Here is a 54781-nt window from a genome sequence, read left to right as displayed (position 1 = left end):
ATGGTTATGTTTCCTCGGCAGTACTTCTATTTGATGCCGAGTATATTATCATACAGGATATTGAGATTACAAACAGTGCGGATAAAGTGATCGGCGAAAATTATTCACAGGCAGATAAAATGGAGCGTACAGGTGTTGCAGTCGTTGCAAAAGAGAAAGGTTTAAGATGTGGAATCACACTTCGAAATCTTAAAATCCATGATGTTCATGGAAATGTTTATGACAAGCATATGAATAATGGCGGCATCTATATGACAGCATTACAGCCAGCGGAAGAAGCAATGACAGGAGTGGCAAGATTTTCAGATATCCTGGTGGAGGGATGCTATGTATATCGTGTGAGCCGTTGGGGGATCGCAGTCGGGTATAGTTATGCACATGAGAAATTTGCGGGTGCAGAACTGGATAAAAAAAGGTTTTTGAAATATGGTCATGAGAATATTGTGATACGGGATAATTATGTGAAAATGGCAGGTGGAGATGGAATAACGGTCATGTATGCACTGCGCCCGTTTGTGGAACATAATATGACCGATTCTGTGGCATGTGAGATCAATGACCGTATTTATTGCAATCCGGGCAACCGTGGTGGAAAGGTTGCTGCGGCAATCTGGCCATGGAAATGTAAAGATGCGTTGTTTCGTTATAATGAAGTGGCAGACACACGGCTGAATCAGGACGGGATGGCTTACGATGCAGATTCCGGGGATGGAACGGTGTATGAGTATAATTACAGCAGGCAAAATGAAGGCGGTTGTGTGATGTTTTGTATGCAGGAGGCCATTCATAACACATTTCGTAATAACGTCAGTTATGATGATTTAGGTGGAACCATCAGCCCGTCCGAAAACCCGGATGCACTGCTTACAGATAATATATTTTATGTTCGCAAGGGAGTTCCTTTTGTGAGAAAGAATATGGATGGTGGAAACTTTACGGAAGAAAATAATCAGATCATACAGTTATAAAATCCATACCATGGCAGATCATCACTCCATCACCTGATACGGAATTTTAGTCCCCATCCCCGAACTAAAATGCAATTCATAATCCTCCGTAATAAAAACGGCTTCTGTATTATCCAGACTTTCCACAAGCGCCATCCCGTCAGCTAAACCCAGTGCAAAACAGGTGGTGGAGAGTCCATCACCGTCCACGGATTCGTCCGTGATGATCGAAACACCCAGCAGTCCGTTATCATAGGGATATCCGGTAGCAGTATCTAAAATGTGATGATAGCGTTTGCCGTCCACCTCAAAATAGCGCTCATAAACACCGGAAGACACAACGGTCTGGTCGGTCACGGATACAGCGAGCATTGCAGCGCCCTCATCGTCAAACGGACGCTGGATGCCAATATTATAGGAAGAACCGTCCGGTTTTGCACCAAGACAGAGCACATTGCCGCCGAGGTTGATATAGCCGCAGGCGGCTCCTTTTTGATTCAGGTAATCTTTCATGCGGTCTGCAATATATCCTTTGGCAATTCCGCCGAGATCAATTTTAGCGGACGGATCTTTTAAGGTGACGGTATTGCCATCTACAACTACATTCTGATAGTCTACTGTCGTTAAAGCCTTTTTGATCTCATCATCAGATGGAATCATAGAGGCATCTGTTTTCTCTAATAAAGCCTTGGTAGAAACATCCCACAGATCCGATAATTTTCCAATCGTAATATCAAATTTTCCATTGCTCAGATCTCCGTAATAAAGACCTTTTTTGATCAGTTCTGCGGTCTCTTCATGCACGGTGACAGGTGCACCGCCTGCTGCATTGATTTTTGACACATCGCTGTCTGCGATCGTGTTGGAAAAATAATTTTCATAAGTGTCTGCCAGAGAAAAACAGTCATCGAGCAGGGTTTCGTCTTTTGTTCCATATAAGGTGACGGTAATGACGGTATTAAAATAAAAACCCGATTTGGAGATCGATTCGCCGGAGCCGGAAGTTTTGCCAAAATTGAGCCGGGATGGCAGATCACAGCCAGATAGCAGTAAAACGGGAACAGATAGCAGCATACATAAAAATAATCGATATTTTCGCTTCATAAAAATCTTATTTTTCAAGTTATTCTCCATTTCCAGTCAGTCTGCCGTGAGAATACACAGCAGATACGCTTTTGTTCGTTATCTGAAACATCATTTCATAAAATGGTGTCATTCGAACATCACTGTAGCATAAAAATGAATATGCTACAAGCATTCACTTTTTTTCTTTGATATTTTGCATCAGATATGATAGAGTATAATACAGTGCATATGTTCGAAAAAGAATAATCAGAAATAAAGGGGATTCAATGGGAAAATGGACCAGAAAAGTTTTCACTTTCATGAGAAAAAAAGAGTTGTTGTTAAGATCGGTTCTTCTTCATTAAATTATGAGGAGACCGGCAGTCTGAATTTTACAAAACTAGAGCACTTAGTGCGCGAGCTTTGTAACTTAAGAAACAGGGGGATGGATGTCTGCTTAGTCAGTTCCGGTGCGATCGCAGTTGGAAGACAGTCGCTTGGCATGACAGAGCGGCCACGGGAACTTTCTACAAAACAGGCATGTGCAGCAGTCGGACAGGCAAGACTGATGATGATCTACCAGAAGCTGTTTGCAGAATATAACCAGGTGGCAGGTCAGGTGCTTATGACCAAAAATACCATGGTCAACCCAGTTTCCAGAGAAAATGCCAAAAATACATTTGATGAATTGTTCCGTTTAGGTGCGATCCCGATTGTCAATGAAAATGACACGGTATCTACCTATGAGATGCAGTTTGGTGACAATGACACGCTTTCTGCGATCGTTGCTTCCCTGATTGGAGCAGATCTTTTGATTTTGTTATCCGATATTGACGGATTATTTACGGATGATCCGCATAAGAATCCGGATGCAAAATTGATCGAAGTGGTCGAAAAGATGGATTCAGACATTCTTGGAATGGCAAAGAGTACGACCGGAAGCGATGTCGGAACCGGCGGCATGGCGACCAAGCTGACCGCGGCAAAGATCGCGACACTTTCCGGGACAGATATGATCATTGCAAACGGAGCAGATGTCTGTGTACTGCATCATATTTTTGATGACAGCTTTAGGGGAACCATTTTTAAGGCACAGAAGAAAGAAACATTCCGTATTGAAGATTTCATATTAGAAACAATCGGATAGAAAAAGATTTGTGTGAATAATAAATTTTTCATGCGCAGGAATGGAGATTTTAATGAAACAGGAACAGATTGACAGAATCAACGCACTTTACCGCAAATCACAGGCAGAAGGGCTTACCGCAGCAGAAAAAGAAGAGCAGGCAATGTTGCGCAAAGCCTATGTTGCAGATGTAAAACGCAATCTCGTAGCACAGTTAAATAACATTGATATGCAAAATCCGGACGGTACGGTCACAAACCTTGGCGAAGAATATGGAAATAAGAAAAAGCTTTCCTGATAAAAAAGAAATCCGGAAAAAACATCTTGCCATCCGAAATGCAATGTCAGAACCGGAAAAAGAGGAAAAAAGCAGAAAAATCTGTGAAAAACTGATAAACTCGAACTGGTATACCATAACAGACTGGATCTTTGGCTATTATCCGCTTGGAAAAGAGGCAGACTGCCTGACGTTTCTCAGACAGGCATTACATGATGGAAAACATGTCGCGCTGCCACGGACAGGAACAGACTGTACCATGGAATTTTACGAGATCACATCTTTCGCACAGACATCGGAGGGTGCATTTCATGTCATGGAACCAACTGTGGAATGCCGCCGTATAAATCCCATGGATTTATACGACCAACAGGTTGCAGTCTTAGTTCCAGGAGTCGTCTTTACCCCCACTGGCAGCCGCTACGGCTACGGTAAGGGCTTTTACGACCGCTATTTTGCAAGATTTGCAAAGCTAAACCGCTATGCATTAGCTTACGAGAACCAGCTTGTATCGGAACTTGAAACACTTGACACAGATGTAAAAATGGATCGTATTTATACTGAAGAAAATGAATATAAGATAATTTGAGGCTACCCAAAGCGAAACGCTCCAAAAACCTTCGACTGTTGTGAACCGGGCACCTGTTTAAAAGAAGGTGCTGGGGAGCCGTCGGCACTTAGCGACCGTATTTTGGTCGCTTAGTACCGCTACGAGCGACACGCAGCGAGAGCGTGCCTTCGTTAAACAGGTGCCCGGTTCACGACAACCACAGCCTATCGCAGAGTTTCGCCCCAGGTATCGCCATAATATATACAATCATTGCAGAGTTTCGCCAAATCGCCGCAACACCATATAAACATTTCACAGAAAGGAAAGGTATCATCATGGAACTAGAACAAATATGCCAGGGAGCCAAAGCTGCATCCCGCACCCTTGCCACGTTAGGCACCAATGAGAAAAATCAGGCTCTTATCGCAGTGGCAGATGCACTTATTGCTGCATCTGCTGATATCATTGCCGCAAATGAAAAAGACCTTGAAAATGGCAGGAATAATCATATGCCGGAGGGACTCTTAGACCGTCTGATGCTAAATGAAGCGAGAATAGCACAGATTGCGGAAGGTCTGCAGCAGGTAGCAGCTTTAGATGATCCGATCGGGGAAGTCCTTTCCATGAAAAAACGTCCGAACGGTCTGATGATCGGAAAAAAACGTGTACCGCTTGGTGTGGTCGGCATGATCTATGAGGCAAGGCCGAATGTGACCGTTGATGCCTTCGGGCTTTGTTTTAAGACCGGGAATGCTGTGATCTTAAAGGGGGGAAGTGATGCGATCTATTCGAATATCGCGATTGTTTCGGTTATCCAGAAGACATTAGAGCAGCTTGGTATTCCAAAAGAAGCAGCATCTCTGATCGAAGATACGTCAAGGGATACTGCGACAGCATTCATGAAAATGAACCAGTATGTCGACGTTCTGATTCCACGTGGTGGAGCAGGACTGATCCGTGCAGTTGTGAATCAGGCAACGATACCTGTGATCGAGACAGGAACCGGAAACTGTCATATTTTTGTGGATGAGTCTGCTGATTTTGACATGGCGGTAAATATCATTCTGAATGCCAAAACCCAGAGGATCGGTGTCTGTAATGCCTGCGAGTCGCTTGTCATTCATGAAAAGATCGTGGATGCGTTTATGCCGAAACTGACAGAGGCACTTCAGAAAAAAAACGTGGAGGTGCATGCAGATGAGAAAAGTTTTGCGGCAGCAGAAGCCGACGCTGCATTGAATAAAGAACTGATCAAACCGGCGGTGGAAGAAGACTGGGGCAGGGAATATTTAGATTATACGATCTCTGCAAAGACGGTAACTTCCGTGGATGAGGCAATCGCCCATATTAACCGCTATAATACAGGACATTCCGAGGCAATCATTACGGAAAATTATACCAATGCACAGAAGTTTTTAGATGAAGTGGATGCTGCCTGTGTCTATGTCAATGCATCCACACGGTTTTCGGATGGTTTTGAGTTTGGTTTTGGCGCGGAGATCGGTATCAGCACGCAGAAACTTCATGCAAGAGGTCCGATGGGCTTAGAAGCATTAACCAGCACAAAATATATCATTTATGGAAATGGTCAGGTAAGACCATAAGAAAAAGCAATAGAAATAGTGAGGATTTAACAGTTTTATGAGTCAGAAAGTTACAACGGGAGTGCGCCCGACATTGCGCATCGCAGATAAAAACCAGATTCCGGCAACGGAACCGGAACGTCAGTATTACTTTATGGATATTGCAAAAGAGTATTTAAGACAGCTTTCCGAGGAAAAAGGAAGTCCGCTGACTTTTCATGTATCCACATTCGGATGTCCTATTGTATGAGTAAAACAGATGTTGTAATCTCTTAGAAAAATGAAGGGATTTTTGTAAAAAAGAATTTTGAAAATTTGCAAAATTGTATGTTGAAACATTCATATAAATGGTATAATATTAATAAGGATTTGGAGAGGAGGAGATACCATGGATGCGTCAACAAGAAAGTACATTAATGAATTGACACAGCGTATCATTGATGCGTATGATATAAGTACTCCGATTTCAGATATAGAGTCGATTGTTCATATGTTTGGAGGAGTTATTGAAGAACGAATTGATTTTGATGATTCATGCGATGGAACTATTCAAAAAAAAGGGGAATATGGTTTTGTGATTGCTATCTCATATTTTCAAAATCCTCAAAGAAAAACGTTTACAATTGCTCATGAATTAGGACATTTATTTCTTCATATGGGATTTATTATAGATAGAAATTTATGGCAAACGCAAAATGAAACTGTATATAGGAGATTTGGTACATCCGAACAGGAGTATCAGGCAAATGAGTTTGCTGCATCATTGCTGATGCCTCAAGTTGCATATAAAAGGGTTTTAGACCAATATTCAGAAAATAATATGGTGGATATGTCAAAAGTAGCAAAGCATTTTAATGTTTCTATGGCAGCAGCAATAAACAGAGGAAGATTTCTAGGGTATCTTGCATAATTATGGAAAATATAAAATTAAAAGAAGTATATACAGATGATTTAAAAAAACCAGAAGCCATTGTTAGTGCACAAAATGATGAGTCTAAGCAGGAAATTCATGAAGAACAGATTTACATTCCTAAAGTAAGTCTGTTCTTTTCTTTTGATATAGTTAATTCAACCATGTATAAATCATTAACTGGAAATTGGCCGATTGTTATAAGGGGATTATTGGAGGATATAAGAGCACGTGTATTTAAAATGCCAGAATTGTCATCATGTGTGTTATGGCGTGTTATTGGAGATGAAATGATATTTGTTTTGACAGTATATTCGAAACAAGAAATAGGTAATGCTGTTGATGCAATATTTGAAGTAACACAAAGAACATCTCGATCATTAAAAACAGGAAAATTTTTTGAAACTTTGGAAGGACAAAGTATTCAAAAAAGTGAGATTGAAATATTAATGATGCAAAATCCACTTTCAATAAAAGCTGCAGCATGGATTGCAATCGTGAATAATAAATTAGATTCACCATATGAATGTATAAAGTTTAATTATTCTGCCAGTTCACAAAATCAAATTATCACAGAATATTTAGGGAGAGATATTGATGCTGGTTTTAGACTTAAATCATATACTCAGGACAGACGTTTGGTTGTCAGTTTTGAATTAGCATATATTTTGATGGATATTGGAAAAAAAGATGAATTATTCATAATTGATTATGTAAGATTGAAAGGGGTATGGAATGAGACATTGTACCCTATTATTTGGTTTCATAGTTCTAAAATAGTTGCAGAAGTTAATCAGAATCAATCAAAGGAAAAAGCTAAATTTGATTTTAATAATAGTTTTCGTTATGATGAAACTGATAACAATGAAATGATTAATAAATATTTTCAACGATGGAGAAGAAAAAAAACAGGAGAGCATTTCGATCATGAGGATATGGGGAGCTATTTATTAGCGGATGAGATGTATGAAATAGATACTGCATTGAGAAAGATTCTTATAGATAAAAATTTAGAGAAAAAAATATTATATATAATGGAGATATTATCGCGGGATATATTGAAATCAACAGTTGGGGCATATGCTTGTCCGTTGGAAATTCACTGTGCGGTTGTATGTTGCGATGTTGAAGAAAGAAAAGTTATGATTACCCATAGAGCAAAAGAACATAGTACAAATCCTGAAAAGTGGGAGTTTGGATGTGCTAAATTGTCAAGTGATAATAGTCTTGTTAATACAATAACGGAATATTATAAAAATATGTTTGGATTAGAAATCGAATTGATTTTAGATGAAGAACGTCAGGAACGGCAGCCAATTCCAATTGCAGTATATGAGTTAACAAGTCATGGTAGTATAAAAAAGGGTATCATATTTGTGGCAAAAGTAAACAAGCCATTAAAAAATGAGGCATTTAGGGCAGAAAAATCACATGACAGAATTGAATGGATTGGCGAAGAGGAAATTAACAAATTTAAAGATAATGCAGTTACCGATTTTGAACAGACATTGAGAATGGTATTTCGCAACTTTGATTTATATTTTACGAATAATTGAAGGAGACATTATGAAAGAATATTTAAAAGAACAATTAGAAAGAACAAATTATTGGCTTTCATTTTCAGAGGCAAAAAATGGTGCTTTAGTGGCATTAAATATTGCTCTTATGGCAGTTTGTACACAAGTCAGTAATATGAATGTGGTTTTTTGTTCATTAACCTGTATTATTTTATTGGTTTCATCTGTATTCTGTCTATGGTCGTTTTATCCTAATTTATCTAATAAAACCCAAACAAACCAAAATGGAATGGCTGCAAATGCAAATCTTATTTTTTATGGAGACATTGCGAAAATGCAGGATAAAAATATGTATATAAATTCTGTTGAAAATAGGTACCATATAAATATTAATGCGAATGAAAGAGAACAATGTGATGATTTAGCAACAGAAGTACTGATAAATAGCCAAATTACAATTCTTAAATACAAGCTATTTAAAAATGCTGTGCGTGTAGATGTATGTGCAGTAATAGTTTTTATAGTGGGGATTATATGCGCTTGATTAGATAGGAAGAATAACAAGATATACAAATAGCCACTCATTTTGTCAATGAGTGGCCGCTTTTAACTAAAATATGAATAATAATTTATAGGGAGATTTATTTGTAAGGCAGTATTAACGTGCTTCGTGAAATATTTCATAATTGATTGAATGTAAAATTGCTTTTCCCATTTGACCCATGTTCACACGTTTGAAGTGGCTTACCACAGATCGGGCATAGTTCAATTCCACATAGCCAGTGGTGCCAGCGACCTTCCTTTGCATAACATTCCGGGCAGACTGGATTTTTCTGACCGTAGAGAGCATCGCGTGGATCGCCGACTTTTATTCGCTGATAACGCTTACCATTAAAAGAAAATGTTCTTGTACGGCAGCCACAGGTAGATCCGATACGACCGCCGCATTTTTTGCAGACAGGAAGTTCTGCAGGTCTGCTATAAAAAAATTCATGTGTTAATCCATTCACGAAGGTTATTGACTGAATGCGTCCATCTTTAATGACAATCCGATCCACGATTTGATCAACAAAGTTTTTTAAAATTTCGTTATCCAGTTCCTGCGCCATTTGAACATAATCTATAAATGATTTTGAAACAATTCTTTGAGTTACCAGGAAAGCGGAAGCCTTTTTGATAAATGACAGATCTGTCAGATCGTTATCTTCAGAATTATCAAGGAGTTCCGCAAGTTGATGTTCCATTTCTTCAATTTTCTTTATCAGTTCCTTTTTCTTTGCTGCAAATTCCTCTTTGGTCATAGAAGCAGGATCATATAAATATACGTCTGTTAATCTTGTGATAGCATTTTTAGATTTCTCGATTTCTGTATTTAACAGGTCTATTTGATTATGATCCTGAACCTCATCAAATTTGCTTAGAAGAGCAATGTCAGGGACATATGTTCCATTTCCCAGGTTGCTATATAAAAGTGCCTGAAATGTTGAATTTAAGCTGTCAGGGATGATTCCGGAAACAGCCTCGAATGCTTCTCCTTTTAAAAGCTCGGATTCAAGCTTTTCGGTAGATGTTATCTTTGTAAAGTTTTTCTGAACTCTGGCAAGATTGGCAATATAGTTAAAGACAAAGGTTCCAAGATATGTTTCATTTACTGTCTTGGAATTGTCACAGGTCATCATCCGGGAGCGTTTTGCGCAGCGATAAATGGAAGGGCGCCACCCGTTTGCTCTGGCATGGTCTTTACACGCAATCATGTTTGAGCCGCAATTACTGCAGACTAAGTGTCCGGAGAATGTGTGTACGAATTTCCTAGCGCGCATTTCAGAGGTGTCACGACGGGATGCATTTTCATCCATGATTTTATTGCAGCGATCAAATTGATCTTTGGAGATAATACCAGGATGGTTATTTTCACGGACAATCCATTCACTTTCCGGCTTTAAAGGACCACGGCCGCTTTCGCGCATATTATAACGATAAGTGCCAATATAAAAGGGATTTCGGATAATATCATAAATGAGTCTTGATGTCCATTCACCGCCGCGCTTGGATTTGAAATTTTTATTGTTAAGGAATCTTGCGATTTTTATACTGGATCGCCATTCTTCATATCGGTCGAAAATGAGTTGGACAATTTTAACTTCTTCCGGATCTGGTTCAGGAAACTTGGTTTGTTCGTTCCAACGATATCCTACTGGCATCCGGGCTCCGTTCCATAGTCCCTGCTCTGCACGATCTAACATAATGCCGGTGACACGTTCAGATGTCATGTTACGTTCAAGCTCTGCAAAGATCAGGATAATCTTCAGCATAGCCTCACCGATCGCAGTAGAAGTATCAAATTGTTCATTCATAGAGATGAAAGTAACTTTGTGATCTTTCAGTTCCTGATACATTGCAGCAAAATCTAAAAGATTTCTGGAAACACGGTCAACTTTCCATACAATGACATGGGAAAATTCCCCGGTACGGATGCGTGACATCATTTCTTGAAAATGTGGACGGTCAGTATTTTTGGCTGAATACCCGTCATCCTCAAAGATTACATATTTGTCGATCTCCAAAAATTTACAGTATTCCTTTAATTTTTTTCGTTGAAAAGGAAGACTGTCCTTGTCAACCTGGTACCGGGTGGATACGCGGACATAAAGAGCAGCTTTTTTTTGAGTCCATAATTTGACAACTTTGTTCTTTGCGTAAGCCATGAAGAAGTCCTTTCCCCAGGATCGAAAAAAGGGTACAAAAAGAAAGCCGATTGATTTCTGCGACTTTCAATGGTATAATAAATTTTGCTTATTTCTAATACTGGAAAGCCGTTTTCGGATGCCTGGTATTAAGCCGGTTAGTGATTGCAGTCATTGACCGGCTATTTTTTGTTTAGTTGAAAATCAAATTAAAAGTGTCATGTTAAATAATACAATCTCTTTACTTACAGTTATAATATCACTACACCCGTCCTTTGCTGGAAAGGTGTGGTATAAGTGAAAACAAAATACATAATTTACGATGAAAGTAGTATTTATGCACTGTATTATGTAAAGGGGAAGATTCTGTATTACAATTTAAACTTTAACGGAAGGACAAAAATTTATCTACTAATCTGATAAAACTGTAAAGGTCGGGTGCATTTAAAAGCAGCTAACCTGTATTAGTGTTGGATCTAGGTTCTACTGGTGGAAACCTTTTTTCTAATTCTTCAGGAGTTTTTGGAACATTTTGCCGAATGGTTTCAATGAGTGAATCCTGTGAAAAATTAGGAAATTGGTTTTCTGGTATAGCAGGAGTGCTTGTGTCAATATCACTTTCTTCGAGAACTTTTGCAATTTCAAGAAAGAGATCTAATAATTCTTTCCTTTTTTCCGGTTTCAAGGTTACAAATTTTTCAATGATTTTAGAAGCAGCATTTGACAGGTTATAGTCCTTTGCTAATTGCTCCAGTGCACTAGATGGAGTAGGTCTAAACATTTCTCCTTCGCCGTTGCGAAGCCATTCTTCTGAAACATTATATTCACGGATAATTAAGGAAACAACAGAATCAACAGGATTACTTCGACCTAATTCATATTGAGCAACCGTATTTCCTTTTATACCGATCCGGCTGCCAAATTCTTTTTGTGTTAAATCCAAAGTTTTTCTGAGTTTCCTGATTCTATATCCCATATTCAAATTTCATCACCTCACTTATTATGCTGATTATACTATTAAAAAAATGTAAAGTCAATTTTAAAAAATCATAAATACAAAAAAAATCATAAATACAAAAAAAACATAAATACAAAAAATGTATGATTATTAGAAAGATAATTATGAAGAGCTAGTGGAACCATTTTGTTAGGTTAAGATGAAATAGAATACAAATTTCGGTATACAGGTTATATTATAATTGGTATAATAAATAATGGTAAGAAAATAATTATGGAGATAAAGATGGAAAATATATCAAAATATAGTTATTCAAGAAGAATTTCTAAAAGCAGAAATTATGGTAATATCGATGAGGCTATAAAAATAGCTTTAGATGCAAAGGCAATGTATCCAGAAGAAAATATTTTTGAAAAATTTTTAGGAGATTTATATTTTCAAAAACATAATTATGAAGCTGCGGGAATGGCATATATAGAATTTTTAAAGAAAATAGATAACAATGTGGAATATGTTAGAAATTTTGCGCAATTTCTGAATCGGTATTCTAAGGTGATCCAAGATATAAATGGTTATTTATTAAAAGTTCAGAAAATTTTAGATACAAAAATAAAGAATCAGGATGTAATAGTGGCTATATGTGAAATTATATCTCATTATATGAAGTTACCACAAGTTGATTTATTTAGGAGTGATAAAAATTTTAATAAAGCAATATCATATCTTCATAATATTGAAAATACTTTTCAAGTTTATATTTTGTATTATAAGATTTTAGGTATTGGTCATAATATTGATAATAGAAGAATAGACAAGTCTATTGTATCTTCAATGGAGAAAAAGGGAAGATATAAAGAGGCGTTAGAAATTATTGTTGCTATGTTAGCATATGATCATGACAAGGTCACTGTAAGAACTTTATTTAGAATATGCAGAAAACTGGATGATTATTCTGAAGCAGAAAAATATATAGAAAAACATCCAGATATAAAAGTTCAAGGTGAATTTAATATGATTAGCGCCTATTAGGAAAACACACTGTCAAAGGGGTTTGTAGCGGGGGTTAGCCCGCTACTGCGGTATCTTCCGTAGTGTTAATTTCAATGTACTCTGCAATCTTGTGGAGCTCGTCAGCGAATTTGAATTTCACGCTGATATTGCCGTTTTCATAGACCTTGATATAGTCCACAAGCTCAACCAAGATTTCACGGTTGAGGGCTTCAATGTTCTGATACTTCATAAAGGCTACCAGTGCAGGATGCTCGTTGTCTACACCGTTTGCCAGTTCTGCGCGTTCAGCGTTCAGCCGAGTGAGCACTGCGGAAATATCAGAAGTCTGCCGTTCATAGTCGGCCTTCATATCCCGGTATTCCTGCTGGGTGATTTCACCGTCTTTCCAGTCCTGATAAAGAGATTGCTTGTAGCGTGTTATCTTTGTCAGTTCCCGCTCTTTTGCAGCTATCAGATTGTCCAGTCGGTAAGACTGGCTTTTTTTGATTGGAGCGGAATTGATCTGCGTAACGATTTCCGAGTAGGAAACAGCCAAATGTACCTGATGCTGTACGGCGAACAGAACAGCAGCCTCCAGCCGTTCATGCTTGATTGAGTGCATGGTACAGGCTGTCCGGGAACGGTTCTTATAGGTTGAGCAAGAATAATATACATTGTTGTTCTTGCCAACGCATCGGGTAATGGCCCGCCCGCAATCGGCACATTTCAGAAAGCCGCTGAATAAATGTACCTCACGGCCTTTCGGGGAAGTACGGGTATCACGCTGTAAGAGAGCCTGTACCTTGTCGAAAGTTTCATAGTCGATAATGGCCTCATGCGTTCCAGCCACTTCCACCCATTCCTCGCGTGGAACAGCTTCAATCTGGTGTACCTTGTAGCTTTTCACCCGGCTTCGGCCTTGGGCTAAATCCCCGGTGTAGGTCGGATTGGTAAGAATGGAGTGGATCATGCGGGCTCCCCACATAGGATCGTCATACCCTCTTGTCGAAACAGGCAAGCCCTTTTGTACCTTGTAAGCCGATGGGCTCGGTACGCCGTGTTCATTCAGGTACAGCGCGATAGCACGTTTTGATGACCCTTGAATAAGCATTGTGAAAATGAGTTTGACATTTTCAGCAGCATCGGGATCAACAATCAGCCTGTGCTTGTCCTTTGGGTGCTTTACATAGCCGTAAGGAGCAAATGCTCCGATATACTGGCCGTTGCGCCGCTTGTAGTCAAATACCTGCCGGATCTTTTTGGAAGTCTGATAGCAGTAATTATCGTTCATCACGTTTGTAATGGGAACGATGATATTTGAAACGCTGTCGGGGTTCTTGTAGCTGTCCACATTCTCAGCAAGGCTGATAAAGCGAACACCCATTTGAACAAACAGGTTATCGATCAAACTTCCGGCATCGCTATAATTTCGTGCGAAGCGGGACAGGTCTTTTACTATAATGCAGTTGATTTTACCACTCATGACATCCGCCAAGAGTCGTTGAAAATCTTCACGGTTGGCGTCCGTTCCAGTATGACCATCATCCACATATTCCGTGATGCTTTCAAACTCGTCAATGTTGCGTCGGTAAAAATCGTTCAGTAGGTCACGCTGGTTCTTTACGCTGTTGCTATCGTCTTTTCCTTTTTTCAAATCTTCCTTTGAAAGCCGGATATAGATGCCCAGCCGCCAGCGGCGGATTGTGTAAGAGGGAGAGAAACTCTGCTGATACCCTCTGTTTTTTGCTCGTGCCATTGTTCCTCCTTCCCTATCACATTACACTTATATTATAACTCTGTCCGGGGAGGACAACAAGGATGCCTCCGCTTCGGGACACTTTGTCTCGAAGAAGCAAAACGAGCTGTAGCCGAAGTTACAGCCCGCTTCTTTGCCGCAGCAGGAAATCTGTCAGCTTATCTTGGAGAGATGGCCCGCTTTCAGCAAATTCAATTTTCACGCCAACGCCACCGATGCAAAAGCAGTATGGATTTTTGACAGTCTGCAAAAATCGAGAGATGCGCTCCTTTCGGGAAAGCGCATTGTCAAAGGTCATACCGCTCACATCAGGCAGGGACTCGGCAGCCACCGCGCCAATGTCAACGCTTCTCATTTGTTCAAGTTCCTGTGTAGTTAATTTCACGGTAAACCTCCTTCACAGATTGATAGAACGCCTCCCGCTGTTTGGTGGGGAAACGCAACAGGCCAGCACCACCGGGATGCTGGCCTGTTGCCTTACTCCACCTTGGGACACTTTGTCTCGAGGTTTATTATAGTTTTTGAATATTAGAGAGCGCCGCACATATTTACTTGGCCTGTCCAAAGACAATCGTTATTTTCTGTGCGGCGCTCTCAACGCAAGTAAAGCGACAAGCCCGGAGGAACAGGCAGCCAATCTGTTCAGCGCCGGATCATGGCCTTGGGATGGCCGGGCCCATTTACAGTGTTGGTGTTGTTCGCTCAATCTCTTTTGGGAAATGTCACCGCGCACCCACCGTCTGGCTCCACGTACTTACTCAGGGTTGCCGTTATTCCCTTGCGTTAGGAAGAAAACCTCCTCTCATAAACCGAGACATTTTTTCATCAATTCCAAGTGGGTTAAGAAGAAAAAATCAAAAAGTTTTTTTCATGCGTTCAAGGCCACGCTTGATCGACTGGCGAATAGACTCCTCATGTACGCCCTCGGCCTCGGCAATTTCCTTAATCGACTTGCCAAGAATGATATGTGCGTCAATTCTACGGCCTTGGATCTCCGGCAGAGAATTGAGAGCGTTCCACAGACGAAGAAAGGTTTCCATCCGTTCAAGGAGCTCCTGCGGGGTCGGCTCATGCAGGCAAGCGGAATACTCAATCCCGTCATCGCAGTCCAGAGAATACTGCGCCTTGTGCCGGGAGAGCCGCCGCTGGTAGGCCATTTCATAACGGGCATCGGCCTTGAATACCTCGGCAACCTCGTCAGAAACTTCGATAAGCTGATCCTGCGTGTACCAATAATAAAGATCTTTCAGATTGATAGTAGTCATCGTAAAATCCTCCATTTCAGTTTGTTCGGGGTTGGTCGGAAACGAAATGGAGTAATGGCGGAGAACGGCACCGCACCTCGGGACACTTTGTCTCGAAGTCTGGAAAGCAAAATACGCCTGCGCGACACAAGGCCACACAAGCGCACGAAAATATATTATCGGTTATGTACTGTTTAATTTCACATTCAAAGCCGGACTGCTCCGATGGAGGGGCTACGCTTTTTTTAACTGGTGCAGATCATGGATACTGCGAAAAAGAGAAAAGGACACGGCGAAATAACCTCCAATCGGCTACCGTGTCCCTGCAAGTCGTCATTGGTTTGTGTAAACGCAAAGAAACGGCGGCTCTGAAATCAAAGCCGCCGTTTCAAATGGGCGTGTCAAATTGTCTGCTCTACGACGGCTTTTTTCTTTTGCCGTCGTCCGGCAGAGTATTATTCAATATCTAATTCAATGTTTCCAGTGAAATTCTCACATTCAATGCCGATATAATTTCCACCATCAGGAAGTGTAATTGTGTCACTATAAGTTCCGGTTGTTTCAATCAAAGTTACTGCTTCATCAGATCCAGAAATCCAAAATACTTTTGCAGTACCTTCCGTAATCTCCAAGGTGCAATCAATGGACAGCTCTTTACCGGCTTCTCTCTTTATGGAAGTTCCTCCGAACAAATACTCTGTACCTGAAAAGTTCGCATAATCAGCCGTATAAGTCCCTGTATAATCATCAATTCCTTTTTCTTTTTCCCCTTGCAGTGACGCTTTCCCTGTCAGTTCTATGGAACCCGCAGACTGAACAATGTTATTGTAATGATTGAGAATTTCATCTTTTGAACAGCCAGCAAGCATAAAACTTCCCACAAGGACGAATGTTAATGCTAAAACTATTTTCTTCATAAAATCATCACCAGCCTTTCTTTGGTACTACCTTTTTGGCCTTTTTCTTTGTTTGAGTTGCTTCTCGCTCTTTCATGCACAAAATCAAGATGGCAGAAATAACGACAGCAAGCACAAGACTGCAAGAACAGGTTCCGATATTCCAGTTGACTGCGGTATCATAGCTACGGTAGCCTACCATTCCAAGACTTGCGGTAATCGGATAAAGGTTTGCCAATGTCATATTTCCTGCGGCAAACATCCCTCCATATCCATAGACAAAAGCAATGATTACACCGACTAAAAAGCTACCTGCCCTCCGACAAGTAAGAGCGATAATCGGCAGAACCGCAAGATATAAAAAGAAATTAACCGCAGTAATCTGCAAAGCTGCTTTTAGAGCTAAGGAAATCTCAAAGCCGGGAAATCCCACAATCATTTCTGCTATGATTGTAAACAGACTGCATATCAGCCCGAAAATAATAGACAATACGCCGCACACAATCAATTTTCCGGTCAATAGTTTCTTAAAAGAGATCGGCACAGTCAGAATATTTTTCAGTGTGTCATCCGTCTGCTCACGAGAAATCATATATCCAGCAATTAGGCTGATACACATCGGAAAAATCATGGACATATTGTTTTTGATGACCTGTTCTGTAAGATAGGCGAAATCCCAAACGGAACCATCATTCGCCATAGAGGTAAACAAGGTCAGCAGGACGGATAGGAGCATGAGTGCAACGCCCGCCCAAAGGATATGATACCTTTTCAATTTATAAAATTCTGTTTTTACAATGCGAACCATGTTTATTCCCCCCTCTGCTTATATAATCTGTCAATCAGTAAGAACGAAACGAATGCCATGATCCCAAGAATGAATACAACTTGAAATGTTGAAGGAATTAGCCCTGTCATTTGCTCCAAGTCCATTTTTATTCCATGAGCCGCCATATCTCCTGCACTCCAAAATGTAGTCAGTGGCGTGGGCAGAAGCCATAACATAGTTTTAGGCAGTGTGTCAAATAATGCCGTAGCACTCATGTTCAGAACGCTGTAAAAGACACACAGCAAAATGGAAAAAACATAGGTCTTACTGAAAAAGACAACAAGGACAATCAACGGGAGTGTTCCTGCCGTAATGAAGATCCCCGTTTCAACCGCCAAAAACAGCTTATAACCAATTCCATAAACTTCTAATGTTCCAATTCCGCAAAGAATTGTTGCAATGGTAGAAGCCACGCAAAAAACAATTCCAAAGATAAAAAGGACAATAATCTTTGCAAGTACCATTTGCGTGCTGGTTACGGGAATTGTACGCAGATTTTTGAATGTATCGTTGTCGCGTTCCATAAAAAACAGAATAGCGGCAATCACTCCGATAATGCAGGGCAGTAAAAACTGGATACCATATCCCAACACCATATTAAATAGTCCATCGAAAGCATCTGCCCGATCCGTATATCGCTCCATCATAGAGGGCGTTGTCATCAGATAAGTCAGCGGGATTGGAAACAGGAAAGCAGCCAGAATAATAAGCGGAATAAATTTCTTCCGTTTCAATTTCAAAAATTCGCATTTGATTAGTTTAAGCAATTCCTTCGCCCCCTGTCACACGCTTGAAGTAATCTTCAAGACTTTCTTCACAGGTATGTGCTTCTGATACCTCCAATCCGTTTTCTACAAAAACAGTTACAATTTTCCCCACGGGTAGCTCCATATTGTGTAGACGCAGATTGTGGTCGTCTTGTATGGAAAAATTGGTTTCATGGAAATTGCGTTCCAAAATTCTTGCCGCCTGTGCAGTATCAGAGAGCGTGAACCGGATATGCTTACTGCTTTTTTGCTCCAGCTCAGCAAGGCTTTCTTCTTCCAGCAATGCGCCGTGGTCGATAATTCCAATATCGTCAGCCAGCAAGGAAATCTCCGAAAGAATGTGACTGGAGATTAAAATGGTTTTTCCTCTTGCATCGCAAAGCTCACGAATAAAGGAGCGTACTTCTGCAATACCGATGGGATCGAGACCGTTGATCGGCTCATCCAAAATTAAAAGTTCCGGATCGTGCATAACGGCAAGGGCGATAGCAAGCCGCTGCTTCATACCAAGAGAATACTGTGAAAAGAGCTTTTTATCTTTGTAGGGCAGTCCTACCAAATCCAGAGCATCTTTGATGGCATGATTGTTTGGTACGCCCCGCAGGGTCGCAAAGATACGCAGGTTCTCTGTGCCGGTCAGATTGGGATAAAAACCAGGGGACTCAATCAAACTGCCAATGCGGGGCAGCAACTTCTTTTCATTCCCCTGCAAAGACTTTCCCCAGATTTTGACCTCACCGGAGGTAGGCTTCGTTAAACCCAACAGCATTTTCATGGTTGTGGTTTTTCCTGCTCCGTTTCTGCCCAACAGACCATAAATTCTCCCACGCTTGACATGGATATTTAAGTCAGCCACACTCTTTTGTGAGCCGTATTGCTTCGTCAGATTTTTTGTTTCAATGATATAATTTGTATCCATATTCAAAACCTCCTGTTCTGTAAGGTATTCTATCATGCCAACCTTGCATTAACCTTGCCGCAACCTTGCATTAACCTTGCAATTTGAAATCCAGTAAAATGACAAAGGCTCCCGCCATAAAGACGGGAACCCGCTTAACTCTCCAAAGGAAAAAGCAACATAAATTCAGTTCCTTTTCCCGGCAAACTTTCAACTGTTATACTCCCACCCATCTTTTCTACAAGCTGATGGACAATAGAAAGACCAAGACCGCTACCTTTCTCAGACCGACCTTTATCGCACTTATAAAGCCGTTCAAAAATGTGTTTCAAATCTTCTTTCTCAATTCCAACTCCATTATCCGCCAGCAGCAGCTCCATGTTATTTTCCTTCTTTGACAGGGCAATTTTGATTTTGTCTGCATGGCTGTGAGCGATTACATTTTGAATGAGATTATTGACAATCCTCATATAGCTGTCCATATCCAATCTTACCCGGACAGGCTGTTCGGGAATATCGATGTCATACTCAACCTGTTTATCCTCAAAAATCGGTATCCAGTCAATGAGGATATTTCTTGTAAGCTCTGCGGCCTCAACGCTCTGGATCTCCAAAGCAAACTCGTTGGAATTTAACTTGAACCAGTCAAAAAGTACATCAATGTATTCTTTCAGATCATGGGCTTTCCGGCGGGCGGTTTCAATATATTCATCCCGGTCTTTTCCTGTGACCAGTCCTTTATGTGCGGCGTCAAGATACCCAATCAGAGTAGTAAGGGGCGTTCGCACATCATGGGAAAGGCTCGTCATAAGCTGGCGGTTGGTTTCTTCTGTCTGCCGTACAATCGAAAGTCTGCTTTCATAGGACACAACGATCTCATTGATTTCATAGGCAAGAGGTGCTGTCAGTTCATTTGTTGCAGATAGAATACGCCGGTTGCCATTTCCGTTTTTCACATCAACCAGTGCATCGGTCATTTCTGCGATTTGCTTTTTTACGCGCCGAATGAGAACAATGGAAGTCAGCACAGCCACAACAGCAATCATAATGGACAAGAAAACGATGATTTCCATACTGGCTACACCTCCTTATTAAAGCGGTAGCCAATCCCTTTGACTGTTTGGATATACTTTGGGTTTGAAGGATTGACTTCTAATTTTTTACGAAGCCGGCTGATAATCGCCATAATGTTACTGTCATCATAGAAATATTCTTCGCCCCAAACTTCCTCATAAATCTGCTGTTTTGTCAAAATTTTTCCTTGATGCTTTGCACAGTACAGGAGCAGATCAAATTCCTTTGGTGGAAGTTCAAAAGTGCCATTTCCCGTCGTAACAGAACGAATTTCAAGGTCAATTTGCAATCCATCAAAATCCAGTTTTTGCATGGTGTCGGCTTGCTGATTAAAGCGAGTGTAGCGGCGAATAAGAGACGCAATACGAGCAATCAGTTCATCCATATCAAACGGTTTTGTAAGATAATCGTCCGCTCCGGCTCGTAAACCCCGCACTTTAGAAATGCTGTCATTTTTAGATGTGAACATCAAAATCGGCAAGCTGTACTCCTTGCGAATTTCTTCCAGAGTTTCAAACCCGTCCATGCCGGGCATCATCACATCCAGTATTACAAGCTGATATTCCTGCTCTTGTAATTTCTGCAAGCCCTCTTTTCCGGTATTACAAAAATCGGCTGCTATATTTTCCGTTTGTACGCTGCGCTTAATTAAGGCACACAGTTCTCTGTCATCATCTATAATCAGGATTTTATTCATGGCGCAACTCCTTTCCTTGTTTTGTCCTTCCGTCAATCGGCTTTTCCGCATCTTTTGGAATTAGCCAGATAGTTGCCATCTTTACAGCACCAGGAATACGCCCGGCAGCACAATAGTAATTTACTCTACGAGGTGTCACGCCCCATTTTTCGGCGGCCTCTTTTAGTGTCATATAATCCATTCTGCACCTCCATAGAGTATATTATAGTTCTTCGACTCGAACAATACAAGTTTTGGAAGAAAAGAATGTGAAATTAAATAGTCAGTAGTATGAAATATACAGTCGTTCAAATAATATCACATGAAATGTAAAATCATATCAGGTGATGTTATGAAGATAGAACGAGATGAAAGACGCTTTGATTTTCACGATATAGGGCTCGCCATCAAGCGGGCAAGAGAAGCCAGCGGCATGACACAGGAGCAACTGGCCTATATTGTTGACCGCGCTCCGCGTACCATTATGTATAATGAAAATGATGGTCAGCATCCAAGCTTCAACACCTTTTATCAGATGGTCACAATGTTTGATATATCGGTGGATCAATACTTTTACCCGTCCCAGAATAGCGGGAGCGAGTGCAGAAAGCGGATTGATGCCATGTTGAACGCCTTGGACGAAAGAGAATTGAAAATCGTTGAAGCTACAATCCAAGCGATGAAAGCATCGAAAGAAACGGAGGAAACGTAAAAGAAAGCGTAACCTCCGTTTTTTTGCGCCATGTTGCGGGTTGCGCGTTTTGGCAAGCAATTCGGGTGTGGCCACACTCCGAAATTTTTGCTGGCCGCAGGCCCGCAAAAATGCTTGTTGGAGAGCTCCCCAAACCCGCTTGAACTTCGGGACAAATTGTCCCAAAGTCCCGGCGCTATGCGCCTGTTGTCTGCGGCCTGTCGCTATCGCTCCTGGGCCTTATTTTCCCGCCCGTCCGTCACGCCGAGCAGATGATCAATGTTCGCCTTGATTGCCACAGCCTGCCGCATATCCGCCTGGGCCTTGCGGTATTCCGCATAAAGCTCTTTCTTTTGTCCCGCCAGCTCACGGCGGGATTTTTTTAGTGCCTCAATCTTAGGGAGCTTTTCGCCGTTCAGTATGGTGTTCATGGTATCCTTTGCCGCCCGGTAAATGGCAAGCTCCGCTTCATGCTGGGCCAGATACTTTTTACTGTACCGCGCAGCCTTGTACCCATCAAACACCGGGCGGGTCTTGGCATAGTCCACCGTGGCAGCCATCAGCTCCGAGGTTTTGGAAAGAGCCTCCTCCGTTGTGCGGAGCTTGTCAGACAGCTTGTGAAAGTGATCCACAGCAGCCTCGGTGCGGGCCGTCAGCGCCGCATAGTCTGTCAGATGATGCTCCTGCAAATACTGGAGCGCAGCCGCCATCTGCTTTAAGTTGTAGACCTTGGCCCATCGTTCATAGGCTGGGCCTTTGCCCTGGGCCATACGCTCTTGAATGTCGATGATGAGATTGACTCGCCGTGGCGGAACCGTGGGCTCCTCTGGCAGTTCAGGGAGCGGACGTTCCCCGGCAATTACCGCCTTGATGTCCTCTGGGTCAAATCCGGTTCCAAGTGTAGAAGCCCGGAGCCGGGTCGGTTTTTCCTGCCCGGGCGCAAGGAATGAGATGACACCGCCGCGGCCCTGTTTTACCGCAAAGCCGGACTCCTCCATGAGACGAAGAAAGTCGGCGAAGTCTGTGGGCTTTTTCTCCAAAGAGGCGAGAATAGCCAGCCGTACCCGCTGCTTGACAGAGGGCGGCTTTTCACCGATCCACTGGCCGTAGTGGAGAAAACGGCCCTTGCTGTGCTGGCACGGATTTTGGATAACAGACAATTCATGTTCGATGCACACGCGGTCAGAGAGCCGCCGCAGGGCAAAGGACGAACCAATGAAATTATGAAATTTCCGGGAGCGGTCAAAGGCCGTCGCATTGAAATAAATGTGATTGTGGATATGGGCCTTGTCGGTATGCGTACAGACGAAGAACTGATACTTTCCCTTTGTCCAGCGCATCGCCGTTTCATAGCCGATACGGTTTGCTTCTTCCGCCGTAACCTCCCCGGGCAGGAACGCCTGCCGGATCTGAAAGAACAGGGCCCCGCGAGATACGGCCCGGCCTGTCTCTGCAAGGTATTGACTTTTTACCAGAAGAAACTCGGCGGGAGCCGTGTTCGGATCGCAGAGATAGGAAGATACGGCTCCCAGCTTTTCCGGGTTCAGGCCATAGGTGAAACGATCCTCCATCGTTTGAATTGCACTTTTTCCCGCCGCTGTTTTATAAGGGCGGATGTAGGTGGTCGCCGTAGAAATCCCTCCTTCCGGCAAATAGTATTTTTACTTTGGGACACTTTGTCCCGAAGTAGAAAAAACCGGGGAGCGGTATCAACCACTCCCCGGATGGGTCAGAGCTCTACCAGCGCGGAGAGCTGTTTCAAAAGATCAGACAGCGGCCCCCACAACGCGGCATAGTCCCGCTGCAAGGCCGCGAGTTCTTCGGGATAAATTGCGCCGTAGGTGTTGGCTTGAATTGCCACTTGGTTCAGATTGTTGGAGCATCGCCGCTGGAGCGAAACCAGCTCACGAACAGGCGAAAGGTCAACATGAAGCACATACCCACTCAGGGCCATTTTCCGCATATAGGCTCCCATGTTACGGATGCCAGCCTCCGCCATACGTTCTTGAATCAGGGCCTGCTCCGCCTCCGACACCATCACATGAAGATGGATCGGACGGCGGCGTCTCTTTGTCATCGTTCCTCACGCTCCCGGCTGCGGCAGGCGCGGGGCGGCTCCTTTACCTTATCCAGCGGCTTTTCCTGTTCGTCTGCCGGAACGGGGCGCGGCAAATGAAATTCACGGTGCAGGCGCAGCGCCTCCAGTACAGACAAATCCTGTTCACGTTTCTTTTCCATATACGCACCTCCTTATCTATCGCCACGGTCAGGCTGCCTGCGCTGGGGAGCCGGAGCCTCCGAGCCGCGATCTGCCTCCGCCAACTTTGCCGCGTTTTTCATCTGCTCGGCAATCGGACGGGGCCTGTCGGGATTATCAGGCGCAGGACGCAGCTCATAGTCGGATGCCTGTTTTTCCGTTAGCGGGCGGGTATAGGTAAGATAGCCCCAAGCCAAGAACGAGCCATTTTCCACCGGGATGCGCTGATCGTAATTGAAGATTTCATCCGGCTTGTTATAAGGCGGCTTCGGGAATGTCCCGATGTCCACAGGCCGCTGGGTAGAATAATACTTGTAAAGACCGGGAGCCTCGGTCTGCCTGATCCCCACGTTATAAATACGCTGATAGTCCTGCACCCGGTCTGTAAAATCCTGTTCCATCGCGGTACGGTCATTTCCATAGTGACCCCATTCGTACTGCCGCAGGCCGTCTTTGTCATCATAACAGGCCCATGTGACATAGCGGGATGGCGCGGTGGGATGTTCGCCCAATGCAAATCCTCGTCCATTTTCCAGCATGACCGCCTTCAAAATAGCATAGCCTTGATTTTTGTCCATAGTACACCTCCCATCATCGAGACATTTCTTTATTTTCTCTTTTCACAAACGGCTGGAGCTGATAGGGGCTTGTACCGTCCTCGGGTCGCAGAAAGTCTATCCGGGCCGCAGCACGGATAGCGTTCTGGTTAAGCTGCCGCTGCCATGCCCCTTGGCTGGGAGCCCACTTAAAGCCGTTGCTTTTCAGTTCCTGCCGCTGATCGGCATCGGGCTTTTCCTCAAAAATAAGCTGCAAACGATTTTCAGCCTCGTTGATTTTTGCCTCACCTCCGGGGAATGTCCAGCCAGCAAACTCGGAGCGGCTGCTCAGTTCCTCAATGCGCTGGCGCACACGGCGGATGTTGGCGTTGTTGTTGGAAAGCAGATAGGCGGGGTATGGCTTGCTTTTGTCCAAGTGCCATGACTGCGCCATATCTGCTTTGAGCTTTTCTGCCTGCTCCGGCGTAAGCTCCGGGCAGCCGTCCAGCGTTTTGTGTTTCCGAAAATACGCATTGACCGCCTTCATGGTGGTCTGCTGGGACTCCAGCCCCTCCAGTTTTTTTGTCAGCTTTTCCACGGCCAGATCGTCATCCGCGCTGATCCCACCCATTCCAACAGAGCGGATTTTATCAAGCAGCTTTGAAATCTCCGCATACTCTCCATAGTTGCGATCCCGGGCGGCGTTCTGCTTGTGTTTTTTTGTCACAGGGAAATTGCCGCCCCCGGAGATCAGAATAGAGGGCACCCGGGCATCAATCACATTGCGTTCATTCAGATTTTCCGCAAGTTTCCGGGCATAGCGATCCACCAGAGCGTCAATCTTATCGTGGTACATGGGATCGACACGGGCTTTCTGGCGTTCCGCCGCTGCATACGCTTCATCGACCATTGCCCGGTAGCTCGCCGTAGCGGAGCCCGGCTGATAGTCAGAAAAGCTGTTCATATCTTTTGCCCGCTTTGCGGCTTCTTCATTGATCGGATAATATTTCGGCATAGTACCTCCTTCCACAAAAGCCGGAGCTTTGGGACAATTTGTCCCAAAGCTCCGGCAGCTAAAATGTTGACAGCATCTCACGGAAACAGGGGCGGACGTAGAAACATACGCCTCCCGCAGAAAAGGGCCTTAAAAAGCCTTGTCACAGGCGGGTTTGGGGTGTCCTAATTGTCAACACATCAGCCCCGCTTTTTTCGCATATATTCCCGCTGCTGTCTGCGGTGTGCCGCCTTTGCACAGGCCGCCGAACAATAGGTTTGCCGTCCATCAGGAGCCACGGCTCTGCCGCATACCGGGCAAGCCTTGAAATTCGGCCTTGGCCCTTCTGCCAGCAGCGCAGCCTCCAGCGCCGGATCAAGGGGCAGAACTGCCTCGCGGAAGTAGCGGCAATAAGCCCCCGTCCAGCATTTCCCAAACATATAGCACTCGCAATCCAGCGGCAGGCAGCCGCAGTCCCGGTCATAGTTGGCACACCATTTTGATACCAGCCTGCGGATTGCCGTTTTTTCTGTCCGGGTCAGTTCTCGGCCCACAGCATCACCTCCCGTTGCCCGGTGGTTTGAGTTGCTCCCGGTAGCAGAACACGCAGCCGATCCCGCGCCAGTAAGGGCAGCCGTCACAACGGGAGCCCTTCGGCGGCAGGCTGGGCGGCACACCCTTAAAGTAGCTTTTTTCTTTCATAAATCCCTCATAGGGGTTGTTGGTAAATCTCATTCATTATCCTCGCTCTCGGTATCGTCCTCGTCCCAAGGCGGCCCATCGTCCTCGGGATCGTCATAATCAGCCAGTTCCTCGCTGTAATCCTCTTCGGGTACAGCAGCTTTTTCATGCTTCGGGCGGTAAATTTTGAAGTACCAGCCTGCACCGCCGCCCAGCACAGCCACTGCCAAGATCAGCAGAAGCGTCCCGATATTACTTTTCTGCTGGGGCTCGGGTTCCGGCTCCTCCGCAGGTTCCGTCACCGGAACGGGTTCGGGAGCTGTGCCAGCACACTCGGTCATGTTGACCGCGCAGACCTCGCAATCCGTATGGATGGCTCCGGGCGCACATTTTTCTGTGCAGGAGCAGGCCGGAAGTTCTCCGCCAGCGGCCTCCAGTGCCGCCAGCAGATCGGCTTCATCCATCATGTTCAAAAAGTAGGTGTGATACTGTTCGCCGTCCTCATCCACAGGCTTGTCATAGTCAATGACAATGTAAAAGGTGTTGCCGCCGCTGGTTTCCACCGTGATGAACTGTTTGTTGGTTGCAGCATCGTAGAGCAGATCGCGGGTCACAAGGTTTCCATCCTCCGAAAAGCCCTCGCCCGGGGTAATGGTAGGCGCTGGCTCCGGGGCCGGAGTTTCTTCCACAACAGGCGGTTCCTCATTCCCGCCGTCCGAATAGGCATAGGCCGGGATTGCAAAGCCGCATAAAAGAACGGCGGAGCAAAGCCCCGCCGCCAACATACGAAAGTGTTTCATATTCAGTTTTCCTCCTTTTCTTCTTCGGACTTCGGGACACTTTGTCCCAAAGTACCTCCATCCTTCAGCTTTTCAAACAGCAGCGGGAGCTCCGTAAGGGAAATGCTCATACCGCGCACAATGTCCACGATCTCGCTGTTTTCCGCCTCCAGCTTTTTCTGCTCCAGCTCCTTGAGCCGGGCCTGCTGTTCACTGATTTTGGCCTTGACCTTATCAATCTCGGCCTGAATTTTCATGCTTTTGGTAGTTGCCATTTCAAAACCTCCTGTCACGGTAAACGCCCGTAGGCATAAAAATGAGATTGCCAGTAGCTTGTATTCAAATTTGCGTAGCCGATGGGATCTCCGCAATGCAGCATTTTTCCGTCACCGACATAAATCCCGCAATGACTCACGCCCGGCGTGTCATAGGTGCCTTTGAAGAACACCAGATCACCGGGGTTGGGAGAACTGGTCGGCGTACAGATGTTATAGAGCCCCTGGGCTCCCAGCCTGCCCACATTCCAGCCGGAGTGATTGATAACCCACGAAACGTACCCCGAGCAATCAAAGGAAGTGGCGGGAGAACTGCCGCCCCACACATAGGGATAGCCGATGTATTTCTGCGCTTCGGCAAGCATCGCGGCAAAGGTTTCATCGTCCAGATATTCTCCGGGCACTTCGTAATCACCGGGTTTCCCGGTAATGTACTTGTTCACATAGGGAGAATCCGGGAATAGATCGGGGCGGTTTCCCAGCGTTGCCATATAGATGGCATACCGTGAAAGCTGCTCTTCGCCCATGACATATACGGGCACATGGGATAAATCAAAGTTCTCCAGCGTGACCGTACAGATGTAATAGTCGTAAGGCACCTGATAGGTGTCCGTATGGGAGTTGCCGTCCTCGTCCGTCCATGTGTCGGTTTCTGTGCGATACCGGGTTTCCACCACCACATCCTCCGTGAGAATGTACTGGCGGTCAAACAGCATTTGCAGCGTTCCCTGTACCTCATCTATTGTCCATTGTCCCTCATGGAGCGCACACAAAAGAGAAAGCAGCACATAGGGGTCATGTTCGATTTCGTCCAGATCGAAGTGGTATTCGTCATAGTCATGGGTGCTTTCATAGGTGTCCAGATAATGCTGTAAATCATCTTCCAGCGCACAATAGGCGGCTTCGTCGGCCAGCATATCACGATCCTCGCAAGGATAGGTGCTGGCCCCTAATGCACTGGCCCCGGCGTTCCCCAGCATAAGCATGGTAGAGGAACAGGACTGCATAGCAAACAGGAGTAACACACAGAGCACCGCAACCACGGCACCTGCGGGATGACTTTTGACAAATTCCACTGCCCGGGCAGTCAGGCGTTCTGTGGCTGTGGCAGTTTTCCCAGCCGCAGCCGCGCCCTGCTTTGCAGCCTCCTTTGCCTGCTTGCGATATTGCCTGCGGAGCCGTTGCTTCTGCCAGTAGCGGGTAAGCGCATTTTTCGTCAGCTCCGGGTGCTCCTGTGCGGCGGTGTGAAAATGGTAGTCCGCCGTGTACTTGGTATAGCGGGCCTCGGCCTTGCGTACCACTTTTGCCGGATGTTCCCGGACTTTACGACGCACAAAGCGGGAGCCATGCCGCAGCGCGGTTTCTCCCACAAGCTCAGAACGGTGTGCGCCTTCTGTGCCGACATTTTCCTGTTCCACTTCAAAAATCTTGCCATGCACGAAGCTGTGAACGGAACCGCTGGCAACACGGCCTATGCGTTTTACCGGGCCGGGCTTTTTCGGCGGCTTTTGCTTTGCCAGCTTCTCCCGGGCCTGTTCCAGTTTTTCGCCTTGGGACTCCATGTGGAGCTTTGCCGCCGCAGCCTGTTCCTGCTGGCTCTTTTTGCGGAACTTGGACTTCGGGACACTTTGTCCCGAAGTGTCGGAAGCCTCCGGCCCGGGCTGTTCCCCGTCAGGGGCGTGGGCGGTCTGCGACCAAGCCTCCTCCTTGGTCTTATTCGTTTTTCGTTTCATTCTTCATATCCTCCGGGCGGGTAGTCAGCAGGTCATAGATTTCTCCGCGAGGGAACCGATCCACAAACGGAATGGTTACATTTCCATAGAACAACAGCCCCTCGCCGGAATTGCTGTGTGTGATATAGGAAAGCTGATGCTCGGAAATACCGAGCTGTTTTGCCAGAATGGTACGGTCACTCTGCGCCTGCGAAAGCAGGATCATAAAATCCGTGTTGTCCAGAATGTTCTCGATTTCCCGGCTGGCCAAAAGGTCTTTGACGTTCTGCGTCAAAGCAGACGGCACACATCCTTTTTTACGCAGCATTTTCCAGACTGCCACAAAGTAGCTGGCTGTCAGCGGATCGCGGAGCAGGATATGAAACTCGTCAAAGTAGCACCAAGTCGCCGCACCCTCGTGGAAGTTCTGATCCACCGCCTGCGAAACAAACTCATTTGTGATGTGCATTGCAATCTTTCTAAGGTTTTCGCCCATGTTTTTCAGAACGATGCACACCACACGGCTGTCCGTCTTGACGTTGGTAGGATGGTTAAAGAGATTGAGGGAGCCTGTGCAATAAAGCTCTAAGGCAGTTGCCACGCGCCGGGCTTCGGGCTCCGGCTGGCGTAAGAGCTCTTCGTACAAATCCTGTAACAGCGGTGTTTTTGCGGTTTCCAATCCGAGTGCCTGCTCCCGGTACACCAAACGCACACAGCGGTCAATGACCGTCTTTTCAATGGGCTGCAAGCCTTCCTTGCCGCCGACCACCAGCTCGCACAGGGACAAAAGAAAATCCGCCTTCATGGAAAGCGGGCTTTCTCCGGCGGCCATATTGAGCTCCACATCCATCGGATTGAGGTGGTGCGGGCTGTCCGGGGAAATCTCGATCACCTGGCCGCCCAGCCTTCGCACCAGCGGAGCGTATTCGCCCATCGGGTCAACCACGATAATCCGATCCTGCGGAATGGTAAGAAACACATTCAAGAGCTCACGCTTTGCAGCAAAGCTCTTGCCGGAGCCCGTAGAACCCAAATACATCCCGTTTGCCGACTTCAGCTTTTTGCGGTCAGCCATGATGACATTGTGAGAAAGTGCGTTCATGCCATAGTAGAGAGCCTGCCCCGCCATGCGGAGCTCCCTTGTCATAAAGGGGATAAAGATGGCTGTGGAGCTGGTTGTCATACCGCGCTGGATTTCTACCTCGTTGTAACCAAGGGCCAGCGAAGAAACAAAGCCCTGTTCCTGTTGCCAGTCCAGACGGCGCAGAGCGCAGTTGTATTTCTGCGCGATACCGCCCACGGTAAACACATCGTTTTCCAGCCGCTGGCGAGTAGGGGCAAGGTTTACCACCGTAAAGGTCAGCAGAAACATTCGCTCATTGCGGGATTGCAAATCAGCCAGAAGCTCCGCTGCGTCCTTGCTGAATGTGATCAGGTCAGGGGGAAGAATATCCGGGTCATAGCCGGAGCGCACAGCCTTTCTCTGTTCCTCCACTTTCATTTTTCCGATGTCCGAGATTTTCCCTTTGATGGTCTTAATTGCCTTGAGCTGATCCACGGTCTGAATGTGCATGGTCACGGTCATTTCCGCATCCAGCTCCAAGATTTCCGCCAGCAGCTTATCCGAAAGCTCCGATGCCATAATCTGCAAATAGGACACCGCGCCCCAATACTGGCCGATACGGAATGTTCGGGACTGGCGGAAGTCGAGACTGTCCGGGGCAATAAAGTCTTTTGTGCCGAGCCCGGTTTGCGGGATGTCTTTCCACGAAAAGCGGAACGCCTCACGGCTCCCCGGGTGCATCTGGCTATGAAGCAGCGCAAGGCGGGCCCGTCCGTCCATCGGCTCCGAGGGAACGCCCAGTCGCTTAAAGTTTCCCATGACATCGGCCTCCACACGCTCCAGACGGGGCCGTGCCTCCGCAATCCCCTCGGCGGGTATGCCAAAGGTGATGTATTTTGAGCGTTCAATGCCGTTATTGCTTTTGGCAATCTGATTTTTCAGCATCCCGGTAAACTCATCCCGGACGCTGTTATAGTTGTCATCCGCTTTCGGGATATTGACTTGATAGCGGCTGCGGGAATGGGAACGACGGTTGATAAAGGAAAGCTGGAACGGCAGCGAACTGTCAAAGTAGTTGAGAAATGAACTCCATCCGCTGAATATGGCAGTCTGATCCTCGGTGGAGGCCACAGAGTAATTGATGTCCTCATATTCCACGGTTTTTGTATAGAGCCCGCCCGGGAGCTTGCACACACCGTCCGGGTGCATGGACAGATACGGGATTGTCTGCTGAGCAGACAGGGTCGCCCGGCCTTTACCCTTGGCGGCGGCTCCGTTTTTCTTCTTTGTGTTTTTCAATCACATCCTCCTTTCCAGCGCCCGGCCCGGCAAAGGGCGCATAAATGTTTTCGGTTCGGTAGGCCCTGATCCCCGGCCTTAGAAACTTGGCCCGGATGATATTCCGCACCACCTTTTCAAAGGGTAAGCCGTCCTTTTCATACATGGCCAGCAGGAACGCCGGGAGCATAATTCCCAGCATGAGAAACATCGCCCCGGTATTGCCGAGGGTGCCACGGGTCAGCAGATAGGCCGGAATCCCCACTGCGCCCGCGCTGCCGAAGCAGACAAGCTGGCGTTTGGTGAGGTTGAAAGCCATCTTTGTTTTGATTTTGGATAAATCGTTTGGTACGTTTACATAGGGCATAGATCACACTCCTTTCTGCACTTCGGGACAATGTGTCCCAAAGTCCGGGATGGTTGGTGTTACTTCATTCCCCCATACAGCCCAGCCGGGCGGGGTCTGCCTGGCAAAGAGCTCCACGCGGGGCAGATCGCCCATCAGGGAAATAATTTTGTCGCGGGCCTCGTCCGGCTTTTTGCTGTGGGCCTCAATCGGGGAAACGATAAATTGATGGATGTTGGCAGCCTGCCGCTTCGGGTGGCCCTTGGTTGCCAGCAGGCAGATTTCTGCATTGCCCCTTGTCCAGAAGCCAAGGCCGTAAAACCAGCTATCCGCCTTCTTGTTCTTTTTCAGCCAGACGAAAGCAACGGATTTATAGGTGAAGCCCCAAGCCTCGATCAGCCGGAGCGCCTCCGGGAGCTGCGGGAAAGTAGCCCATAAAAAGAGTGCGCTGTCCGGGGCTGCAAGATCAGCCACAGGCAACGCACATAAATCCTCAATGCTCATAGTGGGATAATGATTTTCCGCCGCGCCCTGTACTTTCTTAGCCGAGTAGCGCCAAGGGGGATCGGCGTAAATGATAGAATACTGCTGGATAATTACACTCCTTTCTCGCCGGAGCTTTTTACTGCCTGCGCCGCACGAATACGCTCACTGGCTGCGGCATAAAAGGCCGGGGCCGTTTCAAAGCATACAAAGCGACGTTCTGTGTTGATAGCTGCAATCGCGGTTGTGCCGGAGCCCGCGCAAATGTCCGCGACCAATTCGCCGGGGCGGGTATAGGTGCGGATCAGATACTCACAAAGCTCCACGGGCTTCTGTGTGGGATGGATGCCGCCGGACACCGTAGGCACAAAAAGCACATTTCCGGGATAGCGGCGGCCATCGTTGGACTCTGAGCCCTGCCGTTCAAATTTCCCATAGTTAGAGCTTGTACCGCTTCGGGAATGAACACGGGTATATGGCTTGCCGTAAGTAAACTGTGGATTGTAGACCGGGGACTTTTGGTAAAACACCAAGATGTTCTCGGACTTTTTCAGCGGAGCCCGGTTTGCATTGAGAAAGCCCGTTCCGCGCTCTTTGTACCAAATCCACTCATAGCGGAGCATGGCGAGGTTGGATGCGCCCAGCACCTTGTCAAAGGGGCACTGTGCGAAAAACAGCACTGCGCCATTCGGCTTGACCGCCCATTTCACTGCCTCCCACAGCTCTGGGAGCGTCAGGGGCACATCCCAATAATTCCGGGTTGTGCCGTAAGGCGGATCAGTCAACAGCATATCCACGCTATGTTTGGGCAGGGAGCGCAGGCCCTCAATGCCATCCATGAGAAACAAGCCCTCCTTCGGGATACTTTGTCCCAAAGTGCGGCTATCGGTCATTACGGGCCTCCTTTGCCTTGGCAGGCGCAGGCCGGGCAGCGTTTTCTTTTCCCGCTTGCTTTGCAGCCTCGGCCATCTGCTCCTTGATTGGGGCAGGCCGTACCGCCTGGGCCCGTGCAACAAGCTGTTCCACTGCCGCATGATACGCCTCCACACCAGCCGCATTGATCCGTTCCTGTGTGGCTCGGTCAGGAATCCGAACCGTAGCCCGGTATCCCGTCCGGCTGGCAGGATCAGGTTTAGAGGGAGCGCCGAGGAAAATCCCGTTTTTCCCGTCCACAACCTTAAAATCGTCGATGACCACACCGCCAAAATTGACGCTGGCGAAGCCGATCAGTTTTCCCTGCGGCTCAATCGGGCGGACAGATACCGTGATCGGAACAACCGCCTCCTGCAAGACAGCATCTGTCCGCATTTTTACTGCCTCATCAATGCTAACGCCCTTGACTTCTGCAAGCTCCGCGATGGGAGCATCAAACAGCCAGCGCCGTTCCTCCGCAGCAATCTGCTCCGGGGTCAGCAATACATCGTCTTTCTTACTCAGATAAAATTCCTCCTTTCCGCTTGCCGGAGCAGGCTGGGCGGGGTCGTCCATCAACTCTTTTCTTTGCAGGACGGCCTCTGTTTCCGCCATAAAGCGGTAAGCGTCTGCCTCAGTAAACTCCTCCGGCGTTTTTCCATTCCATAAGCGCGTTCCGTCTGCCCCGTATCTTCTCGGCATAAGCACCACCTCCTGTTAATGAGCGCCAAAGATACGCTGGGCAATGCTCCCGGTCTTAAAGAGCATGAAGCAAAGCAGAACCGTGTAGCCCACAGTTCCCCAAATCGCCCCAATGGGATCGCCGCTTGTTGCGATGCCTTGAATGAGCACCGCGTAAATTGCAACACATACGAGGATCAGCAGCCCTTGAAAGCCTACGGCAAACAGGGACTTGATGTAGTTCTGCCCGGTGCCGCCAAGCTCCCGGTTGGAAAGCGTAGCAACGGGGATGGGGGCCAGACTGGTCAGCAGATAGATTTCCAACATCCGGCCATACACCAAGACGAAAATGATAATCCCCATTGCTTTCATCGTGAAGCCGATGAGCGCAGATTGCAGCCAAAGCCCCAAAAGCGGCCCCAAGTCCATCGCCTCCAGCGAGGTTTCCAGTTCGGCAAGCATATCCGCCGAAACATCGGTAGAGCCTTGAATGAGCCCGCCTGCCTGTGCGATAACGCTCTGCGAGACATCGAACACGGCCATGACGATATTGAATGTGTTTGACAGGATTAAGATTGCACAGGCTGTTTTGAACATCCATTTATAGAGGTTCGCAACGTCAACCTCGTGCATATTGTTCTTTTCCAAAAGCATCTGTATGAGCTCATAAGTGGCAACAAAGGTCAGCACCATTCCGGCAATCGGCAGGATCACCGTTTCGGAAAGCTGTCGGATCAGGGAGAAAACCCCGGCGTGCCACGCCGCCGGGGTAGTCCCTACCTGTGCCGCAATCTCTCCGACTTGGGTATTGACAGTATCAAAAAGACCTTCGAGGTTCCCCATGATCCCGCCAATCAGAAGCTCTTTGAGCCAGTTTGTGAGCCAGTCGGTGAGAAAATCCATAAGCGCCTACCTTAAAACAGGCCAGACAGCAGAGGGATCAGTGTGGTGCCAATGACGATGATGCCGCCGCCCGCCATGAGCTGCTTCATGCCCTGGGACTTGGAGCCCGGGTTATCCGAGCCGTAGCCCTCCAGCAGATTAACCACGCCCCACACGCCAAGGCCAGCACCGAGAGCAATAACGAGGGTCTGTAAAGTGTCGATTGCAGATGAGAAAAATGCCATATAAGCCTCCATTTCTCCGGGATTTTCCCGGTAACAAAAAAGCCGCCCTTGCAGGCGGCAGGTTACAAACTTCGGGACACTTTGTCTCGAAGCGTTTATGCAAAGGCGTCTGGATCGTCGATGTCATCATAGTTGAGGATGTCCTCGTCCTCTTCCGTGAGCGCATCGTCCGGCACAGTCACCTCATACATCGTACACGCCTCGTTCAGACCGGGCCGCCTGCGGCGGTTAATGAGCCTGTCGAGGTCAAAAGCGTTTTTCTGTTTATCGGCCTCCGCTGTATAACGGTAGTTCGGATGCCGTTTCAGATCATACTTGGGAGAGAAGAACGGGGGCAGGCCCCGAAGCTGCAAAATACATTTGTCTCCCGGCATGGTTGCAAGTTCGGCTGGGGTCATCAGTTCCCGGCCCAGCCGCTGGGTATTTTGACTGTAGCTTTCCGACTGACCACGGGAGCGGCTGTCAGTCTGCATACTGATTGTGGCTTTTCCCAGCCAGTTCTCGGATATTTCCTTGATGGTGCTGGCTTCGCGGCCACCGAGAAACACCACGCTATCCATGTTGCCGAGGATTGTCTCGGCGTGTTTATCGTAAATGGCCTTGCACTGTGCCAACTGTTGATACAGCAGGCAAAGACTCACCTCGCGGGAGCGGATAACCGCGACCAGCTTTTCGAGCTGGGGCACCTGTCCCGTGTTGGCTGCCTCGTCCCACAGCACTCGTACATGGTGCGGCAGGCGGCCACCGTGAACATTGTCCGCCCGTTCACACAGGAGGTTGAACATCTGCGAAAAAGCAAGCGCCACTAAAAAGTTGTAGGTCTGCGTGGTATCGGAAATAATGAAGAATACCGCCGTTTTCCGATCTCCGATGCGGTCAAGCTCCAATTCGTCATAGGCCATGACTTCACGAAGCTGCGGGATGTCAAAGGGAGCCAGCCGCGCACCGCAGGAAATTAAAATGCTTTTTGCCGTCTTGCCGCTGGCCAATTTGTACTTTTTATACTGTTTGACCGCGAAGCAATCCGGCTTGCGCTTTTCAAGCCCGGCAAACATATAGTCCACCGCGTTCATAAAGTCCTCGTCATCCTCCTTGACCTCCATGCCGGAAATCATATCCACAAGGGTATTCATGTTCCGATCCTCGGCAGGCCCCTCGAAAATGATGTAGGCAATCAGGGCGCAGTATAAAAGCGTTTCCGATTTCGTCCAGAATGGATCGCCTTCCTTGCCTTCGCCCTTTGTGTTGGAAATCAGGGCATCCACGAATTTCAGAATATCGGCCTCGTTGCGGATATACGCCAGCGGGTTATAGTGCATGGATTTTGAAAAATCTATGCTGTTGAATACCTTGATTTTGTACCCGCGTTTTTGCAGGAAAGCTCCGACCTGTCCCAGCACACCGCCTTTGGGATCGACCACCACATAAGAGGAATGAGCCTGTAAAAGCTGGGGCGTGAGCCAAAAGCGGGTTTTGCCGGAGCCGGACGAGCCGATAATGCAGCAATTCAGGTTTCGGGCATTTGCGGGGATTTTCGGGCGGGTGTTCATCGTGAGAAACTCCGTCCCGGTCAAAATCACGTTGTTTTCAAACCTTGGATCAACAAACGGTTTGATGTCTTTTTCCGTTCCCCACCGGGCGCTGCCGTATTCTGCATCCCGCCGAAACTTCTTAGCGTTCTTGCTTTTGAAATAGATCAGCAGCCGGAAAACAACTGCGCCTACAATGCCAACAAGCCAATCCAGCGGGACAAGACCGGGTGCAAAGTCAGCAAAGGCCGGGCCAATCGTCTGGCCCAGCCCGATGAGCTTATGTGCAAAATCGTTCCCCGCCGCCAGCCGGTAGGCCGTTCCCAGCTTGAGGCACGCCCACAGGATGAATAGATAGGGAATGTTCGGAATGAGATATTTTCTGATCTTATCTGTCCTCATAGGCCACCTCCTTTGCACGTTCTTTCTGTTTCGGCTTTTCTTTGGAAAGCTGATCTGCCGCCTGTTGCAGTTGTTCCCGGATGGGAACACGGTTCGATTTTGCTTTGCTTAACACCTTCCGGGAATACTCAGAAAAGCAGGCGGTCATTGCGTCTGCCTGTCCAGCCTTGAAAAACAGCAGGTATTTGTCCGGCCCGGTTTTATAGAACGCATAGTCTACATTCCATTTCCGGGCCACGCGGTCAAAGGACTTGGCATCCCCGGATAGCTCAATGCTGTTTGTGGCTGTACCGTGGGCCATGAGCTTTCGCACACTTTGTTTTCCATGCGGTACTTGCCGCCCACGGTATGCCTTGCGGATCTTCCGGCCCACCATGCCCAGCACATACGCCAGTCCCCGCGCCGTCAGCTTGGTTGTTTTTACGGATATGGCTATCGTGCGCCGGGAAATATCTTCATCAATCAGTTACACCGCCTCCTTCCTTGGGACAATTTGTCTCGAAGTGCCATCACCGATCCCCACGGTCTTTTTTCTGCATTTGACGGTAGCCCTCCAAAGAAGAACCGTCTATGATTTCCTGATAAGCGGCCATTTGCTCCCGGATAGAGAGCTTCGGGAAAGAGAATACCTTATGCTCCTTGGGAATATCCTGCAAGCCGTGATACACTTCCACGAAATGATTGCTTTCTTTGACAACATAGCCGCCCGGGGCAAAATGGCCGTTTTCGTGGATGCAGGCATCCCGGCCATACGCCTCATAATCGAAATACGGTTTTACCTGATCCGGCACATCCAACATTTCCAGATCGTCCACATAAATACGCCCCAGCGTTTCCTCATCGGATACGCCGGGGTAAAAGCCGTAACAGTCCAGATTTTGTGTCAGATTGATGATGTCCCGCACCGAAGAACAGTGATCGCCGCTGTCGAGGACGGCCTCCAGTGTTTCCAGCTCCGATGAGGTAAGCTCGGAAAGCAGGCAGGCCAGATGATTAAGCTCGTCCAGATTTTCATACTCGCTCAAATGGTCATAGAGCCCCAGCACATCCCCATCGAAAGAGGTAATAAAAATTTCCTGATAGCGGACGCCATCCACGCCGATCCGTTTCAAGAGAGCCTCCACCTCCTGGGCGGTTGTGGGAAATTTCAGTGTTTCACCCACAAGCTGGCCCTCGCTGTACTTTCCGGCGTTGGTAACGTAGGCTTCAAACAGGGTTGCCATCAGCGGCGGCCCTGTCCCTTGACGGTCAGGATGCCCTCAAGGGTTGTTGCCGTAATTCCCAGCCGCTGGGCCACGGCAATATCATTTTTCATGGCTTCGGTCATACTGTGCCCGCAGACAACCAGCACATGAGAACGGCGGAGCAGGTCACGGCTCATGTCGATGCCGCTTTTATGCTCCTCGGGAACAGCATCATTGAGAAACAGGGGCAAGTACAGGGGCGGGCAAATAGGAGAAAAGCCTGCCTCATACACGGTGCGGCAATACTGCGCCGCCAGTTCTGCGTTTTCGCTATCGCCGCCGAGCCATGCAGCGGTGATATAAGCAAGGGGTCGTTTCATCGTTCATACCTCCGATATTTTAATAAGAAAGTTCAACCCAAACCCCACGCCCTTTCCCAGTCTTGGGAAAGGGGGCGGCTCTGGAGGATATACCCCCGCCGCTTGCCGGGGAAATAGCACAGCCGGGGCAGACCGTCAAGGGCGAGCCGCCGAAAACGGCGGTGCGCTGCACCCTTGACGGCCCACTCCCGGCTGTACTAAAAAACAGGCGGCGACGGGGGATATATACCACCAGAGCCTCTGCGCGAGGGCGGGGCCCTCGGGACAAAGTGTCTCGAAGTTGTTACTTGTCAAGTTCCTGCTTTTTCGGGGCTTTTGCCAGCTCCGGCGGCTGTTTTTCTTTCCAGTCATCCAGCAGGGACATAATCTGTTCTTTCATTTTGGCGGGAGTGACCTCCTTGCCAAAATACTTTTCCAGTTCCGCAGTAGAAATAATCACGCCTCGATCCTCCTTTTTCTGTTCTGATAAGATACCGTCAATGACATCGCCGTTAAGCTTGCCTTCCTTATCCAGCTCCCGGAGCCGTTTAGCCTGGGCCAGCGAGGGCGAAGCCTGCTCCCCGTCAATGGAAACAGCAATAAGCCTCTGATTTTTCGGTTTGATGTAGGAAAGCTCCACGGCAGGCATGAAGCCCATCTTTTTATCGTCTACCTTATCCAGAAGCTCCGGCACAAGGGAGTTGAGCCGCAAGTAGCGCATGACCTTTTTATAGTTCATTTCATGCGCCTCGCCTACAATCTCAACCGAGCGTTTCCCGACATCGCCTTCCGCAACACCTTTCAGCCGCCCGCCCTGATGCTTGATGTCCTCAACCTCGAGTTCCAGCAGCGCGGCCAATTCGCTGGGGAGCATCCCGTCACGCTGCTTGTTGCTGTCCTTCATGGCCTGTACCGCTTCGTGGTCGGTCATTTCACGGACGATAAAGGGCATTTCCTCCAGTCCAGCCAGCTCACTGCCGTGAGTACGGCGATGGCCCGCTACAATTTCATAGCCGTTTCCGTCTTTCTCCGGGCGGGCAAGACCGGGAACCATTACACCGTTTACGCGGATAGAAGCAACGATTTCCTGCATCTTCGCATCGTCCCGTACCTTAAAGGGGTGCGGACGGAATGTGTGAAACGGATGAACCTCGGAAAGTTTCAGATAAACCAGCTTGCCTTCCTCAACCGGGCGGGGCGGTGTGGTCGGCTCGGGAGCCGTCTGTTCCGCAGTAGCAGTTTCCTTCGGTGCCGTATCCTGTGCGGGCTTAATGGGCTCCTTGGCATCCGGGGCCTTTCCGTCACTTCGGGACACTTTGTCTCGTTTGGACGGCTTGGGCTTGTCAGGGGCCGTCTTATCCGCCTTGGGTGGGCGGCCCTTGCGGGCCCCAGCCGATTTCTCCGATTTTTGATTTTCAGTCGCGGCCTTTTCTGCTTTCGGCGGACGGCCACGGCGCGGCTTTTTCGGTTCCTCCGTATTGGCGGGCTGCGGTGTTTCTCCGGGGGCTGCCGCCTCCGGCGCTTCGGGGGTTTCCGCCTTTTCGACTTCGGCGCGGGCGTTCTGTCTCTTTTCTGCCATAAGCTCATTGATTTTGTCAAAGGACACAACCACATCGCCGGGCTCAGGTATGGCAGGCCCGGTCTGTTCCTGCTGGGGTTCAGATGCTGCGGCCTGTTCGGGTGTGGCGATAGGCTCGGCGGCCTCCGGGGAAATATTCTCCGCAGGGCCAGTATTCAGTTTTTCATCGGCCATTTACGATCCTCCTTTTCGTTAAAGTTGCACAAATTAGAGCGCTAAAATTTTGTAGTTATTTTTGTGCCTCCTTTCCGTCTATCCACGCAAAAAAGCCGCCCGTTTCTCATGCCGGACGGCTTTTTGCGTAATGTGATAGATCAAATATTATTTTTTCTGGTTTGCAGGCTCCGAAAAGCCTTGTATTTACAGTGTTCCTAATAGGAAGTAATCATATATTATATGAGTTAGTATTTTACTATTCAAAAATAGGAAATATCGAGGATAGAAACAATGCTTTGAAAAAAATAGAAAAATGTGGAATCGATAGTATACCGATAATGAGAACTTTATACAATTTTTATTTACAATTTGGTATGCTTAATAAGGCAATGGAAGTAAAAACTTTTATTGCAGAAAAACAAAGAACGAAAGAAAAATCATATAATAAAGATCGAAATCAACAGGAAGATGATGCTGCTGAAGCATTAGTAGGTGCTATTCGAGAAATGTTTGTTGAACTTGAGCATAGTAGAAAGCTAATATCTATGAGCGAACTTCTAAAAGGATTTTCTCATGAATTAGGCCAGCCTATTACAAATATACGCTATGGTGTACAATTGTTTCAAATGAAAATGAATAAAGGTATAAACACAAATGAAGAATTAAAAGAATTGTTACAAAATATATTGTCACAAACATATAGAATAAAAAAGCTTTTGGATAGATTTTCACCAATTACTTCTGAAAAGAATGCTGAAACTAATTTTAGTGTAGTTAAAGAAATAAAGAATGTTTTCTCAGATTTTGATTCAAGATTGAAAAAAGAGAATATTGTATGGGAATTGAAAGAAAATAGTGATTTTATTTTATTTGGTGATAATATAAAATTTGATCAGATATTCTATAATTTAATTGGCAATTCCATTTATGCAATAAAAGAAAAAGGAGAAAAAGGAAGCATTGCGGTTACTATTTCTGAAAGTGAAAAGGAATATATAATAACATTTGAGGACAATGGAACTGGTATTGAGCAAGAATATTTAGGAAAAATTTTTGAACCATTTTTTACCACAAAAGAATGTAATAATGATGAAAATGGAGGAGGTGAAGGGCTTGGTTTGTATATTATATGGAACATTGTCAGTATGTTTAATGGAAACATTAAAGTAGATAGAGAATATAAAAATGGTGCTAAGTTTATAATTACTATATTAAAAAAACAAGATGAGAGGGAAAAAAATGAATAAAGTATTAATTATAGAAGACGAATTAATGACAGCAACTACTGTGAAAGAGGCTTTGAAATTAAATGGAATAAATGCAGAAATTGCAGAAGATGGAATGAAAGGTTTGGATTTGATCAAAAAGAATGATTATGATTTGATTCTTTTAGATTTAAAAATGCCAAAGCTTAGTGGAGAAGAAGTCTTGAAAGAAATAAGAAAAATAAGACCGTATGTTTTTGTAATAATATATACTAATTTTAGCGAATTTGCGGATATAAAAGCGTTAGCTAATATTGGGATAGATGGATATGTAAATAAAGGACCAGATTCTGATTTGCAGGAACTTATAGATAAGATTAAAGAAAAATTAGAACCATTTTCTATGGAGGATATGAAAGCAATAATGAACGATGCGAAATTAGATAAAGAGGAGTAGTTAGTATAAATGAAAAAATACCTATTAGATACAAATGCCTTTTTCGAAATGCTTAGTTATTTAGTCGGAAAAAATGTGAGGAAGGATGAATACGATTTTGAAGATATACGACAGGGTGAATGTTATATTTCTAAAATTACAGAACTGGAAGTTTTGTCTGTAATTGGAAAATATGGAAGGGGAAAGTCTTCACAGTGGCAGACTTGCAATAGACAAACTTCAAAAGAAGGAATAACATGTAGTAACCGATATTTTTTTGAAGGTGTTAGACCATGGAACAAAAAGCAATGTGCTGCACTAAGAAAATTAGTCAAGGAAATGATAGAGGGAACCAGTACTATTCTTAAAATTAATGTATTGGAAATAGATGAGGATATTGTTAATAGAGCAGAAGGATTTATGATGCATGCAGTAAAATATAAATTTGGTTCACAGGATGCACTAATTGCATCGACTGCTATAATTCATTCAACGGAAGAAAACCCAATGTATGTAGTTACTGCAGATAAGGCTTTAAGAGCTGCAATGAAAGATGAAGGAATGGAATTTATTGTTCCGGGAAAAGCTCGTTAGAAGTAGATGATTATGTCAGAATCGCCAATCAAGATTGGAAACTTTATCTTGACTGACATTTCGACATTTAAGATATGATAGTTAAATAGGTAGCAACGAATTGCCAGATAATTTATTTGCGTAATTTTCAGACAAATCCACTACATTTGTTTTTATAATTCTTTCTTAATAGCTTCTTTGATCTCCGATATCATTTCATCTTCATCACCATGATAAAAGCGAGAGATCAGCAAATTGTACGATGCTTTTACATAATCATGTCGGCTTATAAGCGGTGTATAGAAGTGATATCTTCCTTTTTTGGCCGAGCTAGCGAATCCTTTTTTACACAAACGAGTCAAAAAAGTAGAAACTGTTTGTGGTTTCCAGTCTTTCTCATATGCCGCATTGGCTTTTGTACGGATTTCGTCCAAAGCCATAGGTTCTTCATTGCTCCAGATAATTGACATTATAATTTCTTCTGCATCTGATATTTTTTTCAATTTGTGCCCCCACCTTATCAATAGAATTAGATTTTCACGTTAAAAGAGTGCTTGAAAAATCAAATACCCTTGTGTCTAATCTGCTTAGAAAAGTAATCGGATATGATTCCGATCTGCCCTCAGTAAAAATGTATCAAAGAATAGCATCCAAACTTTAGGCGGTAGGGATGCTATTTCTTTTTGTCATTATGATTACCTATGTAAGACAGTGCCGCAAAAACTACTAACACTAAAGTTAAAACTTTAAGCGTATTCAAAGGGCATCACCCTCCTTTGTGAACTAGAGGGCGTCTGACAATCGAAAAATCACATCCTGCTTTCTTTTTAATTATACAAATATAGTATAACATAAAGAGTGCTGATGTTCAAACAAAAACAAGTCATCCCGCCACATTCTTATCATCCGGATCAACCGGAGGAAAGCGTCTCTCCAGTTCTTCTGGAGTATCAGGAACGTCGTCAAATAAATCACGTTTTGGAGCTGCCAGACGGCTTTTAAAATGCTCAATTATCATTTTTCTTACATCTGGTTCCAGGTCAAAATAAGCTTTCATGATATCCAATTCTAAATCACTTGCTCCACGACTTTTTACAAATTCATCAAGACTGAAGGTAGAAGATGGAATAAACATCGGTCCAGATCCTTTTAAAAGCCATTCATCGTTTACACCAAATTCCCTGCAGATGGATTTACGCATTTGATCAGTAACGTTATTTTCACCTTTTTCTAATTTGTTAATAGCTGTTTTCCCGACACCAAGTCGTTCACCAAATTTTTCTAATGTCAATCCAAGCGTTTTTCGTAATTTTTTAATTCTCTCGTTCAATTTTAGACCTCCAATTCTTAGTTTCAGCATAACACTGGAAAAAGTGTAAGTCAATAAAAATCCCTTAAAGGCACAAAAATACATTGACAATATCCCTACAAGGGATTAATATGTAGATACAAGGAACAAAAAAGAAAAGGAGGAAGCCATTATGGACGAAAGAAAAGGTACAGAAACCATGATTGCAGTGGAAAATAAGCAGGAAACAATAGAGCTTGAGAATCTTTTAAATCAGCTCAGCCCGGATGAACAAAAATCTTTCCAGATATTTATGCAGGGTGTTCGATTCGCGAAAAATATGGCTAAAACAGGAAGGTAGAGGAAAGAAAAGGGCATGGTGATATCACTATGAAACTATCTTTATAATAAGATATGCGCTAAGATGGGTTCACAACGATATCAGAAAGGAAGTGATTTTACGGATAAAGAAAAGGAATTAACGCCCGATCAGCTTTCAGATGCGAAACATTTATCTGAAATCATTAACAGTGTTTCATCTGGAAAATGTTCGATATTCGAGAGTGTGATGCTGGCATATCTGAATGGAATGGAAGCCGGTATGGCATATGGCAAAGATGATATTTCATAAGCTGACTGCAATCAGCGGTATTAGAAATAAGCACAAAAAGAGAAGAAAGGATGGAAACCTTATGAAGAAAACAGATCAGGATAACAGAGATAAGAACCAGGCAGAACGACTGAGAAAAACCTTAAAAAGTTTTGGGATCAACACCAGTGAGGAACTTGATCAGGCGCTTGCTGCGTCACTGGATGCAATGACAATCGGAATCATGACGGATGTGATCACAGCTCAGGCACATTCGGCATAAAAGGAAAACGGTTTTCCAGTATTAGAAAGTGGCAATGGAAGACAGGGAAAAATAATATAAAGCGTTAATGATGGAATGGCTTCAACTGCTCATTAAAAACAGAACAACATTTTATAATGGGCAGTTATGCCGCTCTATGTGAAAAGATAAAGATTTAAAAGCAATTATTTTATATGCCAGGGATTATAGAAAGTATCTTCTTCCTTTGCGATATGCGTCCATAGGGAGCTTATATTGTTGACCCTGCAATAATCTGCAACTTCTTTTCCAAAATAAAATTCTGTTTTTTCAAAATTATGAGCTTTATTATGATCTTTTGTATGGTCATTCCATCCTTTAAAATATATTTTCTGTGCTTCGTCAATTGGCTTACATTTTAAAAAAGGAATCATATCTTTATAAGAATATTTATACCCAGAGTAGTGATCTGGAATTTTAGATGAAAGGAGTTTTAAGAAAACATTAGAAGTAAAGCCATCGTTTCTAAATGACAGGTTTAAATATTTGCATAAATTATAATAATCGTCTTCTTTTAATTCTGCTACAAAATTTTGATTTACTTTAACAACAAAGCCATAGTTCACAGTGTGTAAACCGACTAAAAGTTCATAACCTTCATGAACAATAGCGACGATGACATCAAATTTTACTTTATATACAAATGAGAATTTGTCTTTGTCAACATTATTTTCTTTCATTTGGTTGACTAAATTTTTTAAGGTAGTGAATGTTAATTTACTCATAATGTTTTCTCCTAATGTAGTAAATATATGTTTATAAGCAAAGGTGATTATATAAAAATATTATGTGGGAACAACCATACACTTGATGGAAAAATCGAAGATATTTGTTTAACTAATGATAATGGGGTGTTAGATGCCAATATTTTTTTGGTTCAACAGAAAGATTCAGAAGTTGAACCTTTTGGATCTGCAGTAGTTCCATTATCATACATAAAATCTATTTTATTATAACACCATCAAAATTATACCAAAATGACATCAGAAGTTCAATAGCATAAATGATCGTCTGACAGGAAGCAGCGGTATTAGAAACAAGCACTACAGACAAGAGAGGTGATGTGTATGAATAATATTGTTTTTGATAAAGAGAATCCGGTAACTTCTGATCAGCTCATTTGGGCTTTATTTGGAAAGAGTACTGAGGATGTTCCAGGATGGGGAAAATGGGGAATATGCATATTTGTTTAAAAAGAAAGATGCAGCGAAAGAGAAGAAAGAAAAACGGCTTTCCAGTATTGAGAAAGAAAAATGTGTGAAGGAGCCATATGGATAAGATGAATAATAAAAAAATATGTCCATACTGTAATTATATAGCAGTTGATGGGGAATGGACTGCACAGAAAAAAATTGAATGTGAAAGAATAGCTTCAAATTTATATGGTGTAATTCCAATGGATAACCCGGAACGTCATAAGGGGTTCATTGCGTTTATAAGAAATTTTGGAAGAACAATCAATCCTGTAAATGAAGATCTGGGATATGTTAAGTATGTAAAAAAGCATCCTGGACGTATCGAAATATGTTCATCTGATATAGGAAACAAAATATTTCCTGTTAATGACATGCCTTTAATTATTGAAGTAGAAATAAATTATTGTCCGTTTTGTGGACAGAAGTTAGGGATTATGTCCACGGATATTTAACAGTTTGAATATGTAGTCTAGTTGCTTGTTCGGGAGTAAGCCATTGCGAGGTGATATTATGCGCGCGACAGTAATCAGCAACTTTTTTTCCAAAATAAAATTCAGTTTTTTTAAAATTATGGGCTTGTCGATCATTTTTTGTCTGATCAACCCAACGATAGAATACAGTACGCCTTTGGGGATCAATTTTGTCCGTTTCTTCTGGATACCATTTCTGCATGATATAGGGTTGAACAGGATTTTTTGAACATTTTGATGGAACATGATCAGAAATATATTTCAAAAAAATATAAGAGCCAAATTTTTTATCACCATTTGATTGAAGATTAAGAAAGGAACGTAATCTATAAAAATCGCTATCAGGCATAGATATTTCAAAATCATCAGAAATATCCATAACACTTGCCCAATTATTATAACCTTTAGCACCTATCAGTAATTGGTATGGATGAGTATCCAAACTGATTATAATGTCAAAAGTTATTTGGGCATATCGAACAGTAAAATGCTCCCGATCTGAATTATTGGCAATCATTATAGTGATGAACTTTTTAAATCCGGGAAAGTGAGCCATGTATATCTACTTTGTATGCAACTGGTATTGAAAATTGTGATTTATACATCAGTATTATATCAAAATGATATCAGAAGTTCAATGACATAAATAATAAGCTGACTGCAATCGGCGGTATTAGAAATAAGCACAACAGATAAGAAAGAGAGGATAAAAAGTGTTCGTAAGAAAAGTATACAAAAAACAGTGCATAATCTGTGGAAAAGAATTTGAAACAATCTCTGCGGCTGCATTGACTTGCGGGAAACAGTGCAGAAATGAACGCAATAAAACGATTCATGAGAAAAAAAGAAACCCAACACAAAATAATAGCAATATAAGCAACGTATTGAAAAAAGCAAGAAAAGCAGGGATGAGCTATGGAAAGTATGTAGCAATGATAGAAAGAGAGGGAGAAACATGGTAAATCAAATGACAGTAAGAGCTCCGGAAGATCTGCAGGAAGAATTAAAGATCAGAGCAGGAAAGCAGGGGCTGACAAGAAATGCGTTGGTCCTGAATATTTTATGGGATTGGGTGAAAAAAGAGAAGAAGCGTGAAAAGGATGAGAAAAATGAGATGCGGAGTAAATAAAACGGATCAGGTACATCGGAATTGTCCGTTGGATGGAGGGGAATAGAGGAAAACAAGGGGCAGGGCAATTAAAAAATGTAACCGGATAATGCAATTTTCCTTACACAATATATCACGATGTATGGCAGGATGGAAAACTCCGGGCATATGTCCCGGAGGGAAAGGAGTTTAGATGGTTTTATCGGTTGGAATGCTGTTGAAGATTGTAAATATTATTTTAATAATTGAGATCTTTGCATTGACGTTATTTCTTTTTTATCTGCGCTATAAGGCATATAAGGGAAAAAAAGAAACTGAAAGATGGATAGAGAAAATTGGAAAGGAGAGTAAACAGGATGGAGAAGGTAGAAATGTATGATCATACGAAAACTGAAAGGGAAAGGCAGGAAGAGGAAATTGCAACAATTAAAGAAAGAAATATCACTGTAAAACTGTCAGACGCAGATTGTGAAAGATTGATGAGTAAATGTGGTGAGCATGGGTTAAGTGCCGGAGAATTGATTGCATATTTTGTCGGAGATTTAGTAGACGGTACATATTCCAACGGAAGTGATGAAAGAGATTTGGCAAACCGCTGGTTTGAAAGGTGCTGGTTTGCAATGTATCCGGAAAACACACTGTTGAGTCATTTGCTTGATTGGGGATATAAGCCAGAAGACTATCTGGATGCAATAGATAATATCGAGAAAGCAAAGAAAGACAAAAAGTATATAGAGGAACATCCGGAAGAAGCAGACGGAGAAGAACCAGACTGGATAGATGATGATATTGCATACTGGGAAGGAGAACTGAAATACATGACAAGAGACTGGAAACCGGCGAAAGAGTCTGATATGGACAAGGAAATCGGACTCATTAAGCAGTGGGTAAAGGAAAGAGAGGAATTACTGAAAGAAGAAAAAGAGGACAGGGAAAGAAAAGTGGAGGGGCAGGAACATCAGGATAAGGCAGATAAAGAGGAGCAGCCGGATGACAACATTTATGTGCATCGCAATGGAAGGAAGAGATAACTATGCTATATCGTCAAAGAGGGATTAATATAGATTCTCTTATTTATGATGATCATAAAATGGATCAGCGGATGGAAAATATTGCGCAAAACATCAGAAAAGAACGTCAGAAAAAAGAAGTATCAATATCTGAATTAGCTGTCGCTGCAAATCTTTCTGTAAGTTGTGTTTCCAAAGCGGAATCCGCGAAAAGCACTGTGAGTCTGAAAACAATCCTAAAGATTGCAACGGCATTAGAAGTTCCGGTATCGAAATTACTGGAAACAGAAGAAAGTGTAGATGATGTATGGAATAAAAGCCGTATCAGGATTGAAATTGAACATGGAAATGGGGAAGTGTTTGAAAAGATTGTTGAAAATACTTCCGAAGAAACAACAGAAATGTTTTTATGTATGGCTGAGGAAATGATGAAGTTACTTAAAGTAAGTCAGAAACAACAAATGACGGACAGGGAAGGAGACGTGGCGGATGTCTGAATTTTTTTCAGAAGAACTGGTTGCCCAGGCAAAAGAGACAAGCCTGACGCAGCTGGCAGAATATTATGGATATCATCCAAAGCATGTGGGTAACCGGCTATATACGTTGGCGGAACATGATTCTATAAGAATTTATAACGACAGAACATGGTATCGATGGTCAAAAGCAGGTAACGGTAAAGAGAGTGGCGGATCACAGATTGACTTTCTGATGCAGTTTTGCGGAGTTGAGTCAGTGCATGCAGCAATTAAGACTCTGTTGGAATTTCAGGGAATCTCTACAGAGGATAGGCAATGGAAGAATACGTTGAATGAAAAAGCTGCATCACATCAGGCAGGAGAAATAAAACCAAAGGAACATGCGGAATTTGTTCTCCCGGAAGCAATGCCTGGGACTTATCGGAGAGCTTATGCATATCTGATCAAGACAAGAGGTTTGTCACAGCAGATTGTAGATCACTTTGTACGCAATCTGAAAATTTTATATGAGGAAAAGGAACATCATAACCTTGTTTTCCTGGGTAAGGACAAAGATGGCAATGTACGGTATGCTACAAAACGTGGAACAGCAGATATTTATGGGAAAAAATACAAAGGGGATGTGGCAGGAAATGATAAAAATTACGGTATCAATATCGTAAATGAAAAAAGTACGGAGCTGAAAGTTTTTGAGGCAAATATAGATCTCATGTCTTATATGGATCTGAAAGGTGATTTTGAGAGCAATAAACTTGTGCTTGGAATGACGGCGGATAATCCATTGGTTCAGTTTTTAAAAGAGCATCCTTACATAAAAACAATAACATTTTGTATGGACAATGATGCAGCAGGGATGCTTGCCATGTTCGGTAATGAAGAAAAGATTGGGTTACTGAAAAAATATGAACAGCAGGGATATAAGACAGATACGGATATTGTTCCACAGGGGATAGGGTGTAAGGACTGGAATGAATATCTCATATATAAGAAGAAAGAACGTGACATGGAGGAATCGGAACCGGTAGAAACTGAGCATAACGAATATCTGAGAAAAAGAAAATGCAGATAAAAGAAAATAAAAAAACAGAGGAGAAATTGTATGAGCAGAGTAATCGCAGTAGCAAATCAAAAAGGCGGCATAGGAAAAACAACAACAGCAGTAAACATTGCTTTTGACCTGGCAGAAATGGGAAAGAAGGTATTATTGATCGATACAGATGGACAGTGCAATTCCACAGATACCTGCAGGGCCCAGGTAGAAGGTGTGGCAACGTTATATGATCTATTATTTGAACATGAGAAAGCAAGTGAATGTATTCAGCACATGGAAAAGCTGGATGTGATCGCATCGGACAAGTTATTAAAGAATCCGGAGACAAAGTTTCCAGATGATGCTACCAGACTATTTACATTATGTGATGCATGTGAGGAAATCCGGGAACAGTACGATTTTATTATTATTGATACACCACCTACGCTGGGATGTATGTTGTCTAATGCATTGACATTTGCGGATGAGGTTGTGATACCGGTAACCTGCGACCGTTACGGAATGGAAGGAATCAGTGATCTGTATGTCACGATCCATGCAACACAAAAGTATACAAACCGCAATCTGCGTGTTACAGGAGTACTTTTAAATAAATATAAAGAAAAAACCACACTTTGTCGTGAGATCAGCGAAGCCCTACCGGGTGTATTGGCAATGTTTGAAACAACTGTTTTTGAAACAAAGGTAAGGGAATGTGAGGACTGTAAAAAAGCCCAGTCGGCAAGGATGAGTGTCCAGGCATACAATTCAAAATGTACGACAGCAAAGGATTACTGGAATGTATGTGAGGAAATTGTTAGGAGGCGTGCATAAATGGCGAAAAATGTGAGCAGTGCAGATATATTTGGTGGTATGTTTCAGAATCTTCCGGATTATACATCAAGAAGAGAAAATACATTAACAGAAAGAAAAGAGCCTGGCAGACAAACAGAAAAACAATCCGGTGTGGCAATGATCCGCCGGGAACAATTAAAAGCATTTCATGAGCACCCTTATCGTGTGGATGAAGACCAGGCAATGAAAGATCTTGCAGAGAGTATCCGAACCTATGGTGTGAGAGAACCTATCCTGGTACGTCCTGTTTCCGGCAAGGAAGATGAATATGAGATCATATCCGGACACAGAAGAAACCATGCTGCAGGAATGGCTGGTTTGAAAGAAGTTCCGGTTCATATTGAAGAATTAGATGATGATACGGTAGCGATTTTGATGGTTGATTCCAATAATAAAAGAGAGACATTACTGCCGAGTGAAAAAGCATGGGCATACCGGATAAAGGCAGAGGCAATGCGCCATCAGGGAAAACGGAATGATCTTATGACAGAAGATGACATGGCACAGGAGAAAGAACCTGGTGGCATGAAAAAGGTTGGAGAAAAAAATGGTGACAGTGAGAGAACAGTAAGACGGTATATCCGGCTTACATATTTGCGGAAGGAGCTGCTGAATTTGGTAGATGAGTCAAAATTGTCTGTTGGAGCAGGTTATATAATATCCTTTTTTAATCGTGAGGAACAACAGTGTGTTTGGGAATATTATCAGAAAAATAACAGATTGCCTGACACTGGAAAATTAGAGAAGATGATGCAGCTTCATAAAAGCGGCACCTGGAATCAGGAAGAAATCGATAATATCATGAACAGACAGCCAAAGAAAGAAAATGTAGCAAAAAAAGGAATTACGATTAAAAAAGAAAAAATTAAAAGTTTCTTTCCAGAAGATGCAACAGATGAATATGTAGAAAGTGTGATCATGGAATTGTTGGAAATCTGGGCAGAAAAACAGGGGCAGAAATGCTAATGGTACATATTAAGATAATGAAAAGATTATCGAAAACAAAGGAGTAGCGTAAGTGCAGAAGCTAAAAAACAGCAATATTGCTAAAATGATTGCTGCCGGGATTACAAATAAAGAGATAGACTTTCTGATATACATTTCCAGATTCCAGGATGACAATGGAAAGGTATATGGGGTTCATTATAAAGAATTATGTGAAACCATGCATATGAGTTATCAGGAGTTTTATAATGCAAAGATTGCATTGGAGAAGAAAGGTTTTATAAAATGTGAAAAATCGCACCGCATTGATCATGATATAACAATTCTTGATAATTCAGACAAAGATTGTATACAAAATGGATATGTGAATACAAATCACAATATTTTCTTTCAGGATCAGTTTTTCCGGTGTAAGGCAGGTACGAAGCTGTTGGCATTGGAGTTGATGAAGATCACTTATGCTGGAAAAGGATATTTTGAAATAGGCGTAAAGAAATTTTATGAAAAATATACGAAAATGTTTCAGGTCAGTGAGCGTGTGATCCGATCCTACCTGAAGGAATTAAGAATATTTTTTTCAATTGGAATAAAAAATAAAAAGTATTACATAGAACCACGAAAAATCATATATAGGAAAAACGGGGAAGTGAGTGAAGCGGAACGGTTACGGGAACATTTATTGGAGGCAGTCCTTCGCCGTAACCGTATTCAGGAGAAAGACACAAAGAAAAAAAGGGATATAAAGGGATTGTTTCAGCAGTATGGTTCAAAGGCGATAGAAGAAGGAAAAAATCTGTTTGCACTTATGAATCGTGCTGTGGAAAAAAGCATAGATACACTGAATGCAGGGAAAAAGACTCAGGAAAAGCGATATTTAAGTGTTGCATTAATCCATAAATTACTGAAAGAAGAATGGAGCGTTTCTGGTCAGAACGTGCCATTATTTCAGACAAACGGAGATTTGAAACGACAATATAATTACGATGGGCTGGAAAAGGTTCTGTTAGGAACCATGCCGGCAATAGGATAACGGACAGGCTGTCTGCAGTATGCGGATGGTCTTCTCATAGTACAAAAATAAATATCAAATGAATTTTTTATTTGGCAGATATCTGATAACGGATCAAAAAAGTATCCTGAAACCAGGTATTTTTTTATGCAGCAAAATAAACATTCAAATTTTATGTATATTTTTTGGAAAACATTCTATTTTTATGCAGCATATGAAAAAAACGTTCTAAAATCAAGGAAAAATCAAGTAGAAACAGTTCAATTTCAGTGCATGTGGATAAGTCATGAAACTGTCGGAAATACAACAAAAACAAGAAAAAAGAACCTGAGTATATTTATTCTGTTATATATATTCTGTTTATTTATATATAATATTTTTTCTTATAGGAAAAATTTGAATTAAAACTTTTCCTGCAGGCAGATGAAAAGTACATCTGGATGAAATATGATAAAGCAAAGGAGGATCAACATGGAAAGAATAAATGTAAATAAGGAAGAAAAGAAACAAATGGAGCTGTCAGTCCAGGAATTAAGAGACTATATAAAAAAGAAAAATGGTGATTTCTGGCTTCAGATTGATTTTGGAAAGGAGGGAGTGCAGGATGGAAGCAGAAAAGACATATAATCTGGATATGGTATCGGTAAGGCTTGTGCATGATCCGCCATTACTATCAGATCATAAAATAAAGACAGCAGAAGATGCGGTGCAGGTAATTGGAGAACTTCTTGGGGAGATGGATCGGGAAGTGATCTGTATTATTAATCTGAAGAGCGATGGAACTCCGATCAATGGACATATAGCCAGTGTTGGTGCAATCAGTCAGGCTGTCACAACACCAAGGGAGATGCTGAAAGCAGCAATTCTTTCCAATGCAGCAAGTATGATCATGTTACATTGTCACCCGTCAGGCAGTGTTATACCTTCTATAGATGATGTTCAAATGACGGCCAGAATGATAGAGATTGGGAATCTGGTCGGGATACCGGTAGTAGATCATATCATTGTTGGAGGAGATACAAAAGAGTATTTTAGCTTGCGTAGCAAAGGGATGCTGTCGTTTCCGGACAAAAGTTATCCAACGGATTATCGTTTGCTTGAATTTGAAGGTTCGGACGAAAAAGTGAATATGGTAAGTGAGAGAGAAAATACTGCAGTCAGAAGACGCAAAGGATTCCGGTAATTAATATCATCTTTTTTTTTCAGGGATAATTTGTTATAATACATATATGAAGGAGAACATTTGATGGAAAATAATACTATATTTGATGACGTATTTCGGACCATGTTGGAAAAAATGCCAAGACTTGTTATTCCGGTTATTAATGAGGTTTTTCATACTTCATATTCTGAAGATGAGAAAATTAACCAGTATCGCAATGAACATCACACAAAATCTGGAGAGATTATTACGGATTCATATCTTGGCATCGGTGATAAATTATATCATCTGGAGTGTGAGAGCAGTTCCAGGGGTAACATGGGGATACGGATGATTGAATATGATTTTGCGGCGGCATTAGAAGGTGCTGCCTTAGCAGAAGATATGTTTGAGATAAATTTTCCACATTCCTGTGTCTTGTATCTGAGACATAACCAGAATACGCCGGATTATTTAAAAGTCAAAATAAATATGCCAGATGGACAGCATGTGATATATTCTATCCCAACTGTGAAACTGCAGGAATATACGAAAGATGATATTTTTAAAAAGAGGCTTCTCTTTTTTCTGCCGTTTTATATCATGCGTTATGAGAAAGAAGTTGCTGCAATCGGAGCAGATCCGGAAAAGACAGACAGTCTGGTGCAGGAATTTGAGTCAATTGCCAGAGAGTTAAAAAGAGAACTTTCTTCGGATGAGGAGATGGACTTATATACACGCCTGGAAGAACTTATGGAACGGGTTGCAGATTATATTTTAGATTCGGAGGAAAATCTTAAGGAAAGGATTGGTGATATTATGGGTGGAAAGGTTTTAGAACTTGAAACAGATAAAATTTTAGAACTTGGTCGAAAGCAGGGAATCGAGCAGGGAATCGAGCAGGGAATTGAGCAGGGAATCGAACAGGGACTTGAACGGGGACTTGAGCAGGGGATCGAACAGGAAAAGTATAAGACAATAAAAAATATTTTGATGAATAGTGATTTTAGTACAAGAGAGATTGCCATGTTTACCGGATATCCGGAGGAAGATATTTTATCAGTGCACAAACAGATGCAGGAGAATATGGAAGAAGATTGCCCAATACGAAAAACTTCACCGCAAAGAAGATAATGAAATATGAAAAAAGAAGGTGTCAGGAATAAGGCATCTTCTTTTGTGTTTAAATATATTTCCGGTCATGCTGTCCGGAAGTTTGGATAAAATCTTTTGATATGGAACGGGTTGCAGATTATATTATAGATTCGGAGGAAAATCTTAAGGAAAGGATTGGTGATATTATGGGTGGAAAGGTTTTAGAACTTGAAACAGATAAAATTTTAGAACTTGGTCGAAAGCAGGGAATCGAGCAGGGAAT

At 44.0% G+C, this 54781-nt stretch carries 68 protein-coding genes and 1 pseudogene (1 of these 69 cut by a window edge); 31 read left to right on the top strand and 38 right to left on the bottom strand.

Features of this window, described 5'->3' with window-relative positions; genetic code table 11:
• Positions 1-968, top strand: the 3' portion of a protein-coding gene (locus DXA60_RS01585) for a hypothetical protein (RefSeq protein WP_022112722.1). The gene continues 319 nt to the left of window position 1, outside the view; 968 of the gene's 1287 nt are visible here — the last part of the coding sequence; its start codon lies beyond the left edge, outside the window; the stop codon is at positions 966-968.
• Between the two features lie 21 nt (positions 969-989).
• On the opposite strand, the gene DXA60_RS01580 is transcribed toward DXA60_RS01585, so the two are convergent.
• On the bottom strand, positions 990-2051 hold the full coding sequence (locus tag DXA60_RS01580) for an FAD:protein FMN transferase (RefSeq protein WP_117919036.1): 1062 nt from the start codon (positions 2049-2051) through the stop codon (positions 990-992).
• Positions 2052-2307: 256 nt separating this feature from the next.
• On the opposite strand from DXA60_RS01580, the gene proB reads away from it, so the two are divergent.
• The 8 genes and pseudogenes from proB (at position 2308) to DXA60_RS01540 (ending at position 8519) form a co-directional block, all read left to right on the top strand.
• Positions 2308-3159: a glutamate 5-kinase gene (gene proB, locus DXA60_RS01575; protein WP_117918915.1), complete on the top strand. Its 852-nt coding sequence runs from the start codon at positions 2308-2310 to the stop codon at positions 3157-3159.
• Between the two features lie 52 nt (positions 3160-3211).
• On the top strand, positions 3212-3436 hold the full coding sequence (locus DXA60_RS01570) for a DUF896 domain-containing protein (protein ID WP_186898724.1): 225 nt from the start codon (positions 3212-3214) through the stop codon (positions 3434-3436).
• Positions 3411-4004, top strand: coding sequence for a 5-formyltetrahydrofolate cyclo-ligase (locus DXA60_RS01565; RefSeq protein WP_117918911.1), 594 nt, complete (start codon positions 3411-3413; stop codon positions 4002-4004). Before DXA60_RS01570 ends, DXA60_RS01565 begins: the two co-directional genes overlap by 26 nt.
• 296 nt (positions 4005-4300) lie before the next feature.
• The gene (locus DXA60_RS01560; RefSeq protein ID WP_117918909.1) at positions 4301-5569 is read left to right on the top strand and encodes a glutamate-5-semialdehyde dehydrogenase; all 1269 of its coding nucleotides are present in this window, start codon (positions 4301-4303) and stop codon (positions 5567-5569) included.
• Positions 5570-5606: 37 nt separating this feature from the next.
• Positions 5607-5786: pseudogene (locus tag DXA60_RS01555) on the top strand (tRNA (N6-isopentenyl adenosine(37)-C2)-methylthiotransferase MiaB); the annotation flags it as partial.
• A gap of 150 nt (positions 5787-5936) precedes the next feature.
• Positions 5937-6458 (top strand): ImmA/IrrE family metallo-endopeptidase, encoded by a 522-nt coding sequence (locus DXA60_RS01550; protein ID WP_117918907.1) that lies wholly within the window; start codon positions 5937-5939, stop codon positions 6456-6458.
• 2 nt (positions 6459-6460) lie between these two features.
• Complete coding sequence (locus DXA60_RS01545) at positions 6461-8014, top strand: hypothetical protein (RefSeq protein WP_117918905.1); 1554 nt, start codon at positions 6461-6463, stop codon at positions 8012-8014.
• A 10-nt stretch (positions 8015-8024) separates the two neighbouring features.
• Positions 8025-8519: a Pycsar system effector family protein gene (locus tag DXA60_RS01540; RefSeq protein ID WP_117918904.1), complete on the top strand. Its 495-nt coding sequence runs from the start codon at positions 8025-8027 to the stop codon at positions 8517-8519.
• A 136-nt stretch (positions 8520-8655) separates the two neighbouring features.
• Here the strand turns inward: DXA60_RS01540 and DXA60_RS01535 are convergent, their stop codons facing one another.
• Positions 8656-10680 carry a recombinase family protein gene (locus DXA60_RS01535; protein ID WP_117918902.1) on the bottom strand — a complete coding sequence of 675 codons (2025 nt, stop codon included), beginning with the start codon at positions 10678-10680 and terminating at the stop codon, positions 8656-8658.
• A 433-nt stretch (positions 10681-11113) separates the two neighbouring features.
• Complete coding sequence (locus DXA60_RS01530) at positions 11114-11635, bottom strand: helix-turn-helix domain-containing protein (RefSeq protein WP_117918900.1); 522 nt, start codon at positions 11633-11635, stop codon at positions 11114-11116.
• Between the two features lie 267 nt (positions 11636-11902).
• Between DXA60_RS01530 and DXA60_RS01525 the strand changes: the two genes are divergently transcribed.
• Positions 11903-12646 carry a tetratricopeptide repeat protein gene (locus DXA60_RS01525; RefSeq protein WP_117918899.1) on the top strand — a complete coding sequence of 248 codons (744 nt, stop codon included), beginning with the start codon at positions 11903-11905 and terminating at the stop codon, positions 12644-12646.
• A 34-nt stretch (positions 12647-12680) separates the two neighbouring features.
• On the opposite strand, the gene DXA60_RS01520 is transcribed toward DXA60_RS01525, so the two are convergent.
• The 10 genes from DXA60_RS01520 to DXA60_RS01470 form a co-directional block, all read right to left on the bottom strand.
• Positions 12681-14363: a recombinase family protein gene (locus DXA60_RS01520; protein ID WP_117918897.1), complete on the bottom strand. Its 1683-nt coding sequence runs from the start codon at positions 14361-14363 to the stop codon at positions 12681-12683.
• 118 nt (positions 14364-14481) lie between these two features.
• The gene (locus DXA60_RS01515; RefSeq protein WP_007884026.1) at positions 14482-14748 is read right to left on the bottom strand and encodes a DUF6870 family protein; all 267 of its coding nucleotides are present in this window, start codon (positions 14746-14748) and stop codon (positions 14482-14484) included.
• 469 nt (positions 14749-15217) lie between these two features.
• Positions 15218-15628, bottom strand: coding sequence for a sigma-70 family RNA polymerase sigma factor (locus tag DXA60_RS01510; RefSeq protein ID WP_015560007.1), 411 nt, complete (start codon positions 15626-15628; stop codon positions 15218-15220).
• A gap of 434 nt (positions 15629-16062) precedes the next feature.
• On the bottom strand, positions 16063-16524 hold the full coding sequence (locus DXA60_RS01500; RefSeq protein WP_081691996.1) for a hypothetical protein: 462 nt from the start codon (positions 16522-16524) through the stop codon (positions 16063-16065).
• Positions 16525-16531: 7 nt separating this feature from the next.
• On the bottom strand, positions 16532-17311 hold the full coding sequence (locus tag DXA60_RS01495; protein WP_025543459.1) for an ABC transporter permease: 780 nt from the start codon (positions 17309-17311) through the stop codon (positions 16532-16534).
• 2 nt (positions 17312-17313) lie between these two features.
• The gene (locus tag DXA60_RS01490; RefSeq protein WP_024738632.1) at positions 17314-18099 is read right to left on the bottom strand and encodes an ABC transporter permease; all 786 of its coding nucleotides are present in this window, start codon (positions 18097-18099) and stop codon (positions 17314-17316) included.
• Positions 18092-19018, bottom strand: coding sequence for an ABC transporter ATP-binding protein (locus DXA60_RS01485; RefSeq protein WP_117918896.1), 927 nt, complete (start codon positions 19016-19018; stop codon positions 18092-18094). Before DXA60_RS01485 ends, DXA60_RS01490 begins: the two co-directional genes overlap by 8 nt.
• Before the next feature lie 134 nt (positions 19019-19152).
• Positions 19153-20070 carry a sensor histidine kinase gene (locus tag DXA60_RS01480; protein ID WP_117918894.1) on the bottom strand — a complete coding sequence of 306 codons (918 nt, stop codon included), beginning with the start codon at positions 20068-20070 and terminating at the stop codon, positions 19153-19155.
• A 5-nt stretch (positions 20071-20075) separates the two neighbouring features.
• Complete coding sequence (locus tag DXA60_RS01475; RefSeq protein WP_117918890.1) at positions 20076-20768, bottom strand: response regulator transcription factor; 693 nt, start codon at positions 20766-20768, stop codon at positions 20076-20078.
• Positions 20761-20949, bottom strand: coding sequence for a helix-turn-helix domain-containing protein (locus DXA60_RS01470; protein WP_007884040.1), 189 nt, complete (start codon positions 20947-20949; stop codon positions 20761-20763). The genes DXA60_RS01475 and DXA60_RS01470 overlap by 8 nt, the downstream gene beginning before the upstream one ends.
• 150 nt (positions 20950-21099) lie before the next feature.
• Here DXA60_RS01470 and DXA60_RS01465 point away from each other — a divergent pair, with 150 nt between their 5' ends.
• Positions 21100-21459, top strand: coding sequence for a helix-turn-helix domain-containing protein (locus tag DXA60_RS01465; RefSeq protein WP_054754179.1), 360 nt, complete (start codon positions 21100-21102; stop codon positions 21457-21459).
• 203 nt (positions 21460-21662) lie between these two features.
• Here the strand turns inward: DXA60_RS01465 and DXA60_RS01460 are convergent, their stop codons facing one another.
• The 21 genes from DXA60_RS01460 to DXA60_RS01365 all read right to left on the bottom strand — a co-directional run bounded on the left by DXA60_RS01460 (position 21663) and on the right by DXA60_RS01365 (position 39789).
• Positions 21663-23009 carry a relaxase/mobilization nuclease domain-containing protein gene (locus DXA60_RS01460; protein ID WP_199536172.1) on the bottom strand — a complete coding sequence of 449 codons (1347 nt, stop codon included), beginning with the start codon at positions 23007-23009 and terminating at the stop codon, positions 21663-21665.
• Positions 23010-23167: 158 nt separating this feature from the next.
• Positions 23168-23515 carry a plasmid mobilization protein gene (locus DXA60_RS01455; protein WP_117918887.1) on the bottom strand — a complete coding sequence of 116 codons (348 nt, stop codon included), beginning with the start codon at positions 23513-23515 and terminating at the stop codon, positions 23168-23170.
• Positions 23512-23676, bottom strand: coding sequence for a hypothetical protein (locus DXA60_RS18805; RefSeq protein ID WP_172749916.1), 165 nt, complete (start codon positions 23674-23676; stop codon positions 23512-23514). Before DXA60_RS18805 ends, DXA60_RS01455 begins: the two co-directional genes overlap by 4 nt.
• A gap of 12 nt (positions 23677-23688) precedes the next feature.
• Complete coding sequence (locus DXA60_RS01450) at positions 23689-24273, bottom strand: hypothetical protein (RefSeq protein WP_117485101.1); 585 nt, start codon at positions 24271-24273, stop codon at positions 23689-23691.
• Positions 24274-24286: 13 nt separating this feature from the next.
• Entirely contained in the window at positions 24287-25246 is a 960-nt protein-coding gene (locus DXA60_RS01445; RefSeq protein WP_117918885.1) for a hypothetical protein, read from the bottom strand.
• Between the two features lie 179 nt (positions 25247-25425).
• A complete protein-coding gene (locus DXA60_RS01440; RefSeq protein WP_117536009.1) occupies positions 25426-25779 on the bottom strand; it encodes a cysteine-rich VLP domain-containing protein in 354 nt (117 codons plus the stop codon).
• Between the two features lie 177 nt (positions 25780-25956).
• Complete coding sequence (locus DXA60_RS01435) at positions 25957-26706, bottom strand: DUF4366 domain-containing protein (protein WP_117918883.1); 750 nt, start codon at positions 26704-26706, stop codon at positions 25957-25959.
• A gap of 2 nt (positions 26707-26708) precedes the next feature.
• Positions 26709-26960, bottom strand: a complete 252-nt coding sequence (locus DXA60_RS01430; protein WP_015563850.1) for a DUF4315 family protein — start codon at positions 26958-26960, stop codon at positions 26709-26711.
• A 14-nt stretch (positions 26961-26974) separates the two neighbouring features.
• Positions 26975-28693: a C40 family peptidase gene (locus DXA60_RS01425; protein WP_117918881.1), complete on the bottom strand. Its 1719-nt coding sequence runs from the start codon at positions 28691-28693 to the stop codon at positions 26975-26977.
• Positions 28674-31034: a VirB4-like conjugal transfer ATPase, CD1110 family gene (locus DXA60_RS01420; protein WP_199536169.1), complete on the bottom strand. Its 2361-nt coding sequence runs from the start codon at positions 31032-31034 to the stop codon at positions 28674-28676. The genes DXA60_RS01425 and DXA60_RS01420 overlap by 20 nt, the downstream gene beginning before the upstream one ends.
• Positions 30991-31380 carry a PrgI family protein gene (locus DXA60_RS01415; RefSeq protein WP_015563852.1) on the bottom strand — a complete coding sequence of 130 codons (390 nt, stop codon included), beginning with the start codon at positions 31378-31380 and terminating at the stop codon, positions 30991-30993. Before DXA60_RS01415 ends, DXA60_RS01420 begins: the two co-directional genes overlap by 44 nt.
• 3 nt (positions 31381-31383) lie before the next feature.
• The gene (locus tag DXA60_RS01410) at positions 31384-31953 is read right to left on the bottom strand and encodes an MT-A70 family methyltransferase (protein WP_257362322.1); all 570 of its coding nucleotides are present in this window, start codon (positions 31951-31953) and stop codon (positions 31384-31386) included.
• 2 nt (positions 31954-31955) lie between these two features.
• The gene (locus DXA60_RS01405) at positions 31956-32735 is read right to left on the bottom strand and encodes a DNA-methyltransferase (protein ID WP_117918879.1); all 780 of its coding nucleotides are present in this window, start codon (positions 32733-32735) and stop codon (positions 31956-31958) included.
• The gene (locus DXA60_RS01400) at positions 32725-33456 is read right to left on the bottom strand and encodes a septation protein SpoVG family protein (protein ID WP_003020333.1); all 732 of its coding nucleotides are present in this window, start codon (positions 33454-33456) and stop codon (positions 32725-32727) included. The genes DXA60_RS01405 and DXA60_RS01400 overlap by 11 nt, the downstream gene beginning before the upstream one ends.
• A gap of 15 nt (positions 33457-33471) precedes the next feature.
• On the bottom strand, positions 33472-34338 hold the full coding sequence (locus DXA60_RS01395) for a VirB6/TrbL-like conjugal transfer protein, CD1112 family (RefSeq protein WP_087989534.1): 867 nt from the start codon (positions 34336-34338) through the stop codon (positions 33472-33474).
• 11 nt (positions 34339-34349) lie between these two features.
• On the bottom strand, positions 34350-34562 hold the full coding sequence (locus tag DXA60_RS01390; protein WP_044963257.1) for a Maff2 family mobile element protein: 213 nt from the start codon (positions 34560-34562) through the stop codon (positions 34350-34352).
• A gap of 95 nt (positions 34563-34657) precedes the next feature.
• A complete protein-coding gene (locus DXA60_RS01385) occupies positions 34658-36493 on the bottom strand; it encodes a VirD4-like conjugal transfer protein, CD1115 family (RefSeq protein ID WP_117918878.1) in 1836 nt (611 codons plus the stop codon).
• Entirely contained in the window at positions 36480-36887 is a 408-nt protein-coding gene (locus DXA60_RS01380; RefSeq protein WP_330418361.1) for a PcfB family protein, read from the bottom strand. The genes DXA60_RS01385 and DXA60_RS01380 overlap by 14 nt, the downstream gene beginning before the upstream one ends.
• Before the next feature lie 115 nt (positions 36888-37002).
• Positions 37003-37716: an antirestriction protein ArdA gene (locus DXA60_RS01375; protein WP_117918876.1), complete on the bottom strand. Its 714-nt coding sequence runs from the start codon at positions 37714-37716 to the stop codon at positions 37003-37005.
• On the bottom strand, positions 37716-38057 hold the full coding sequence (locus DXA60_RS01370) for a DUF7768 domain-containing protein (RefSeq protein WP_003020223.1): 342 nt from the start codon (positions 38055-38057) through the stop codon (positions 37716-37718). Before DXA60_RS01370 ends, DXA60_RS01375 begins: the two co-directional genes overlap by 1 nt.
• Before the next feature lie 283 nt (positions 38058-38340).
• Entirely contained in the window at positions 38341-39789 is a 1449-nt protein-coding gene (locus DXA60_RS01365; RefSeq protein ID WP_117918874.1) for a ParB/RepB/Spo0J family partition protein, read from the bottom strand.
• Between the two features lie 278 nt (positions 39790-40067).
• Here DXA60_RS01365 and DXA60_RS01360 point away from each other — a divergent pair, with 278 nt between their 5' ends.
• From DXA60_RS01360 to DXA60_RS01350, 3 genes are read left to right on the top strand one after another with little or no spacing between them, the layout of a single operon-like run.
• Complete coding sequence (locus tag DXA60_RS01360; protein WP_147345372.1) at positions 40068-41018, top strand: sensor histidine kinase; 951 nt, start codon at positions 40068-40070, stop codon at positions 41016-41018.
• The gene (locus DXA60_RS01355; RefSeq protein WP_158570856.1) at positions 41011-41433 is read left to right on the top strand and encodes a response regulator transcription factor; all 423 of its coding nucleotides are present in this window, start codon (positions 41011-41013) and stop codon (positions 41431-41433) included. Before DXA60_RS01360 ends, DXA60_RS01355 begins: the two co-directional genes overlap by 8 nt.
• Positions 41434-41442: 9 nt before the next feature.
• Positions 41443-42006, top strand: a complete 564-nt coding sequence (locus DXA60_RS01350) for a type II toxin-antitoxin system VapC family toxin (protein ID WP_117918868.1) — start codon at positions 41443-41445, stop codon at positions 42004-42006.
• 152 nt (positions 42007-42158) lie between these two features.
• Here DXA60_RS01350 and DXA60_RS01345 read toward each other — a convergent pair whose 3' ends face one another.
• Positions 42159-42488, bottom strand: coding sequence for a BlaI/MecI/CopY family transcriptional regulator (locus tag DXA60_RS01345; protein ID WP_147345371.1), 330 nt, complete (start codon positions 42486-42488; stop codon positions 42159-42161).
• Positions 42489-42868: 380 nt separating this feature from the next.
• The gene (locus DXA60_RS01340) at positions 42869-43315 is read right to left on the bottom strand and encodes a helix-turn-helix domain-containing protein (RefSeq protein ID WP_117918865.1); all 447 of its coding nucleotides are present in this window, start codon (positions 43313-43315) and stop codon (positions 42869-42871) included.
• A 151-nt stretch (positions 43316-43466) separates the two neighbouring features.
• Between DXA60_RS01340 and DXA60_RS18640 the strand changes: the two genes are divergently transcribed.
• The 3 genes from DXA60_RS18640 (at position 43467) to DXA60_RS01330 (ending at position 44145) form a co-directional block, all read left to right on the top strand.
• On the top strand, positions 43467-43634 hold the full coding sequence (locus tag DXA60_RS18640; protein WP_155219199.1) for a hypothetical protein: 168 nt from the start codon (positions 43467-43469) through the stop codon (positions 43632-43634).
• A gap of 63 nt (positions 43635-43697) precedes the next feature.
• Positions 43698-43904 (top strand): hypothetical protein, encoded by a 207-nt coding sequence (locus tag DXA60_RS01335; RefSeq protein ID WP_117918863.1) that lies wholly within the window; start codon positions 43698-43700, stop codon positions 43902-43904.
• Positions 43882-44145, top strand: coding sequence for a hypothetical protein (locus DXA60_RS01330; protein WP_117918861.1), 264 nt, complete (start codon positions 43882-43884; stop codon positions 44143-44145). Before DXA60_RS01335 ends, DXA60_RS01330 begins: the two co-directional genes overlap by 23 nt.
• Before the next feature lie 164 nt (positions 44146-44309).
• Here DXA60_RS01330 and DXA60_RS01325 read toward each other — a convergent pair whose 3' ends face one another.
• Positions 44310-44888 (bottom strand): DUF6037 family protein, encoded by a 579-nt coding sequence (locus DXA60_RS01325; RefSeq protein ID WP_117918859.1) that lies wholly within the window; start codon positions 44886-44888, stop codon positions 44310-44312.
• Positions 44889-44915: 27 nt separating this feature from the next.
• Between DXA60_RS01325 and DXA60_RS18635 the strand changes: the two genes are divergently transcribed.
• The 3 genes from DXA60_RS18635 to DXA60_RS01315 all read left to right on the top strand — a co-directional run bounded on the left by DXA60_RS18635 (position 44916) and on the right by DXA60_RS01315 (position 45811).
• Positions 44916-45119 (top strand): hypothetical protein, encoded by a 204-nt coding sequence (locus DXA60_RS18635; RefSeq protein WP_158570855.1) that lies wholly within the window; start codon positions 44916-44918, stop codon positions 45117-45119.
• Positions 45120-45230: 111 nt separating this feature from the next.
• A complete protein-coding gene (locus DXA60_RS19415; protein ID WP_278336427.1) occupies positions 45231-45356 on the top strand; it encodes a hypothetical protein in 126 nt (41 codons plus the stop codon).
• 77 nt (positions 45357-45433) lie between these two features.
• Positions 45434-45811 (top strand): hypothetical protein, encoded by a 378-nt coding sequence (locus DXA60_RS01315; RefSeq protein ID WP_117918857.1) that lies wholly within the window; start codon positions 45434-45436, stop codon positions 45809-45811.
• Here the strand turns inward: DXA60_RS01315 and DXA60_RS01310 are convergent.
• Positions 45792-46385 carry a DUF6037 family protein gene (locus DXA60_RS01310; protein ID WP_117918856.1) on the bottom strand — a complete coding sequence of 198 codons (594 nt, stop codon included), beginning with the start codon at positions 46383-46385 and terminating at the stop codon, positions 45792-45794. The genes DXA60_RS01315 and DXA60_RS01310 overlap by 20 nt on opposite strands.
• A gap of 157 nt (positions 46386-46542) precedes the next feature.
• Between DXA60_RS01310 and DXA60_RS01305 the strand changes: the two genes are divergently transcribed.
• From DXA60_RS01305 to DXA60_RS01255, 11 genes are all read left to right on the top strand, one after another.
• Positions 46543-46791, top strand: coding sequence for a hypothetical protein (locus DXA60_RS01305; RefSeq protein ID WP_117918854.1), 249 nt, complete (start codon positions 46543-46545; stop codon positions 46789-46791).
• A complete protein-coding gene (locus DXA60_RS18630) occupies positions 46785-46958 on the top strand; it encodes a hypothetical protein (RefSeq protein WP_158570854.1) in 174 nt (57 codons plus the stop codon). Before DXA60_RS01305 ends, DXA60_RS18630 begins: the two co-directional genes overlap by 7 nt.
• Before the next feature lie 335 nt (positions 46959-47293).
• Positions 47294-47968 (top strand): molecular chaperone GrpE, encoded by a 675-nt coding sequence (locus DXA60_RS01295; protein ID WP_147345370.1) that lies wholly within the window; start codon positions 47294-47296, stop codon positions 47966-47968.
• 2 nt (positions 47969-47970) lie between these two features.
• The gene (locus DXA60_RS01290) at positions 47971-48444 is read left to right on the top strand and encodes a helix-turn-helix domain-containing protein (RefSeq protein ID WP_117918848.1); all 474 of its coding nucleotides are present in this window, start codon (positions 47971-47973) and stop codon (positions 48442-48444) included.
• Complete coding sequence (locus DXA60_RS01285; RefSeq protein WP_117918846.1) at positions 48437-49492, top strand: DUF3991 and TOPRIM domain-containing protein; 1056 nt, start codon at positions 48437-48439, stop codon at positions 49490-49492. The genes DXA60_RS01290 and DXA60_RS01285 overlap by 8 nt, the downstream gene beginning before the upstream one ends.
• A 30-nt stretch (positions 49493-49522) precedes the next feature.
• Positions 49523-50287, top strand: coding sequence for a ParA family protein (locus DXA60_RS01280; RefSeq protein WP_117918844.1), 765 nt, complete (start codon positions 49523-49525; stop codon positions 50285-50287).
• Positions 50288-51274: a ParB/RepB/Spo0J family partition protein gene (locus DXA60_RS01275; protein WP_117918843.1), complete on the top strand. Its 987-nt coding sequence runs from the start codon at positions 50288-50290 to the stop codon at positions 51272-51274.
• A gap of 52 nt (positions 51275-51326) precedes the next feature.
• The gene (locus tag DXA60_RS01270; protein WP_117918841.1) at positions 51327-52283 is read left to right on the top strand and encodes a hypothetical protein; all 957 of its coding nucleotides are present in this window, start codon (positions 51327-51329) and stop codon (positions 52281-52283) included.
• A 450-nt stretch (positions 52284-52733) separates the two neighbouring features.
• Positions 52734-52889 (top strand): hypothetical protein, encoded by a 156-nt coding sequence (locus DXA60_RS18625; protein ID WP_155219209.1) that lies wholly within the window; start codon positions 52734-52736, stop codon positions 52887-52889.
• A complete protein-coding gene (locus DXA60_RS01260) occupies positions 52867-53445 on the top strand; it encodes a JAB domain-containing protein (protein WP_117918837.1) in 579 nt (192 codons plus the stop codon). The genes DXA60_RS18625 and DXA60_RS01260 overlap by 23 nt, the downstream gene beginning before the upstream one ends.
• Before the next feature lie 63 nt (positions 53446-53508).
• The gene (locus DXA60_RS01255; protein WP_117918835.1) at positions 53509-54537 is read left to right on the top strand and encodes a hypothetical protein; all 1029 of its coding nucleotides are present in this window, start codon (positions 53509-53511) and stop codon (positions 54535-54537) included.
• Positions 54538-54781 lie beyond the last annotated feature (244 nt).

This window comes from Roseburia sp. OF03-24 (assembly GCF_003463035.1).
In the GTDB taxonomy this organism is placed as follows: Bacteria; Bacillota; Clostridia; order Lachnospirales; family Lachnospiraceae; genus Roseburia; species Roseburia rectibacter.
This window is presented reverse-complemented; position numbering and strand designations above follow the sequence as displayed.

What these genes read in the sequence shown, in the direction of transcription:
- DXA60_RS01580 (WP_117919036.1), bottom strand. Translation starts at nt 2,051, where the DNA reads ATGAAGCGAAAATATCGATTATTTTTATGTATGCTGCTATCTGTTCCC.
- proB (WP_117918915.1), top strand. Translation starts at nt 2,308, where the DNA reads ATGGACCAGAAAAGTTTTCACTTTCATGAGAAAAAAAGAGTTGTTGTT.
- DXA60_RS01570 (WP_186898724.1), top strand. Translation starts at nt 3,212, where the DNA reads ATGAAACAGGAACAGATTGACAGAATCAACGCACTTTACCGCAAATCA.
- DXA60_RS01565 (WP_117918911.1), top strand. Translation starts at nt 3,411, where the DNA reads ATGGAAATAAGAAAAAGCTTTCCTGATAAAAAAGAAATCCGGAAAAAA.
- DXA60_RS01560 (WP_117918909.1), top strand. Translation starts at nt 4,301, where the DNA reads ATGGAACTAGAACAAATATGCCAGGGAGCCAAAGCTGCATCCCGCACC.
- DXA60_RS01550 (WP_117918907.1), top strand. Translation starts at nt 5,937, where the DNA reads ATGGATGCGTCAACAAGAAAGTACATTAATGAATTGACACAGCGTATC.
- DXA60_RS01545 (WP_117918905.1), top strand. Translation starts at nt 6,461, where the DNA reads ATGGAAAATATAAAATTAAAAGAAGTATATACAGATGATTTAAAAAAA.
- DXA60_RS01540 (WP_117918904.1), top strand. Translation starts at nt 8,025, where the DNA reads ATGAAAGAATATTTAAAAGAACAATTAGAAAGAACAAATTATTGGCTT.
- DXA60_RS01535 (WP_117918902.1), bottom strand. Translation starts at nt 10,680, where the DNA reads ATGGCTTACGCAAAGAACAAAGTTGTCAAATTATGGACTCAAAAAAAA.
- DXA60_RS01530 (WP_117918900.1), bottom strand. Translation starts at nt 11,635, where the DNA reads ATGGGATATAGAATCAGGAAACTCAGAAAAACTTTGGATTTAACACAA.
- DXA60_RS01525 (WP_117918899.1), top strand. Translation starts at nt 11,903, where the DNA reads ATGGAAAATATATCAAAATATAGTTATTCAAGAAGAATTTCTAAAAGC.
- DXA60_RS01520 (WP_117918897.1), bottom strand. Translation starts at nt 14,363, where the DNA reads ATGGCACGAGCAAAAAACAGAGGGTATCAGCAGAGTTTCTCTCCCTCT.
- DXA60_RS01510 (WP_015560007.1), bottom strand. Translation starts at nt 15,628, where the DNA reads ATGACTACTATCAATCTGAAAGATCTTTATTATTGGTACACGCAGGAT.
- DXA60_RS01500 (WP_081691996.1), bottom strand. Translation starts at nt 16,524, where the DNA reads ATGAAGAAAATAGTTTTAGCATTAACATTCGTCCTTGTGGGAAGTTTT.
- DXA60_RS01495 (WP_025543459.1), bottom strand. Translation starts at nt 17,311, where the DNA reads ATGGTTCGCATTGTAAAAACAGAATTTTATAAATTGAAAAGGTATCAT.
- DXA60_RS01485 (WP_117918896.1), bottom strand. Translation starts at nt 19,018, where the DNA reads ATGGATACAAATTATATCATTGAAACAAAAAATCTGACGAAGCAATAC.
- DXA60_RS01480 (WP_117918894.1), bottom strand. Translation starts at nt 20,070, where the DNA reads ATGGAAATCATCGTTTTCTTGTCCATTATGATTGCTGTTGTGGCTGTG.
- DXA60_RS01475 (WP_117918890.1), bottom strand. Translation starts at nt 20,768, where the DNA reads ATGAATAAAATCCTGATTATAGATGATGACAGAGAACTGTGTGCCTTA.
- DXA60_RS01470 (WP_007884040.1), bottom strand. Translation starts at nt 20,949, where the DNA reads ATGGATTATATGACACTAAAAGAGGCCGCCGAAAAATGGGGCGTGACA.
- DXA60_RS01465 (WP_054754179.1), top strand. Translation starts at nt 21,100, where the DNA reads ATGAAGATAGAACGAGATGAAAGACGCTTTGATTTTCACGATATAGGG.
- DXA60_RS01460 (WP_199536172.1), bottom strand. Translation starts at nt 23,009, where the DNA reads ATGGAGGATCGTTTCACCTATGGCCTGAACCCGGAAAAGCTGGGAGCC.
- DXA60_RS01455 (WP_117918887.1), bottom strand. Translation starts at nt 23,515, where the DNA reads ATGACAAAGAGACGCCGCCGTCCGATCCATCTTCATGTGATGGTGTCG.
- DXA60_RS18805 (WP_172749916.1), bottom strand. Translation starts at nt 23,676, where the DNA reads ATGGAAAAGAAACGTGAACAGGATTTGTCTGTACTGGAGGCGCTGCGC.
- DXA60_RS01450 (WP_117485101.1), bottom strand. Translation starts at nt 24,273, where the DNA reads ATGGACAAAAATCAAGGCTATGCTATTTTGAAGGCGGTCATGCTGGAA.
- DXA60_RS01445 (WP_117918885.1), bottom strand. Translation starts at nt 25,246, where the DNA reads ATGCCGAAATATTATCCGATCAATGAAGAAGCCGCAAAGCGGGCAAAA.
- DXA60_RS01435 (WP_117918883.1), bottom strand. Translation starts at nt 26,706, where the DNA reads ATGAAACACTTTCGTATGTTGGCGGCGGGGCTTTGCTCCGCCGTTCTT.
- DXA60_RS01430 (WP_015563850.1), bottom strand. Translation starts at nt 26,960, where the DNA reads ATGGCAACTACCAAAAGCATGAAAATTCAGGCCGAGATTGATAAGGTC.
- DXA60_RS01425 (WP_117918881.1), bottom strand. Translation starts at nt 28,693, where the DNA reads ATGAAACGAAAAACGAATAAGACCAAGGAGGAGGCTTGGTCGCAGACC.
- DXA60_RS01415 (WP_015563852.1), bottom strand. Translation starts at nt 31,380, where the DNA reads ATGCCCTATGTAAACGTACCAAACGATTTATCCAAAATCAAAACAAAG.
- DXA60_RS01405 (WP_117918879.1), bottom strand. Translation starts at nt 32,735, where the DNA reads ATGACCGATAGCCGCACTTTGGGACAAAGTATCCCGAAGGAGGGCTTG.
- DXA60_RS01400 (WP_003020333.1), bottom strand. Translation starts at nt 33,456, where the DNA reads ATGCCGAGAAGATACGGGGCAGACGGAACGCGCTTATGGAATGGAAAA.
- DXA60_RS01395 (WP_087989534.1), bottom strand. Translation starts at nt 34,338, where the DNA reads ATGGATTTTCTCACCGACTGGCTCACAAACTGGCTCAAAGAGCTTCTG.
- DXA60_RS01390 (WP_044963257.1), bottom strand. Translation starts at nt 34,562, where the DNA reads ATGGCATTTTTCTCATCTGCAATCGACACTTTACAGACCCTCGTTATT.
- DXA60_RS01385 (WP_117918878.1), bottom strand. Translation starts at nt 36,493, where the DNA reads ATGAGGACAGATAAGATCAGAAAATATCTCATTCCGAACATTCCCTAT.
- DXA60_RS01375 (WP_117918876.1), bottom strand. Translation starts at nt 37,716, where the DNA reads ATGGCAACCCTGTTTGAAGCCTACGTTACCAACGCCGGAAAGTACAGC.
- DXA60_RS01370 (WP_003020223.1), bottom strand. Translation starts at nt 38,057, where the DNA reads ATGAAACGACCCCTTGCTTATATCACCGCTGCATGGCTCGGCGGCGAT.
- DXA60_RS01365 (WP_117918874.1), bottom strand. Translation starts at nt 39,789, where the DNA reads ATGGCCGATGAAAAACTGAATACTGGCCCTGCGGAGAATATTTCCCCG.
- DXA60_RS01355 (WP_158570856.1), top strand. Translation starts at nt 41,011, where the DNA reads ATGAATAAAGTATTAATTATAGAAGACGAATTAATGACAGCAACTACT.
- DXA60_RS01350 (WP_117918868.1), top strand. Translation starts at nt 41,443, where the DNA reads ATGAAAAAATACCTATTAGATACAAATGCCTTTTTCGAAATGCTTAGT.
- DXA60_RS18640 (WP_155219199.1), top strand. Translation starts at nt 43,467, where the DNA reads ATGGACGAAAGAAAAGGTACAGAAACCATGATTGCAGTGGAAAATAAG.
- DXA60_RS01335 (WP_117918863.1), top strand. Translation starts at nt 43,698, where the DNA reads ATGGGTTCACAACGATATCAGAAAGGAAGTGATTTTACGGATAAAGAA.
- DXA60_RS01330 (WP_117918861.1), top strand. Translation starts at nt 43,882, where the DNA reads ATGGCAAAGATGATATTTCATAAGCTGACTGCAATCAGCGGTATTAGA.
- DXA60_RS01325 (WP_117918859.1), bottom strand. Translation starts at nt 44,888, where the DNA reads ATGAGTAAATTAACATTCACTACCTTAAAAAATTTAGTCAACCAAATG.
- DXA60_RS18635 (WP_158570855.1), top strand. Translation starts at nt 44,916, where the DNA reads ATGTTTATAAGCAAAGGTGATTATATAAAAATATTATGTGGGAACAAC.
- DXA60_RS19415 (WP_278336427.1), top strand. Translation starts at nt 45,231, where the DNA reads ATGAATAATATTGTTTTTGATAAAGAGAATCCGGTAACTTCTGATCAG.
- DXA60_RS01315 (WP_117918857.1), top strand. Translation starts at nt 45,434, where the DNA reads ATGGATAAGATGAATAATAAAAAAATATGTCCATACTGTAATTATATA.
- DXA60_RS01310 (WP_117918856.1), bottom strand. Translation starts at nt 46,385, where the DNA reads ATGGCTCACTTTCCCGGATTTAAAAAGTTCATCACTATAATGATTGCC.
- DXA60_RS18630 (WP_158570854.1), top strand. Translation starts at nt 46,785, where the DNA reads ATGGTAAATCAAATGACAGTAAGAGCTCCGGAAGATCTGCAGGAAGAA.
- DXA60_RS01295 (WP_147345370.1), top strand. Translation starts at nt 47,294, where the DNA reads ATGGAGAAGGTAGAAATGTATGATCATACGAAAACTGAAAGGGAAAGG.
- DXA60_RS01290 (WP_117918848.1), top strand. Translation starts at nt 47,971, where the DNA reads ATGCTATATCGTCAAAGAGGGATTAATATAGATTCTCTTATTTATGAT.
- DXA60_RS01285 (WP_117918846.1), top strand. Translation starts at nt 48,437, where the DNA reads ATGTCTGAATTTTTTTCAGAAGAACTGGTTGCCCAGGCAAAAGAGACA.
- DXA60_RS01280 (WP_117918844.1), top strand. Translation starts at nt 49,523, where the DNA reads ATGAGCAGAGTAATCGCAGTAGCAAATCAAAAAGGCGGCATAGGAAAA.
- DXA60_RS01275 (WP_117918843.1), top strand. Translation starts at nt 50,288, where the DNA reads ATGGCGAAAAATGTGAGCAGTGCAGATATATTTGGTGGTATGTTTCAG.
- DXA60_RS18625 (WP_155219209.1), top strand. Translation starts at nt 52,734, where the DNA reads ATGGAAAGAATAAATGTAAATAAGGAAGAAAAGAAACAAATGGAGCTG.
- DXA60_RS01260 (WP_117918837.1), top strand. Translation starts at nt 52,867, where the DNA reads ATGGAAGCAGAAAAGACATATAATCTGGATATGGTATCGGTAAGGCTT.
- DXA60_RS01255 (WP_117918835.1), top strand. Translation starts at nt 53,509, where the DNA reads ATGGAAAATAATACTATATTTGATGACGTATTTCGGACCATGTTGGAA.